Source organism: Roseibium sp., from assembly GCF_965233565.1.
In the GTDB taxonomy this organism is placed as follows: domain Bacteria; phylum Pseudomonadota; class Alphaproteobacteria; order Rhizobiales; family Stappiaceae; genus Roseibium.
Genome location: NZ_OZ247494.1, coordinates 3,512,844 through 3,570,047 on the forward strand (window position 1 = coordinate 3,512,844; position 57,204 = coordinate 3,570,047).

The window sequence follows — 57,204 nt, forward strand, 5'->3', positions numbered from 1 at the left end:
TCCATTCAGTTCGATCCGCCGCGCCGGCAGGCTCTGCCAGCCGCTCTGGCGCCAGCCGGACGCCGTCAGCACTTCGGTGTTCGAGCGCGGTTCGTAGGTCAGAAGCGCCTTGTCGAATGTGCTTGAGATATGCCAGCCACCGAACACGGCAAGGGTTGCCACAACGATGCCGGCCACGGTTGCGCGTCCAATTTTTTCATTGTGGATCGGCCCGAAGACGAAGGCGAAGGCGGACACCATGGCCGTGCCGAAGAGAAGCCCGGCCAGAACGTCCGACATCCAGTGCGCGCCGAGATAGACCCGCGAGAAGCCGATGGTGATGACGAAACTGGCGGCAATGGTGAAGATGCTGGCCTTGGCCCAGCGATTGAGATCATGGGCGATCAGAACGGCGCAGATCCCGAACAGGACCGCCGTCAGCGTGGCATGGCCGCTGGGGAAGCTGTAGGCGTCGGCACCGGCATAGAGCTCGATCGGCCGCGAGCGGTGCAGCATCAGTTTGAACAGCGGTACGAACAGGGCTGTGCCGGCCATCGCGATGATGAACCCGGTGCCGCGCCGCCAGGCCTTGCGGCCAAACAGGTAAGCTGCGACGGCCACCGTGACGGCCGTGACGACGACGCCATCGCCGAGCGACGTCATGAACACCATGATCTTGTCGCCGACAGGTGTGCGCAGACTGTCAAAGAGGTTCAGGATGGCCAGATCTGCCCGCACCATCGGCTCGCCCGGGGCCACCTCGCCAACGATCCAGAAGAACAGCGGCATGGTGATCAGGAGCAGCAGCGCGGAGGCCAGCATGCCCGTGGACCGGGGATGGGCCGGATCGAAATTGCGCGCGATCCATTGTGACACCCGGTCCTCGCGCCTGGCAAAGCCGCGCACGATGGCCGCATGGGTGTTCGGGAAGAGGGGCAGAACGATGAGGATCAGCCAGCGGCCGAGCATGACAATCAGGAACACCACGAAGAGCAGCGCCCCCAGCACAAGCGCCAGCCGGCCGCTGATCTGGCCAATGGCCCCGAGTGCGGATCCCGCAATGATGCCGGGAGCGATATGGACGATGGTCCAGGCGAAGGCGGAGGTGACGTTGACCACCGAAAAGCGGGTGAAATTCATGCCGGCCATGCCGGCAATACCCGGAACGACCGATTTCACACCGGGCACGAACCGGCCGATGAAAACGCTTTTGCCGCCGTGTTTCTGGAAGAACTGCTCGCCGGCCTCCACCAGGTGGGCATATTTGTTGAGCGGCCACATGGTCTTGATCTTGTCCTTGAAGCGCCAGCCGATCCAGTAGGAGATGGCGTCGCCGGCCGTTGCCCCGAGCGTCGTCCAGATGAACAGCGGGACCGGATCCAGTTTGCCGAGCCCGACCAGCGTGCCCGCGCCCACCAGAACCACCGTGGTCGGCACGAACAGGCCGATGATGAACAGAGCCTCGCCCATGGCGGCGAGAAAACAGATCAGCCCGGCAAGGGACGGGTTTTCGGCAATGAAGGTCAGGACGGGGTCAAGAAAGTCTGTCACGAACGTCGTCTGGTCGTTTCTGAAAAGGCGCTAATCAAGACCTCGTCTCCGGTTGGCATTGCCAATTGGATGAGTCGGATACCGCTTCATATAAGCGTGTCGTCTTTCATCCAACAGCCAAATTGTACTTTCTCCTGCCAGCCGCGAACAAACCGTAACGATGGCTTTTTCGATTGAGCTGTTTCAAGATGCACCCAGCGCGCCTTTTCCGAGGAGATCTTCCGTGTTCGAATCCGCCCGCCTGCCGCAGAAAATGACCAAGAAAGACTTCAAGAAACTGGAGCCCAAGTTGCGGGAATCGCTGCTGGAGGCGCAGTTGCCCGTGGTCGAGAAGCAGCCCTTTTCAACCCTCATTCTGGTCGATGGCCTGGATGGCGCCGGCAAGGGCGAGGCGGTGGCCCGGCTTTACGGCTGGATGGACGCGCGCCATCTGGTCTGCAACGCCTATGGCGATCCGATGGATGAAGCCCGTTTGCGGCCCCCGCTCTGGCGCTACTGGCGGGATTTGCCGGCCAAGGGCGAAACGGCGATCGTTTTCGGCAGCTGGTACCAGTTCGTGCTCCGGGACTGGATCTACAAGAAGATCGACGACGACGCCTTTGAAAAGGCACTGACGCGCATCCGCCGGTTTGAGGAGATGCTGGCCAACGAGGATGTCCTGATCCTGAAATTCTGGTTCTACCTGCCCAAGAAGGAACAGGAAAAGCGCCTGGCCCACATCCAGAAGAAAAACGCCGCCCGGCACGTCCTGGCCGACTGGGCGGCGCTGAAACACCACAAGAAGGCCAGCGAGGCCGGTGAGAAGATCATCCTGGAAACCAGCAAGGGCCACGCGCCCTGGTTCGTGATCCCGTCTCAGGATCCGGAATACCGGGATTCAGCCCTTGCGCAGACGGTTGCCAGCGCCATGAAACTCAAGCTGGAGGATGGCGAACCGCAATCGATCGCCGCCCCGCCAGTGGTTGGCGGCCTCAAACGGGAAACCGCGGTCGATGCGATCGATCTCACCGAGACGCTGGAAAAGGAAGACTATCACGCGCTCCGGGATCAGTATCAGCACCAGCTGTCCGAGCTGTCCGACCGCAAGGCGATGACAAAAACCGGTGTGGTGCTGGTGTTCCAGGGCAATGATGCGGCCGGCAAGGGCGGCGCGATCCGCCGGGTCATCCGGCCGCTTGACCCGCGCATTTACAAGGTGCATCCGATCTCCGCGCCGACGGACGAAGAAAAGGCCCGCCCCTATCTCTGGCGCTTCTGGCGGCGGCTGCCACGCAAGGGCCATTTCGCCATCTTCGACCGCTCCTGGTACGAGCGGGTGCTGGTCGAACGGGTCGAAGGCTTTGCCGGCCACGAGGACTGGCTGCGCGCCTATAACGAGATCAACGAATTCGAACAGGAACTGACGGATTTCGGCTTCATCGTCTGCAAGTTCTGGCTGGCGATTTCCGAAGAGGAACAGCTGCGCCGGTTCAAGGCCCGCGAGGACACGGCCTACAAGCAGCACAAGATCACCGACGAGGACTGGCGCAACCGCCTCAAATGGGACCAATACGCCATCGCCGCCGGCGACATGGTCGACCGCACCTCGACGCACTATGCGCCCTGGACACTGGTGTCGTCAGAGGACAAGCGCCATGCCCGGGTGAAAGTGCTGAAGACGATCTGTGAGCGGTTGGAGGAGGTGCTTTAGGGGGGGGCCTGACAATCGCCTTCGGCACAAGTATTGAACTAATGCTTTCGGCGTCGTTCTAAAATTGCAAGCGGCAAGTGTCGGGTTAGTGACGTGATGCTGTCGTGTCTTCCAGCGTTGGTATTCGGTACCACAATTCCATCTTGAAGCACTTAGGAGCGGAAAAATGGAGCCAAAGACAGAACTTAATGATGATGAATTTATCGGGTTTTGGGTTCGTTGTTGTCGGGACACATTGAAGTGGTCGCAAGAAGCATTGGCGGAAACTAGCAGCATTGATGTTCGCACTATTCAGAGAATTGAGGCGGGTAAACGAGCAAGCGTTACGACGAAAGCTGCTTTGGCAAAGGCGCTCGGCTATGAGGAAAATGTTTTTGATAATCCGATGTGGTTGGTCAACTCAAGGAAGCTGATTAATGAGCTGCAAAAAGAGATTGTCTCACAGAATGAAGAGGAGTTTAGGCAGAAGTTCCCCAACCATGTTTTAGTAAAAGTGGAGAAAGTAACCTTAGGCATCCAGATAGGAAATCTATGTGAGTGCGAGGCGTACTTTAATGAACCTGATGCGGATCTAAGCAAGGAAGCCATTAGAAAAGCTGCAGAGCTTTTTGATTGTCTCCGCGATTATGGCGATTGCATTGATGTGATGTCATTTTCAGACAAAACGGAGATGTATGAGCTATTTGATGAAAAGATTGCAGAGCTTCATGACTTGGGTGCAGCCCTGTATGTTGGCCAAAGGGAAACTCGCGTAGTCGGTGAACTTTGGAAGGATAAAACGCCAATATCCCTAAACATAGGCTACCTGTTTGTAATGGACGCCGACAAAGAGATATTGTCAGAGGTGCTGGTTCCTCGACGCCTGTCATAACGGCGTCAAGCCTAAAAAAGGGCCCAAAATCTAAAATTGAGGGAGACAAATCTGACGCCGGGGGCGGAGACGAAAATGTCTATGGCAGGGAAGTCAGGAGTGTCTTACGAACTAGACATTCAGTTCATTTAGCACGAACAGGTCTATTAGCACACAGCACTACGTAGACGTCCTGGACATATTTGTCTCCCCATGGGCGCCGTTTGGCGTCTTGTGAATTCGAAACAGACTGCGCATATTCGAACCATGACAAAGCAAACAGACAAATCATCAACGAGCGCCAAGGTAGTGCAACTTCCGGTGACGCGGAAGGAAAAGCGGCGAGCTGAAGATAAGTTCGGCACTCAAGTGATGAAGCATGGTTATACGATGCTCCCTAATTTGCTGTTGCAGGCGCAGGGACGATTGGAGATTAGCCATGCTGAATTCAATGTTCTGGTGCAGCTCGTGTTCCATTGGTGGGATGCTGATAAAGACCCCTACCCTGCCAAGGATACGATTGCGCGTCGTATGGGCTTAAGTCCCCGTCAGGTGCAACGGTATCTGACAAAGCTGGAAGACGCCGGTTTCATCAAGCGGATTGAGCGCTTTTCCGGGAAGAATGCGCAAATAGCGAACGCATATTCGCTTGATGGTCTAGTTGAGAAGCTCAAAGCGATTGAGCCAGAATTCAGGAAAGTCGCTGAGCAGAAGAAAATTAGGCAGAGAAAGGTCGAAACCAACTCTGCATAGTTCCACGATGTAGCTCAATGGATAGAGCCCTCGCTGTCTGATGAAATCCTTGGTCGCGCTTGGAGAGTAGTAGTGAGGAGATACGGGTTCAAGTCCCGTCGTCGTGCCCACAACTCGAAAAAAACCGGCAGGTCCCGAAATAAGGACCACAGCTCCTCATTTAAGTACTCCTCGAAAAGGAATTTGCATTTGGAGGGTTTTTGAAGAAATGGAGATCGTTACGCAATTTTTTCAAGCCCTAAAGTCGCCTCGCACGGCTTTGGTCTTGGCTGTATTCAGTGGGTTTCTGTTATTTGCTCCTTTTGATTGGGTTGGAATTTCTCAGCCTCAATTTACCAAAGACTATCAGACGCAAATTTTCGTTGGATTTGTTTTCGCTTGTCAGGGCGCCATTTCGCGCTTTAGCAAGGCGAAAGCGGAATGAGGACGCCTTTTATTCACTAAACTTGGAAGAGCTCTGTGTTCTTTGGGCCATGACACAAGAGGGAACGAAAACACTGAAAGCCGACTACAACAATCCCGTTATGATTTCTCTTCGACAAAAAGGGTGCCTCGGGCTCTTGACCGGTCCGCAAAACTTAATTGAAGCACACCACTTCATGCCGAATGCTCTGTTTAATCTGGTGAAAGAAAAAGGCTACGAGAGGTTCCCAGTTGAATTTAGGAATTCGGGAAGTTTCCAGAGCGAAGTACGGGAAATTTTTGACCGCTCCACAAATTGGCGACGTTGGTAATTTTTCTAAGCTTTCTTGTCGACCTTGCTCCGCCCCCTCACACCACCCCCGCCAGAAAATCCATCGCCGCCTGAACTCCGCCCTTGCCATGGGGAATGTCAAGCTTCGTGAGACCCAGCTCGATCGACGACAAGGTGCCAAGCAGCATCACCGCGTTGACATGACCCATATGGGCGATGCGGATGCCTTTGCCTTGCAGCCCGCCAATGGTGCCGCCGATGGTGACGCCGCAGGTTTCCTTGGTGAAGGCGCGCAAGGCTTCTGCCTCGTTGCCGTCAAACAGCGCCACGGTGACACTGTTGGAGCGGGCATGCGGGTCGGTGATGTTGAAGCGGAGCGCGCCGCCCTCGGCCCAGACGGCGACCGCGCGCCGTGTGGCTTCGGCCAGCAGGGCGTGCCGGTGCCAGGCTTTTTCGAGGCCTTCGTCGAACAGCAGTTCCATCGCCTTTTTAAAGGCGAACAGCATATGTTCGGGCGGCGTGCCGCAATATTTCTGGTAATGCACTTCGCCCTGGCGGAAGGTCCAGTCGGTATAATGGGTCTTCAGGTTGGCGGTTTCATGGGCCTTGTCGGCCTTCGGGCCGGCCGCGATGAAGGAAAGACCCGGCGGGCACATCAGGCCCTTTTGGGACCCGGTCAGGGCGAGGTCGACGCCCCAGGCATCCATTTCGAACGGCACACAGCCGAGTGAAGCGATCGTGTCGACCATGAAGAGGGCGGGATGGCCGGCCGCGTCGATCGCCTTGCGCAGGGCGGCAATGTCGTTCCAGACGCCCGAGGCCGTGTCGATCTGCACAACCAGGATGGCGGTGATTTCGTGCGCCGTGTCCGCCCTCAGCCGGGCTTCGAGAGCGGCCGGGTCGACCGCCTTGTCATAGCCGCCCGGCAGAACTTCGGCTTCAAGACCCATGACACCGGCCGCTTCCCCCCAACCGGTGGCGAAAAGCCCGGATTCCAGCACAAGGATCTTGTCGCCCCGCTTCAGAGTGTTGGAGAGCGCGGCATCCCAGGCGCCATGGCCGTTGGCAGCGTAGATGTAGGTTTTGCCCTCTGTGCGGAAGAGGTGTTTCAGCCGCGTCAGGCAATAGTCCGTCGTCTCCAGCAGCGGCCCGTCATAGATGTCGATGGCCGGCTTGTGCATGGCCCGCAGAACTTCTTCCGGAACGTTGGTCGGGCCGGGGATCATCAGAAATTCTTTGCCATTGCGCAGCGTCATGGCGGGTCCTCGTTTGAAGGGCGGTGCGTGAAGGGCCGGTGGCCGGAAGAGGATGACCCAGGGCAGGGTCAGATCGAAAATTGCCCGCAATTCCACGTTCGTCAAGCCGCCGCAACGGTAGTTGACTTTCTGTGAACGCCAGGGGCGGGGGGCAATCTCGAATAACTGGTGATTTCTCGAACTTGGCGAGCCACGGCAATTGCCAGGCATTTGCGCGCGACGGTAAGGTTGGCCAAGTCGTTGGAAACTCTGAAATTTGCGATTGCATATGGGTTGCGGCGGTCTGCCCTGTCTCACAGCTGCAAAGAAAATGTCTTGTTTCCGTTAAGTAAATTCTCCAAGTTAGAAATCAGATCTCGTCGTTTAGGCGTTGCTGCATGATCCTGGTTGAAGAAGGTCAAAGCCCGATTGTTCTGTGCCTGCCTCACAGTGGCACGGACCTGCCGAACGCTGTCGAAAAGCGCCTGAATGCGACCGGCCGCCTGCAGGCCGATCTCGCCTGGCGTCTCGAGCGTGTCTTTGATTTTCACAAAGAGCTCGATGTGACCGTGCTGCGGTCGTCTGTTTCGCGTTATGTGATCGATCTGGACCGCGATCCGGAGACGCCGGTCGACAGGGCGATGAACCCGGCGGAGGCGCTGTGTCCAGCGACAACGCTCGACGGCAAGCGCATCTACCAGGACGGCGAAGAGCCCGGACCGACGGAGATCGAGCAGCGCACGCTGCTGTTTCATGCACCGTTTCACAAGGCGTTGCGGCGCCAGGTTGACCGTCTGCAGCGGCAGCATCGCAATGTCATCATTCTCGACTGCCAGTCCATGCGCTCCCACATCAAGGGCGTGACGGAAAATGGCCTGCCGCTTGTCAGCATCGGCACCCTGGGTGGAAGTTCGTGTGATCCGGACCTGCGCAACACCCTGGTCGGGTCGTTCAAGGGGCAGCAGGGCTACACGGTCAGCGTCGATGAACAGATGCGGGGCGGTTTCATCAGCCAGAGCTTCGGCCGGCCGGATCGCGGTCTGCATGCGGTCTCGGTGTTGCTGGCGCAGCGATCCTACCTGCGCCATGAATCGCCACCTTTCGAGCCGGACAAGACCCGCCTCACGCGGCTGCGCGCCGTGCTGGTGGAGGCCATGACCCGTCTGGTGGACTGGACGGGCATGGGCGGCGCTGGTCCCATTGAGCCGGATTCGTCGGGAAAAGAAGCGCCATTGGAAGAACCCACAGAGAAGGCTTCTCAGGGTGAGGAGGCCTCACCTCCTGAACAGCTGGATACCACTTCCGCGACCGCCGACGACGTCGAAAAGGCGGAGATTATTCCGGTTGATCCGATGACGCTGACCAGGGTCAGCCAGTCCCAGACGGGCAAGGTCGAGGATGGCCCTGTGACGCCGCTGCTCGTTGCCGAATAATTCCAAGGCTTAGCAAAGCCGCGGGCCGCGGCTTCATCAAACGACATTCTTTTCGATGATTGGCCTGCCTGCCGACAGCCGTTCGATGGACAAGGGCGACAGGTCCAGGGTCTGGTAACGGCCGGTCGCGATCATTTCGGCAAGGCCTCTTCCGACCGCAGGGGACTGCTGCAATCCATGACCGGAAAAACCGAGTGCAAGATGGAACCCGGGAAGGTCCGGCACCGGCCCGATGAAAGCGTTGTGATCAAAAAGGTTCATGTCGTAACTGCCCGCCCAGGCCGCGCCCGGCTTGATCGCCTCGAAGGCCGGAACCCGCGCCGCCAGGGTCGGCCAGATGTGGTCTTCGAAGAGACTGTAATCGACGTCGAAATCAGAGCAGTCCGGGTCCCTGTCCGCTGGGGGCGCCGAACCGCAGATATAGCCCGTCCCTTCCGGGCGCACATAAGTCCCGGTCGGGTCGATCAGCAGTGGGAAGCGCTCGAGTTGGTCCCGGCATTCGAAGGTAAAGACGCAGCGTTTTCTGGAGACGACCGGCACGTCGAGGCCTGCCTGGCGGCAAAGTTCGGCTCCGCCGGACGCCCCGGCGCAATTGACGACAACAGGCGCGCTGAACGTGTCTCCGGTTGAAAGCTGCACCTGCCAGTCCTCACCGGTCCGGCGCACCGAGGCCCGGTCGGCCAGATAGTCGACCCCAAGGGAACGGGCCTTCTTGCGGAAGGCCTGCATCAGGCCGTAGCCGTCGAACCAGCCCTCACCGGTCAGGCCGTGGCAGCCGGCGGCAAGGTCCGTTACGTCCAGCCAGGGAAACTTGGCTTTCAGCTCGCTTGCATCCAGGTAACCGATATCCGCCCCGAGGTCCTGCTGGAGCTGATGGTTCTCCTGAAGGATCTCGAGCTTGTCCGGCGTGGCCAGAAACAGGTACCCGCCTTCGTGAAGGTCGATCACCGGACGGTCGGTATCGACGGCTAGCGTCGCGCCGATGTCTCTTAAGAAACCGATGCCATAGAGCGAAATCTCGATATTGATCGCGCTGGAGAACTGCTGGCGGATCGAGGCGGCAGACCGGGCGGAGGCGCAGGTCTCATAGGCGGGGTCGGCCTCGATGACAACGATACGGCCGTCAAAGTCGTCGCGCATGGCCAGGTGGCAGGCAACGGCGGAGCCCATGACGGCGCCTCCGATAATGACAACATCCGCAGTCCGGTCCGACATGCCACCTCCCAGGTGTTGAAATCGCGCTCTGAATCAAGTACGGGCGGTCAAACCGCCCGCAACGAGTCTCATGTGCCGTCGTTTCAGAAAAACGCCTGCAGGCCGGTCTGGGCGCGGCCGAGGATCAGCGCGTGAACGTCATGCGTGCCCTCGTAAGTATTGACCGTTTCCAGGTTCTGGGCGTGCCGCATCACGTGATATTCCTCCTGGATGCCGTTACCGCCATGCATGTCGCGGGCCTGGCGGGCAATGTCCAGGGCCTTGCCGCAATTGTTGCGCTTGATCAGCGAAATCATTTCCGGCGCCACCTTGCCGGCATCGAACAGCTGACCGACCCGGAGCGCGGCCTGAAGGCCGAGTGTGATTTCGGTCTGCATGTCGGCCAGCTTCTTCTGGAACAGCTGGGTCTGGGCCAGCGGCCGGCCGAACTGTTCCCGGTCGAGACCATATTGGCGCGCGCGGGTCCAGCAGTCCTCGGCAGCACCCATCGAGCCCCAGGCAATGCCGTAGCGGGCGCGGTTGAGGCAGCCGAACGGGCCCTTCAGGCCGGAGACGTTTGGCAGCAGAGCCTCTTCGCCGACTTCCACGCCGTCCATGACGATTTCACCGGTGATGGAGGCGCGCAGTGACAGCTTGCCGCCGACCTTGGGGGCGGTAAGGCCTTTGGTGCCCTTGTCGAGCACGAAACCGCGAATGGCGCCGTCATGCGCTTCGGACTTCGCCCAGACCACGAAAACATCCGCGATCGGCGAGTTGGAGATCCACATTTTCGAGCCGGTCAACCGGTAACCGCCGTCGATCTTTTCTGCGCGGGTGCGCATGCCGGCCGGGTCGGAGCCTGCATCGGGTTCGGTCAGGCCGAAGCAGCCGACAAATTCGCCGGTCGCCAGCTTCGGCAGGTATTTCTGGCGCTGTTCTTCCGAGCCATAGGCATAGATCGGATACATGACCAGCGAGGACTGGACGCTCATCATGGAGCGATAGCCACTGTCGACACGCTCGATTTCGCGCGCGACCACACCGTAGGACACATAAGAAGCCCCGGCGCAGCCATACTCTTCCGGCAACGTGACGCCGAGCAGACCGAGTTCGCCCATCTCGTTGAAGATCGAGCGTTCGGTCTTTTCTTCCCGGTAGGCTTCGATAATGCGCGGCAGCAGCTTGTCCTGGGCATAGGCGCGGGCCGTGTCCTGGATCAGTTGCTCGTCTTCGCCCAGCTGGTCGCGCAGGTGAAACGGATCCTGCCAGTCGAACGTGCCGCCGCCGGCAGGCGCGGACTTGATATTGGCGGGTGCATTCATGATCTTGTCTCCCGAAGCCTTATCCGATCCAGGCTCTTGGATTGCAGCCCAAATGGCCGCAGGTCATTCTGTTTCTTCCAATGTCGCCGCAATTTTGTTTGCAGAAAAGCGAAACCTCTTCCATCATTCATGACGAAATGGAATGAACTGAAAGAAGTCTATGAGACGCGCCTTTGTCCCGCCGGCCGATACGCTGATCGCCTTTGAATGTGCTGCCCGGCACCTGTCCTTCACACGGGCCGCCGAAGAACTGCATCTGACACAAGGGGCCGTTTCCAAACAGGTGCGCCACCTGGAGGACAGGCTGGGCGTGGAGCTGTTTCGCCGTGTCCGGCAGCGCATTGTGCTCACCGACGCGGGCCGTCTCTATCTGCATGACATTCGGGGCGCTCTGGAACAGATGACGGCGGCGACACGCCAGGTCATGTCCTATGCCGGCAGCGCCGATGTTCTGAACCTCGCAGTGCTGCCCACCTTCGGCACGCGCTGGCTGGCGCCGCGGCTGGCGGAGTTCGGCCGCCGGTATCCGGATGCCGGCCTGAACCTGAGTGTGCGGCTGCAACCCTTTGACTTCGACGAGGAACCCTTTGACGGCGCCATCCACCATGGCGACCCTGTGTGGGCGGGCGCGATTGCCGAGCAGCTTTTCGACGAGGAAGTCATCCCGGTGGCCTCGCGGGTCTTTCGCGACCGACACCAGATCCGAAAGCCCGCCGATCTCGCCCGGGTGCCGCGCCTGCAGCTCGCCACCCGGCCTCTGGCGTGGCGGCAATGGTTTGATGCTGCCGGCGTGGAAACGGATTCGGCTTTTCAGGGGGCGCGGTTCGAGCAGTTCGTAATGATATCCGAAGCAGCCATCCATCATGCGGGTGCGGCCCTGATCCCTCGGCTCTTCATCGAGGCGGAACTTGCCTCTGGACGGCTGGTGCGCCTGTTCGACCTGTCTCTGGCACAGCAGACCGCCTATTACTTCGTTTATCCGGAAGGCCGGACCATGCGGCCGGTCGTGGCAGCCTTTCGTCAGTGGTTGATGGAAGAGGCCCGCACGGCCCGTGCCGGCCGCGAGACCATGTTGCCGGGCTAAAAGATCTTGAGGACACGACTTTGGAAAAGCAGCATCTGCGCCTGATCCTGAATGGCAAATCCGCCTCCAGAAGAGATGTCCGTGCTGCGGTCGATGCGGTTCGCGGCATGGGACATGACGTCTCTGTCCGGGTAACCTACGAAGCCGGAGATGTTGGCCGAATTGTCGCCGAAGCCCTGGCCGACCAGGCGGAGTTCCGGATCGACACGCTGGTCAGTGCCGGCGGCGACGGGACCTTGCATGAAGTGGTTGACGCGGTACTTCAGCACGTGCCCGCAGGAGACCGGCCTCCCTTTTCTTTCGCCGTCCTGCCGCTCGGTACCGCCAACGATTTTGCCCGGCACATTCGTCTGGATCCGAATGACATTCCGGGCTGCCTTCGCTTCGCCGCAAGGGCGACGGCCAAGCCGATGGATGTCGGTGAGGTCAATGGCTGCATTTTCGTCAATATGGCGACCGGTGGCTTCGGCACCCAGGTCACCGCCCAGACCGATCCCAACCTGAAGAAGGTTCTGGGGGGCGCCGCCTATCTGTTCACAGGCCTGCACCGGTTTTCGGAACTCGCGGCCTGTGAAGCACGCGTGGAGGCAGAAGGGTTTTCCTGGCAGGGGCAGTTCCTGGCCCTCGCCGTCGGCAATGGCCGACGGGCCGGCGGCGGCATCAGGCTTTGCCCGCGGGCCAAGCTCGACGACGGTTTCCTCGATCTGACCATCGTTCCCTCTCCCGAAAAGGGCAAGGCGATCGATCTGCTGTCGACGTTGCTGGAGAGCGGGGTTGATGGTCTCAACGACCACATCATCCAGCGCAAGGTCCGCAATCTGACCATCGAGACGGCGGACCAGGTGCAGTTCAATCTGGACGGCGAGCCGATAACCGGAACCTCCTGGCAGATCGGCATCCGCCAGCATCAGATCGACATGAAGCGGTGAGGCTTGAAAACCGTCAGCAGATGCGTTTCAACCAGCCGTCGGGGGCAACGGAAATCTGAAGTTTATGGTCGATTGTCTTGTCTATCTCAAACTGCGGATTTGATTTCAGGAACTCGTGGACTGCCGTTTTGGCATTGTCTCCTGGACCCCAAGGCCGATCGGGGAACATTTCTGCTGGCAGATCTTCGATAACTGTGTCGAAGACAACGCAGTAGCTGCCTTTGCTCGCAAGGGACGCATAAGCATTCAGTTCTGCCAGGACGTGATCATGCGTGTGGTTGCTGTCAAGACAGACGAGAATCTTCTCATGTTTTTGGGCTGCTTCGTGCACCTGCGATATGATGGCGGAATCAATTGAGGAACCCTGAATCATGTCGATGCGGGACGACATCGGATGCGCTTCGATTGCTGCCCGGTTATGTTCTCGAATATCGATGTCGACACCCAGCACGCGCCGCTTTGGGTTTTTTGGGTCGACCACACCGCCGGTTTCCACCGCATCGCAATAGTCAAGCATGGCAAGTAAAGAAGCGCTCAGGATCAGCGATCCACCATGTGCAATCCCTGTTTCGATGATGAGATCAGGTTTGACATCCCAGACAACCTCTTGAAAGGCGACCATGTCCTGCGGATATTGTATGATTGGCCGACCTAGCCATTCGAAATGGTAGGAGTATTTAGCAAAATTTGCTTTTTTTAGCCAATCCAACGAGCAAAGGATGAGTTCGGAATTCTCGCCCATGCCCTTGATCTCTTGTTGGCATTCCGATTTGAACTTGAGGTAATTCTCATCCACGTGACTTTTCCCTTATCTTGTATGTAATCGCATGACAAGCGTTGGATGGGGCTTCAAGTGCCCGGATCTTTTGGAGACGCTGGTATACCAACAACTGTCGTGCCTTCTGACACGTTCTTTGTCACGACGGCGCCCGCGGCGACCGTGGCGCCAGTACCAATCAGTATACGAGGCAAAACCGTAGCGCCTGTCGCAATGAAGCAGTAATCTTCTACAACGATTTCGCCACACAGGGTGGCTGAGGGAGCGAGATGAACTCCGTCTCCAATTCTCGTTTCGTGATCGACGATTGCTCCGTGATTGAGAATACAGCCATATCCGATACAGGCTTCACTGGCGACTACAGCCTGCGCGAATACCTGGCTCCCAGCACCGATCTGGGCAGTTGTGGAGACCGTCGCGTCTGGGTGAACTACGGCTGGTGTTCGGATCCCATGTTGATTGAATAATTTGAGAATCTCCGTTCGGATGCGCCCATGACCGCCTCCGATTGCGACAAATCCGTAAAGACTACCGCCAGGACGTTTGTGTAGGAAGGTTTCAAAACCATTTCTTCCATAGTGCAGCGGCAGGTTTGAAAGCGCAGGCTGCGCCGCCGTATCATTGTCGAACAACGCGATCGGTTCATAGCCGGTCAACTGAAGCAGTTCGCAAAGTACTTTTGCGTGTCCCTTCGAGCCCCAAATGACCGCGTTTTTTTGAAGTTGGTCTAGCGCTGGCATGAGATTAGGACTTTTACGACACGTTCCATTTCTGCCGCGGTAAGGTCATGAAAACTAGGTAAGTTTATGGCCCTATTTGGGATGTCCCATGCATTTTCATTAGAAGGGATTGGCGAAAACATTGGCAGCGAGGATAGCGGATGAAAAAAGACTCTTGCATCAATGTTCTCGCTTGCGAAGGCGTCCAGTAAGGTTTCCCGCGTAACCTTGACCTCTCGATCGAACACGACGTTTGGCATCCAAGCGCCATTGACTACATGTTCAGGTTCCGGGTTCAAAGCGAGTTGATGTTGCCCTTTGAGAAGCGATCGGTAGATGGCAAGAATTTCTCTTTTACGTTCGACTAAAACGTCAATGCGCTCAAGCTGACCCAATCCGATTGCCGCTTGAATGTTAGACATCTTATATTTAAAGCCAAGCTCATCAGGCCAAAACTGCTTGTTTTGGACTCGCGCACGACCGTGATTGGAGAGCGTCAGGACCTTTTCATATAGGTTGGGGTCGGAAGTTACAAACATGCCGCCTTCGCCCGTTGTAAGCGTCTTCGTTCCGTGAAATGAAAATGACCCGAAAATCCCAATAGAGCCTGCGTGCAGGCCCTTATACTGACTGCCGATGGCTTCGGCCGCATCTTCAATTAACATTAAATCGTTTGAAGCGGCAATCTGCCCAAGGCGATCCATTTCACAGAGATTTCCGTAAAGATGCACGGCAAGAATCGCTTTTGTGTTTGGCGTTATTGCTTCTTCTACTCGTTCCGGATCTAGGCACCAGCTTATGGGATCAATGTCAACGAATACTGGTGTCGCTCCAAGATGGACTATTGGCGCGACAGATGCGATCCAGTTCGTATCGGCAAGAATAATTTCGTCGCCGGGACCTACACCCAAGGCTGCTAATCCCATGTGGATTGCACCAGTACAACTTGAGGTCGATATCGCGTGAGAAACGCCGAGATGTTGCGCAAAGGCAGTCTCGAATTTGTGAATATAGTCATAGCACTGTTCCCCCCAACCATTTTGAGCGGCATCAGTTGCATATCCAACTTCCAAGTCAGTTATGGATGGCTTGGTGTAAGCAATTCTGGAATTCATGAGATCGACATCTCCGGAACAAACGTCACGAACTGTGTACCGTCAGCAGCGAGCGATGCATTCTGCTTGCGGACTTCCTCGGCGATGTTCCAGGGCAGAATGATCAGGTAATCCGGCCTGTTGTCGCCAAGAACTACCGGTGGCAATACGGGAATATGGCTCCCGGGAAGCAACTTGTCCTGCTTGGCCTTGGCCGCATCGCAGACGAAGGGCAGAAGATCAGGCCCCACACCGGCGAAATTCAACAGCGTGTTGCCCTTTGCAGCGGCCCCATAGCCGGCAACTGTTTTTCCATCCCGCCTGGCGTCCAGAAGAAATCTCAGAAACTGGTTCTTGATGTCTTCGGCGCGTCGCTGGAAATCGGCATAAAATTCCGGCGTTTCCATGCCGCGGCTTTTTTCCTCGGCAAGCAGAGTAGCGACGGATGCCTGCTCCGTGTGACTGCTGTCCACCCGAGACCCATAGATCCGAAGGCTGCCGCCATGGGTCGGCAGTTCTTCGACATCGAAGACCCTGAGGCCGGCAATTTCAAAAATGCGTTTTACGGTTCCGAGAGACAGATAGGAAAAATGTTCGTGATAGACCGTGTCGAACTGGCAGAATTCGACCAGGCGCATCAGATGCGGAAATTCCAGCGTGACCACGCCTTCCGGCTTTAGCAGCTTCGCAAGCCCGCGCGTGAAATCATTGATGTCGGGCACATGCGCATAGACATTGTTGCCGATGATCAGATCGGCAGACTGTCCGCTCCCGGCAAGTTTTTTGGCCAGGGTTTCGCTGTAGAATTCCTGCAGGACCGGCACGCCAAGCGCTTCAGCCGCTGCCGCGGTGGAAGCCGTCGGTTCAACACCCAGACAGGGAATGCCGGCCTCGACAAAGTTCCTCAGGAGGTAGCCGTCATTCGACGCCACTTCGACGACAAAACTTTCTTGCGTCAGGCCAAGCCGCTGCCGGATCATCTCCGTATAGGTGGACGCGTGCGCAAGCCATCCTTTTGATGTGGATGAAAAATAGGCGTAATCCTTGTCGAACAGGCTGTCGGCCGCCGTGTAATCCTGTGTCTGAACCAGGAAACAGCCGTCGCAGACCATGAGGCGCAGCGGGTAGGTGATCTCGGGTGCGGTCAGATCCTCGGCCACAAGATAGGCGTTGGATGGCGGGGCATAGCCGAGATCTAGGAATTGCCGGGACAGTTCGGCTCCGCAATGGCGGCAGGTCTGAATCATGAAATCGGCTCTAGCTTGGCAAGGGGCGGCATGTTGTTGTCGCGGTCGGACAGGCTCGCGATTTCCAGCGGCCAGGCTATGCCGACTGCGGGATCGGCGTGATGGAAACCGCCCTCATGTTCCGGGCTGTAGCTGTCGGAGTGAAAATAAAGCAGCTGCGCATTCTCCGACAGGGTCTGGAAACCGTGAGCGAATCCTTGCGGGACATAGATCATCCCACCGCCATCTGCTGTCAGCGTGACCGAAACCCATTGTCCGTAGGTTTCGGAGTTCTCACGCAGATCGACGATCACGTCGAAGACGGACCCGGCCATGCACTTGACCAGCTTGGCATCGGCCTTGGGTGGTCGTTGAAAGTGCATGCCGCGAAGCGTTCCTTTTTGCACGCTGTGGGAGACGTTGCACTGCGACCAGATGTCCGTGAGCCCGTGCTGGCGGAACTCTTCCTGGCAGAACAGACGCGCGAAAGATCCGCGATGATCGCCGCGGCGTTCCAGGTCGATAAGATAGGCGCCGTTGAGCGAAAGTGGCGTGAAGATCATTTGGCGGCCTCGAAGGCTGCGATCTGAGTTTGCGTCATTTCAATCGGGTCGGCGCCAATTTCAACCTGGTGATACCAGTGGACTGTCTTTTCGATCGTGTCCTCGAACCGCCAGACCGGGGCCCAGTCAAGCTCGCTACGGGCCCTGTCGATGGACAAACTGAGGCGTCCTGCCTCGTGCACCGCGTCAGGGTCGGATGCATCGATCCAGTTTCCGGGCCAATGGCGGACAATAGCATCGGCCAGGCTTCCAACAGCATGAATATCGGCCGGGTCCGGCCCGAAATTATACCCTGACTGGAAAGCGCCATCTGTAGCCCGATCAACTTTCTTGGCAAGAGTCAGATAGCCTTCAAGGGGATCCAGAACGTGTTGCCAGGGGCGGATAGAGGCCGGGTTGCGAATCTCGATGGTCTTGCCGTCTCTGAGTGCACGGATGATGTCCGGTACCAGGCGATCCTCCGCCCAGTCGCCACCACCGATGACGTTACCGGCGCGCGCTGTTGCGATCTTCAGGTGATTACCACCAAAAGACCTGCGCCAGCTGGCGGAGACCAGCTCGCAGGCTGCCTTTGACGCGGAATAGGGATCGTGACCCCCCAGAGGATCAGTCTCGCGATAGGCATAGTCCCATTCGTTGTTCTCATAGACCTTGTCGGTGGTTACGACCACGGCCGTGACGGGCCTGTCCAGCTGCCGCAGGGCGTCGAGCAGATGCACGGTGCCCATGACATTGGTTGACCAGTTACCGACCGGATCGCGATAAGACCGGCGCACAAGCGGCTGGGCAGCAAGATGAAGAACGATTTCCGGGGCAAAGGATCTGATTTCAGCGGCGAGTGCCGCGGCATCCCGGATGTCGACAAAGGCACCTTGCATGCGCTGATCGAGCTTTAATTGCTGGAAGAGGTTTCGATCGCCCTCTGGCGGCAGAGCAATGCCGAAAATCTCTGCGCCACGGGCCATCAGCAACTCGCTGAGCCATGAGCCCTTGAAACCTGTGTGGCCCGTGATCAGGACCCTTTTGCCATGCCAGAACCCCATTGCGCCCTACCAGATCTTCCAGGGTGCGGTGCCAGACTGCCAGAGTTTCTCCAGCTGGTTCTTGTCCCTGAGTGTATCCATGGCTGCCCAGAAGCCGTCATGCTGGTAAACGCCAAGCTGGCCGTCCCTGGCCAGGCTTTCCAGCGGGTCGGATTCCCAGGGCATGTCGTCTCCATCAATGCGTGAAAGGACGGATGGTTCACATACAAAATAGCCGCCGTTGATCCACTGGCCGTCGCCCTGGGGCTTTTCAAGGAAGCGGGTTACCTGACCATCCTCGATTGCCAGCGCACCGTACCGTCCTGGTGGCTGAATGGCCGTGACAGTGGCTTCCAGCCCGCTGGCCCTGTGCTGTTTCACCAGTTCTTCGATCCGCACATTGGCAACCCCGTCGCCATAGGTCAGACAGAAGGTGTCGTCGATATAGTCAGCCACGCGCTTGATGCGACCGCCCGTCATGGTGGCCTCGCCTGTATCCACAAGGGTCACTTTCCAGGGCTCGGCCTGCTGGCGGTGCACTTCCATCCTGTTTTCGTCCATGTGGAAGGTGACGTCGGACATGTGCAGGAAATAGTTGGCGAAATATTCCTTGATCACATAGCCCTTGTAGCCGCAGCAAATGACAAATTCGGTGATCCCGTTGGCGGCATAAATCTTCATGATGTGCCAGAGAATGGGCCGGCCGCCGATCTCGATCATCGGCTTGGGTTTCAGGTGGGACTCTTCGCTGATCCGGGTCCCGAGCCCGCCTGCCAGAATGACTGCTTTCATACTACACACCTGAATGGCTCGACGGGATCGGATCTGAGTGGCGGCTGCCGGCTTCCTTGAACAGAAACGATTGCATCAAGCTGTTATAGCGATTGAGGCGCCGTTTCCCGGAACACGTTTGTCGCCATGTCTTGTTGTTTCGGCGTCTATCTAGCAAAGGCCGACCAGTCTGCAAACAGAATTCAATTTGGATCTGCTGCCCGAGCCGGAGAAACATCCCCGGAAGCCGTCTTAAAAAGGTCCAGTGAACGGGGTCGGTCAGGGGCGTGCGAAAGTGGGCTGCAATGAGGTAATTCGACCGGTTGGCGCGGCGTTTGGGCAGAACAAATTGTTGCCTGGGTCAAAAGCGGAAGATATGTGGGTGACCCAGAAATTGGTCTTGATACCTTGCGCCGGCATTGGAACGGCGTCGTTGAGCGTATCAGGCAAAACAGGGTTCAAGTTGGCGTTCGAATAAGCATGGATGAATACGACCTACGCAATTGCTTGAAGTATTTCCCTCAACTCGTCGGGATACGCCCGAAGAAATACCTCTTTGTCCACATTCCCAAGAACGGCGGCATGTCCATTCGCCACGCGGCGCAGTTGGAAGGCAGGATTACAATTGCGAACCGTCATCGCCTGAAATCGAAAAAATATGCCGACATGCTGCGAAAGACCATGTCGGAAGCCAGAGCCCACCCTGGATTTGAACATGCACGACTGAAGGATATCAACACCTGGGTTCTTCGGTCGCACATTCCGTTCGCGATCGTCAGAAACCCGTGGTCTCGTGTTTTTTCGCGCTTCATGTTTGCCATTCAGACACGGAATTGGGACTTCGAGGAGACTTGCAACAAGGCCGGCTTCGAGGCGTTTCTGGAGGAACGTCATACCTGGGGCGACATGGATTTCGCCTGGCACAGGGCAGTCAGAGGCTGGCACCAGCAAGTGGATTATTTGCGGACTGACGATGGTGACATCATTCCGAACATATTGCGCCAGGAAGTTCTGTCAGAGGACGTGAAGAGGTTTTTCGATCTCAGGGACGAGCTCGAAAAAGTAAATGTCACCAAGGGTCCGAGAATGAATTACAAGGACTTTTACACCGACAGAACAATCCAGGTTGTCGCAGACTGGTACGAAGCGGATGTTGCCACCTTCGGATTTGATTTTGACAGGATGGCGACAAGAAACACGCTATTTGGCGCGGAAGCAGTCTGAGGAACCTGCGGTCATTTGCGAATTCTGAGCCGCCGCAAGATATGATCTTCCAGGTCGTAACGCGTCTTGACGCGGGAATCCCGCCAGAGCCTGCGAAACAGCTTGATTCTGGTTGAGCGCGAAACGCCGGGGATCTTTTTGACGACCTTGTAGCAGCCATAGGTATAGCTGAATCTCTGGCGGAACTTGTTGTACAAGCTCTTGGCGCCGTATTTTTCGAATGAACCGGACCCTTCAATGAAGATATATTCGGCGTCTTCGGCCCAGACCGCCTTGTCCCGCATGACCAGTTCGGCAACGGCGTAGGAAGCAACGCACCAGGCAAACGGATACTCGTTCCACCTCTGAATCATGATGTCCGCGCCACCTTCAGAGCGAAACAGTCCGTAACACCACTCTGCAGGAAATGCCAAGCTTCTCGGGACCACGCCGTCAGACAGGCTCTTTGAATACTCGAAGATGATCGGATCAGGGTGCAGCAACCTGCTGCTTTCGCCGTTCACACGGCGAACGGTCGGTCCCGCGAGCAGTTTTTCGGGATGGGCGTCCAGAGCGGCGGTCAGCGCGGAAAGGAAATTCTCGCTGGAGAAATCGTCACAGGCGCGAAGGCAAAAATACTCCGCTCTGGTCTTTCCGATATCCATGCAATGCAGAAAATTCTCGACGGCGGACAGATGCTTTTCGTTGCTGAGCAATTCAAAACGGCTGTCTTTCGCGCAATAGTCCTGTGCGATCTGGTTGGTCTCATCCGTGGACTTGTTGTCGACGATGATGGCCTTGAAATCGGCAAGGTCCTGTCTGGCGATGCAGTCCAGGCTTTCCCTCATGGTCTTCGCACCGTTGTAGATCGGAAAAACCACGGCAACTTTTGCTTTTTGCACAGGGACACCTTGAGATATTTGGAGGAAACGAACTGCTCTGCCGCGCATTGTCCTGACGTCTTGCGGCCCGCCCACGTTTCTGCCGGTTCAGAATTCAGCGTCCTTTTAGACGCTATTGTCCCGAAAAGTCGAGTGATATAAGAGCGCCGAACCGGGGCGTTCCGCCAAAACGAACCTCATCAACGAAAGTGCACTCAAGGTCTAGTAATGACGACAGGTGAAGCCGATTTTTTGTCCACGTTTGGCTTGTCCGCCCCTCCCGCCGTCCAGGTCGAGCCAGGTCAGGTCGTCGTCGTGGTCCTGGTCTACAACGAGATGCTGCGGCTTCCGGCGTTTTTGAAACACTATCGAAACATTGGGATTGAAAAATTCATTTTTGTCGACAACGCCTCGGTGGATGGCACCGCGGACTATCTGAAAGCCCAGGCGGATGTGGTCCTGATATCCACGCAGAAGCCTTTCAAAAGCTACAAGTCGACGGGACGAGAGCTCATCGCCGACACGTATCTTGCAGGACATTGGGTTCTGTTTCCGGATGCGGACGAGCTGCTGGTCTATCCCGGGTGGCCGGACCTGAGTGTGCCGGAACTGGTCGAGTATCTCCAGGGACACGGGTTCGAGGCTCTGTTCACGACCATGGTGGACATGTATGCCGAAGGGGGCCTTTCGGAAATGAACTATGCTTCAGGGGATGACCTGATCGAGGCTTGTCCCAATTTTGATCCGAACGGATATCGCTTCAATCCGCTGAAGGGCAGTCATGGCAAGAGGTTCGAGACGCCGGTGCGCCATGTCTTCGGCGGGACGCGTGAACGCATCTTTCACACCGAAGCCAAGCGCAGCAGGACCGCGCTGGACAACCTGATCATTCGCCTCTTCTTCTCCATTCGCTCAAAGGCGCCGGCAACCGGCTTTCGGCGCAAGCTGGACCGGCTGGTTCTCAAGCTGATCAAGAATTCACTGCCGGATCCTGCCGCGGTTCAGAGCAAGGTCCAGTTCCTCAAATGGAAAAAGGGGCTGAAGTTTTCCGGCAGCGTTCACAATGTGCGCCAGAATCTTGAACTGGCACCCGACTGGGCGGCCCTGTTGCATTTCAAATACCTGAACGACTACGCATTGAAGGTTGCCGAGGCGCTGGAGCGAAAACAGCACACGGACAATTCGGGCCACTACCTGGACTACCACAAGCAACTCGAAACGCTTCAGGCGCAGGGATTGTCCTTTGAGGAAAGCCAGCGATTTGAAGGGGACCGGTCCTTGCTGGCCTGTGGCCTGATGCGCGAAAGCCAGCTGCTGAAAACCTGGCGCAGGAACGCCAAATCTTAAGTCTCTGCCAGGGCCCTAACGCGCTGTCGGGCTTGAGAGAAGGCCATCATAGGCTTTCACGACGCCGGCCTCAGAATATTGGTCCGCCAGTTTTGCCGTACCACCTTGCACCAGAGCCTGCTTCAGGTCCGGACTTGCAAGGATCCGGGAGATCGAAGCAGTCAACGCATCCACATCCCCACATGGCGACAGCAATCCGTTGACACCGTCATCGATGAGCCAGCTCGGGCCCGGTGAGGCTGCTGCCACCACGGGCAGGTCTGCGTTCCAGCCTTCCAGCACGATGTTGCCGAGCGGTTCTTCGTCTGTGGGACAGAGCAGGATGTCGGCCGCTTTCAGGAACGGCGAAGGATCGCGCTGCCAGCCGAGAAAGTGGACCCGGTCTGAAACACCGAGCGACCGGGCGAGGGCCTTGGTCTCTTCCAAGAGCTCTCCGTCGCCGATGAGCCAGGCGTGAACGTTGTCCGGCAGCCCTGCCACCGCCTGAACGGCCAGGTCGAAGCGCTTGCGCCTGACAAAGCGTCCCAGATGGATCAGCACGGTGGCGTCTTCCGGGGTGTCGAAATCGGCCCGGTTGACCGGGGTCAGATCTGTGGGAAGCGGATCGACGAAATTGCTGATGACATGGGCCCGGGCTTCGGGCCAGCCCATTTCGACGGCCTGGTGGATGATGTCCGGGGTGTTGCCGATCAGGTCCTGAACATTGCCATATGTGTGAAACCCGTCCGGCCAGTCGCCGAGACGCAGGAACGTGCGCATCTCCGGTCCCGGTGCCGGCAGCCACTTGCTGGCCGGGCTCATCCAGCCCATGGTCGCGGTGGCGCCGAATTTGCGGATCTCCCGGGAAATACCCCAGCGCACGAAATGGCGTTTCAGGTGGGACCGGCTGAAGCGCAACTCCCGCACGTCGCAGTGTTTGGCCAATTCGTCCCGCCAGGGCCGGTCCGGACGGATGAAGGCGATCTGGTCCACGCCCTTGCGGGCGAGCGCGCCGGCAAGGCGCACGAAGAACTTCTCCGCGCCGCCATCCACGCCCAGGTGAATATGCGCCAGCTTTTTCAGCTGCATCGGCTGATCAGTTGCCATCGATCACGTCGTAGTAATTATGGGCGCGTCCCATCAGGCCGCGCAGGTTGCCGGAACCTTTCATCAGGCGGATCAGGCCGTAATAGTAGAGTTTCTCGCCGCGTTTGCGGGCGAATGGCTTCAGCACAAAGCCGATGATCGTTGCCAGCGCGCCGAAAAACATGCGCCGGAAGCTCTTGGGAATGAAATGCAGCGCTGCCTTGAGCCGGCCCTCACGCAACACGATGTTGAAGGCGCCGGAGGTTGCCGCCATGTGCATGCGGCTGAGCAAGCGGCCTGTGGTCACGCGCGTCGCCGGGATGTCTTCCTCGACAATGGCATCATCGACCCAGATCATTTTGGCGCCTGCTGCATGGGTGCGGCGGAAGAAGTCGATGTCTTCGCTGCCGAAGGTCAGCCGTTCGTCGAAGCGCATGCCAAGGCCGTCCCTTGCGACGATCCGGCCGCTCAGGATCACATTGTTGGTCGGCGCTTCGGTGATCACCGTTCCCGTCGGGCGGGGTTTGAGCAGCTGCGACTTCCACCAATGCGGTGCCGGTTTTTCGTAGATCCGGCGCACGGGACCATTGCCGACCTCGGCCTTGTGGTCGCGGCAGGCCGAAATAAGTTTTTCGATCCAGTCGGGTTCAGCACGTTCATCGTCGTCGATCAGCGCGATCCAGTCCGGCCTGTGTTCAAGGGCGGCTTCCAGGGCGGTGTTGCGGGCAAAGGGAATGCCGCGGCGCTTTTCGTGATGGAAGAAGACGGGCAGGGACAGGCGATCCTTGACGGCTGCAGCCGCTTCGCCGGTGAAATGCGGCTCCGGATCATTTTCCACAACCACGATCGACATTTCCATATTGTCGGGTTCGATCAGGTTGTCGAGGCTTTCCAGGCAAGCCTGCAGCATCTTCGGCCGCTGCGCGGTGCAGACGGCGATGACCAGTTTCTGGGTCATGCGGGGATCTCAATCCTTCCATTCGGCTGGGCAGGGTTTGGCGCAAGAGCCCGCCGCTGTCAAAGGGTTTCCTGCCTCTCCAGGGACAACCCGCACGAACAGATTGAGCAGATTGACCTTTCCAGCGTGTGACGCGCGCGTTAGGTTTTTGGTTCGACCCTCAAAAAGGACCGTAACAACGGCCGTGTTCTGGGAGGAACCACATGAAGGGATTGATGATGCACCGTCCGCTGAAAATCGCGGACCTCATCACGTTTGCGCGCGACACCTATCCCACAAGCGAACTCGTTTCTGTCCGCACCGAAGGCGATGTCCACCGGGCGACCTACCGGGAAACAGCCGGACGGATCGCCCAGCTCGCTCACGGACTGCGGCGGCTCGGCGTTCAGGAAGGAGATCGCATCGCGACCCTTGCCTGGAACGGCTACCGCCATTTTGAGCTTTATTACGCCATCTCCGGGATCGGGGCCGTCTGCCATACGATCAATCCGCGCCTGTCAGCGGAGCAGATGATCTACATCGTCAATCACGCCCAGGACCGGCTCCTCTTCACCGACGTCACCTTCGTTCCAATCCTGGAAAAATTGAGACCGCATTTTCCAGCGGGTCTTCGGGTCGTCATCATGACCGACCGGGCGCACATGCCCGAAACGACACTTGAAGGCGCTCTTTGTTATGAGGAGATCCTCGAAGGCCAATCCGAAGAGATGGACTGGCCAGACTTTCCCGAGGAGACCGCCGCCGGGCTGTGTTACACGTCCGGCACGACGGGCAATCCCAAGGGCACGCTCTATTCGCACCGCTCCACGGTGCTCCATGCCTACAGCCTGTGTGTCACCATTCCGAAGGTTCTTCAGGAAGGCTCCCGCATCCTGCCGGTGGTGCCGCTGTTTCATGTCAATGCCTGGGGTTTGCCCTATGCCGCACCGCTGTCCGGATCGAGCCTGATCTTCCCGGGTGGCGCGCTGGACGGCGCCAGCCTGTTCGACCTGATGGACCGGGAGAAGGTTTTTTCCGCCTGGGGCGTGCCGACGGTCTGGATGGGGTTGATGAATGAAATTCGGCAGCGTGGCCGCTTGCCGGAGGGGTTTGGCGACATTGTCGTCGGCGGTTCAGCGGCCTCCCGTTCCCTTATCGAAGGTTTCGAAAAGGAAGGGGTCAATGTCTGCCACGCCTGGGGCATGACGGAAATGAGCCCGCTCGGAACCCAGTGCAATCTGCCCCCCGATATGGCGGATTTGCCGTTTGAGGACCGTGTCGACCGCAAGCAGTCCCAGGGGCGCCGTGTCTTCGGTGTCGACATGAAAGTGGTGAATGACGCAGGTCAGCGTCTGCCTCACGATGGCAAGACCCCGGGGCATCTTTATGTGCGCGGCAATGCGATCACCGCAGGCTATTTCGAGGACGAAGACGCTTCAAAACCGGTGTTTGATGCCGAGGGCTGGTTCTGTACCGGCGACATCGCCACCATCAGCGCCGACGGGTTCTTGACGATCACCGACAGGTCGAAGGATCTGATCAAGTCGGGCGGCGAATGGATCAGCTCACTCGATCTGGAAAACATCGTCATGTCGCATCCGGGCGTCGCAGCGTGCGCCGTGATCGCGGTGCCCGACGAAAAATGGGACGAGCGTCCGCTGCTGATCGTACAGGCACGGGACGATGCCCAGCCGCAGAAGGAAGAGCTCCTTGGGCTTCTGGCCGAGCGCGTTGCCAAGTGGCAGGTACCGGATGACGTTGTCTTCGTGGATGCCCTGCCGCTGACGGCAACCGGCAAGGTCTCGAAACTCACGCTCAGAAAAAGTTATTCGGAGGGCGCCGAATGACGCCGGAAAAACTGTTCGGTCTTGCCGGTAAAACCGCTCTTGTGACAGGCGGCGCCACCGGTGTCGGCCGCATGGCTGCTGAGGGGCTCATCGCGGCGGGTGCCCATGTCCTGATCGCCAGCCGGAAGGCGGACGCTTGCAAGGCGGCAGCAGAGGAGCTCAATGGCTTAGGGTTCCCCGGCAAGGCTGACGGCTTTGCCGGCGACGTTTCCACTGAAGAGGGTGTGGCTGCGCTTGCCGAGGAGGTAGGCCGACGCACGGAAAAGCTCGCCATCCTGATGAACAACGCCGGCACCAGCTGGGGCATGCCGCTGGGGTCCTTTCCCTATCATGCCTGGGAGCGGGTCATGCGCGTCAACGTCACCGGCCTGTTCCAGCTGACCCAATCCCTTCTGCCGCGTCTGGAAGCGGCTGCCAGTGATGACGACCCGGCACGGGTGGTCAATGTCGGCTCGGTGATGGGCGAAACCGCCCATGGCGACCGCGCCTACAGTTATGCCGCTTCCAAGGCGGCAGTCCATCACCTGACCCGGATCCTCGCCAAGGAGCTGGCCGAAAAGCGGATCACGGTGAACGCGCTGGCGCCTGGACCCTTCGTCAGCAACATGACCGCCTTTGCAACGGCGGATGAGGATATCCGCTCTCGTGTCGGCGCCCAGGTGCCGCTCGGACGGGTCGGCAGGCCGGAGGACATTGCCGCTGCAATGCAGTTCCTGTGCGGCTATGGCGGTGCCTATGTCACGGGCGCGATCCTGCCGATCAGCGGCGGCATCAATGTCGAGACCGGGCCGGATCTTTTCCAGGAGGCTTACTGAGTGTCTGTTGAGGCTTCGCCCGGACCGGTCACCTTCGACACGTTGAAAGCGATGATTGGCACCGAGGTCGGTGTGTCGTCCTGGGTTCTGGTGGACCAGGCCCGGATCGACGCCTTTGCCGACGTCACCGGTGATCACCAGTTTATCCATGTTGACCCGGTCCGGGCCGCACAAACGCCTTTTGGCGGCACCATTGCGCACGGGTTTCTGACCCTGTCGCTGCTGTCGGCACTGGCACTGGAGGCGCAGCCGAAAATTGCCGGGGCTGAAATGGGCATCAATTACGGTTTCGACAAGGTGCGCTTCCTGGCGCCGGTCAAGGCCGGGGACAGGGTACGTGGCCGGTTCACGCTGGCGGCCCTGTCGCAACCCGGACCGAAGGAGGTCGACATCACCTGGGCCTCGACCATCGAGATCGACGGTGGCAAGCGGCCCGCGCTCGCTGCCGACTGGCTGAACCGTTTTTATCTGAACGAAGGGGAGCAAACCTGATGCTCAAGGCACGCCCATTGCCGAAGGCGCTGCAGGGTCTGAGACTGCCGGCGGTCGCCGCCCCGCTTTTCATCGTCTCCTGTCCGGATCTCGTGATTGCCCAGTGCAAAGCCGGTATCATCGGCAGCTTTCCGGCGCTCAACGCCCGGGACGAGCCAGGTGGTCCGGTCTTGCTGGAAGCCTGGCTGCAGCAGATCACCGAAGCGCTCGACCGGCACAACCAGGCGAATCCCGACAGCCCGGCCGCGCCCTTTGCGGTCAACCAGATCGTGCATCGTTCCAACGAGCGCCTGGAACGCGACATCGAGATCTGTGCGCGCTGGAGGGTGCCGATCTGGATCACCTCCATGGGCGCCCGGGTGGAGGTGAACGAGGCCGCTCATGCCTGCGGCGGCATCGCGCTGCATGATGTCATCAACAACACCTATGCCAGGAAAGCGGTCGAAAAAGGCGCCGACGGGCTGATTGCGGTCGCGGCAGGTGCCGGCGGTCATGGTGGCCCGCAATCACCCTTTGCCCTGGTGCGCGAGATCCGCGAATGGTTCGACGGGCCCCTGCTTCTCGGCGGGGCAGTCTCCACCGGCGAAGCGCTGCTGGCCGCGCGGGTGCTCGGTGCCGATTTCGGTTATGTCGGTTCGCCCTTCGTGGCCACCGAAGAGGCGAATGCGGATCGCGCCTACAAGGACATGATGGTGGCCGGTGGCGCGGAAGATGTACTGACCTCGTCGCTCTTTACGGGGCACCCGGCCAACTACCTGAAAGGCTCGATTGCCAAGGTTGGGCTGGATCCCAATGATCTGCCAGCGGACTGGGATGTCAGCGTCATGCCCGACGACAGCCCGAAGCCCAAGGCCTGGCGCGAGATCTGGGGAGCCGGCCAGGGCATTGGTGCGATCAAATCCGTTGGCCCGGCGGCCCATGTGGTCGATCGCCTGGAAACGGAATACCGCACCGCCATAAAGCGCCTGCGCGACGACATCTGCTAGGGGGAACTGATGGATCTTGGAATTTCCGAAAAGGTTGCACCGTTGATCGCCGAGGTGCGCCAGATGGTGGAAACGGAGATCGCGCCGCTCGACAGGGAGTATCACGAAGAGGTCGGGCGGCATCCTTCCGGTGACCGGTTTCAGATGACGGCCCGCCAGCTTGAGATCCTGGACAGTCTGAAGGCCAGGGCAAAGGAACGTGGTCTCTGGAATTTCTGGCTGACGGACAGCGAGAAAGGGTTCGGCCTGACAACGGTCGAATACGCCTATCTGGCGGAGGAAATGGGCAAGGTCGGCATTGCCGCCGAGGTTTTCAACTGCAATGCGCCCGATACCGGCAACATGGAAGTTCTGGAGCGCTATGGCACCGAGGCCCACAAACAACGCTGGTTGAAACCGCTTCTGAACGGAGACATCCGGTCCGCGTATCTGATGACCGAACCTGATGTCGCCTCTTCGGATGCGACCAACATCGCGCTCACGGCCGGAAAGGACGGTGCCGACTGGGTCCTCAACGGCGACAAATGGTGGGCGACAGGCGCCGGTGACCCGCGCTGCGCGCTTTACATCGTCATGGCCGCAACGGACCCGGAGGCGCACAAACACAGCCGCCATTCCATGTTCCTGGTGCCAGCCGACGCACCGGGCATCGAGGTGCTCCGGCCGATGCATGTGTTTGGCGCCGACGATGCCCCCCACGGCCACATGCATATCCGCTTCACGGATGTCCGAGTGCCGGCCGAAGATCTGGTGTTGGGCGAAGGTCGCGGCTTTGAAGTTGCCCAGGGACGGCTTGGTCCGGGCCGCATCCATCATTGCATGCGCGCCATCGGCCAGGCCGAAAAGGCGCTGGAAATGCTGTGTCAGCGGGCCATGTCGCGCGAGGCCTTCGGCAGGAAACTCATGGATCTCGGGGCCAATTACGACATCATTGCCAATGCGCGCATGGAAATCGAGATGGCCCGGCTGCTCTGCCTGAAGGCCGCCTGGGTCATGGATACGCAAGGCACGCGCGCCGCCCAGTCCTGGATCAGCCAGATCAAGGTGATCGCGCCTTTGATGGCATTGAAAGTCGTCGACGAGGCCATGCAGGTCCACGGCGCGGCCGGCATCAGCCAGGATTTTCCATTGGCTGCCATGTGGACGCATTTGAGGACACTGCGGTTCGCCGACGGTCCGGATGCCGTGCATCGGCGCCAGGTGGCGCGCACGGAGCTGCGGAAATATGCCAACGGGAAACTTTGAAGGTGGCCGCACGAGCACACCAAGCCGGCCATACCTTGCATCAGGGCGGCCTCGCCTCACCCACAGCCCTCATCCTGAGGAGCCGCGTTAGCGGCGTCTCGAAGGATCGACAGTGTGTGCGGGAGTTTGCTGTCGTTCCTTCTAGACAGCGCTCCGTGCTTCCTCAGAACGAGGTCTGTGGGTGGGGAGGCCTCCAGATGGAGTTTGATCGTGGGGCCGGCAACGAAGGTCTGCGCCCATGAACACCCCTCTACAGGATCTTGACCTCACATCGCTTGCCACCTGGCTGGCAACACACCTGCCCGGCTTTGAAGGCCCGCTTGATGCAGAAAAATTCAACCGCGGCCAGTCCAACCCGACCTTCCGGTTGAGGGCTTCCTCCGGCGACTATGTGCTCAGGCGCAAGCCGCCGGGCGTGCTTCTGAAATCCGCCCATGCCGTCGACCGGGAATTCCGGGTACAACAGGCGCTCGCAGGGTCAGAGGTGCCGGTCGCGCAGATGCATGTGCTGTGCGAGGATGACAGCGTCATCGGCTCGGCCTTCTACATCATGCAGCTTGTCAGGGGGCGCAACTTTGATGACCCGCGCGTGCCGGGTGTCGATACCGACGCGAGACGCGGTCTTTATGACGAGATGAACCGGGTGCTTGCAGCAATCCATGCCATTGACTTGGGCGCGCGCGACCTCGCGGACTTCGGACCGTCAGGGAACTATTACCGCCGCCAGATTGACCGCTGGACCAGGCAATACCGGGCCAGCGAAACCGGGACCATTCCGGCCATGGACGAGCTGATTACGTGGCTCGACGGCAATGTGCCGGAGGACGATGGCCGGCGCACGCTGGTCCATGGCGACTACCGCATCGACAACCTGCTCTTTGCCGAGGACGGGCCGGCCTGCGTTGCCGTGCTCGACTGGGAGCTTTCCACCATCGGTCATCCTTTTGCCGATCTCGCCGCACTCATCATGCAGTGGCAGCGCCCGACCGGTGCCGAGGGTCGGGGGCTTGCCGGTGTCGACCGGAATTCGCTTGGCATTCCGGAGGATCAGGCCTTCATCGACGCCTATTGCAGCCGAATGGGCCTTCCCGGCATTCCGGGCTTCGGCTTCTTTCTCGCCTTTGCCTTCTTCCGGATGGGCGCGATCCTGCAGGGCGTCAAGAAACGCGCCCTTAACGGCAATGCCTCCAATCCGGAGCTCGGACTGAAGCTGGGCGCGAGCGTGCCGGACTATGCGGCCGGCGGGCTGGAGGCGGCGAAAAAGGGTAACAGTTGGTCTTAGAGCAGATCGCGTTTAACCGGACTTGGTTTTCGCTGCCTGAAATCAAAGATTTCAATGCAAAAACCGAGGATCGTTGGATCTTGTTCAACGCGACACGCTCTAGGTGTCACCCCGGATCGTCGCTTTGCTCCGTCCGGGGTGACACCATCCAAGATGCTTTGCCCCAAAACGCCGCAATCCGGAAAGCCCACTCGATTGTCATCCCGGGCGAAGCGCAGATCCGGGACCCAGTGGTCACCGGCGTTCGAAAAATACGCCCTGACACTGTGGCGTACTGGATCCCGGTCTTGGCGCGATGCGCCAAACCGGGATGACAATCGGGCGGAGCTGACGATTAACACTGACGAAAACTGGCTTTCGCCGCACTTCACCCTCGCGCATTCATCTCCGCAAAGGCCTCGCCGCTTGCAGCCATCTTCCGCAGGAGCTCGGGAACCTGCCAGTAATAGCTGTCTTCCTGCGCGTACGCCTCGATCCGCCGGACCAGCTCGCCTGCTCCAATCACATCCGCTGTGTGCATCGGGCCGCCGCGGAAGCGCGGGAAGCCGTAGCCGTTCAGGAAGACGGCGTCGATGTCGATGGGCCTGAGGGCGATGCCTTCCTCCAGCACACGGACGCCTTCCGAGATCATTGCCGTCATGAAGCGCTCGACAATCTCTTCAGATGTAAAACTGCGCGGTGTCACTCCGGCGTTTTCCCGTTCCGCGTCAATGATGGAAAGGGCGTCCGGATTGGGCCGGGAGCCGTTGTCGTCATAGATGTAGAAACCCTGACCGGTCTTGCGGCCGAACCAGCCATTCTCGCAGATCCGGTCGGCAATCGGGATGTAGCGCTCTTCTTTGGGCCTTGTTGCCGCCCGGCGCTTGTTGGCGGCCCAGCTGATGTCGAGACCGGCCAGATCGGCAACCTGGTAGGGGCCCATGGCAAAGCCGAAGCCGCGCATCGCCGTGTCGATCTCCTCTGGCGACGCGCCGTCCATCATCATGTAATCGGCGGCCTTCTTGTAGAAGGTCATGATCCGGTTGCCGATAAAACCGTCGCAGACGCCGGAGCGCACGGCGATCTTTTTCAGCTTCTTGGCCAGTGCAAAGCCTGTGGCAACCACCTCCGGGGAGGTCTTTTCGGCGACCACCACTTCCAGAAGCCGCATCACATGGGCAGGGGAAAAGAAGTGCAGACCGATCACGTCTTCCGGCCGCTCGGTGGTCGCGGCGATGTCGTTGATGTCGAGATAGGATGTGTTGGAGGCCAGCACGGCACCCGGCTTGCAGACCGTGTCGAGGGTGCCGAAGATGTCGCGTTTGACGCTCATCTCCTCGAAAACCGCCTCGATCACCAGGTCGACATCGGCCAGGGCTTTCAGATCTGTTGAGGTGCTCAGTGTGTCACTCAGGATCTTTTCGCGCCCCTCGGCGCTCAATTTGCCGCGTTTGACTGCGCCATCCAGGTTCCTGGCTATCGTTTCGGTGCCACGCTCCAGACCCGCCTGGTCGCGCTCGGTCAGGGTCACCGGCAGCCCCGCAAGCAGCAGCGCGGTCGCGATACCGGAGCCCATGGTGCCGCCGCCGATGACGCCGACAGACCGGATCTCGCGTGGCTCCGCCGCAGCTTCGGGAACCTTTGTGACTGCCCGTTCGGAGAAGAAGGCGTGGATCAGGCCGGCGCGTTGCGGGCTTTCCATGCAGGCGGTGTAAAGCCGGCGTTCCTCCGCCATGCCGTCCCTGATCGGCAGGTGACAGGCTTCGACAGCGTCGACGCATTTATGGGGCGAGAACAACTGTGCCTGGGTCTTTGCAAGTTTCGTCCGCATCTCATCGATTGCGGCCTGATCGGGCGAGGCGACAAGTTCGCCGGTCTTGCGGCGGGGCAACGCTCCGGACACAAGATCCTGCGCTGCCTGCAAGGCAACCTCGCGCGGTTCGCCTTCTCCTATCCGGTCAATCAGGCCGTTTTCGAGCGCAACTTCTGTGGAAACCGGCTTGCCGGAGGTGATCATGTCGAGGGCAAAGGCGACGCCGGCAAGGCGCGGCGCACGTTGGGTGCCGCCGGCGCCGGGCAGAATGCCGAGTGTGACTTCAGGCAGTCCCACCCTGGTGCCCGGGATTGCGACGCGGGCGTGGCAGGACATGGCAACTTCCAGCCCGCCGCCTAATGTCGTGCCGTGCAGGACGCAGACAATGGGCTTTTCTGTGCCCTCGATGAAGTTGCACAGGTCCGGCAGCCAAGGATCCTGCGGCGGCTTGCCGAATTCGCGAATGTCCGCACCGGCAATGAAGGTCCGGCCCTTGCCGTAAAGCGCGATCACCTGAACGCTGTCATCCTGCTGCAGGGTTTCGAGCGCTTGCCACAATCCCGTACGGACCGCGTGCGAGGCAGCGTTGACCGGCGGATTGTCAAGGGCGATCAGGCCGGTGTTGCCGATGATCTCGATGGAAACGACATCGTTGATGGCGGACGTGCCCGTCGGCATTCCAGAGTGCATTGAGTTCCTCCCAGGCCGCTTCGGATGAGCGGATTCGTGCCCGGATTGTCAATTGTAAGGAGGGCTTGTCAAGCTGTCCCAAAAGCGCAAGTTGCGTTCGTCAATCCTTTGGTGGTGCCTTCGGCGTGAAGGAACAGCGATCCGGTTTCACATCGACAAGCGGCGTGCCATCCAGGCAGTCGAGTCCGCGCACCGTCAGAACCGGTCCGTCGACAGAGACAAGTTTGACAAGGGATGTTCCGATCGGATTGGGACGCACAGGCGAGCGCAGCGCAAACGTGCCGAACGTGCCGTCATTATGCCCCGGATTCTGGATCACCAGGTCGCGCCGGGCCTGGTTCAGCCAGTAAAGCAGTTCGATCCGGGCGTAGTCCTCGATGCCCTGTAGCGCCGGGACCCAGGGCTCGAAGATCTCGACCTGGCAGTCCGGTCCGTCCTCTTTTCCCTGACGTGGACAGGCTTTGCGATCTGTCCAAGGGGTCCGGATGCGGCCTATGAAATAAAGCCGGGCGTCCTTCGGTTCGGGAACGGAAATCTGAACTTCGTGCGGGCGAATATCGCTCATCTTGGTCCTGCGGTTTGATCCTGCGGTGGTGTTTTTCAGGTAGACAGCCAGCGAACGGTGCCGTGATCGCTGAGATCGTAGCCGCCGAGTGCAGCGGCCTTGTCCTTGAAAGCGGTAGAGCGCGCAAATTCAAAAAGCGTCTGCAACGGTTCGGTGAAATAGGCGCGCCGGTTGACCAGCAAATCGAAACGCTCGTCGGCAAGCGGCAGAAATGTCAGCTTGAACGGCTTTGCCATGGCTTCGATCCCAAGCGCGGCATCCGCTTCGCCGGCCGCGACCGCAACAGCTGCATCATTCTCGCTATGGGCCGGGCTTTGGGCGCAGACAAGGTCATTCTCCGTCAGGCCGGCGTCTTCAAGCAATCTGGAAAACAGGAGTGCGGCGCCGGCGCCGGGCTGGCGCAGGGCAACACGTTTGCCCTTCAGATCGGCAACTGACCGGATCTCACCGGCAGCGTCATCGGAGATCAGAAGGCCGCGCTTGCGCGTCGCAAAGGCGAGCAGAACGGCATTTTGCACGCCGGTCTTTTGAACAGTGTCTACGTTCCAGCCACCGTCTTCGGGAAGGTGCAGGCCGGCAAGTGCCGCTGTCGCCTCCTGAAATCGCGTCAGCCCGTCGCCGCTGCCATTGCACAGGACGGCGAGCCCGCAGCCCGATGCGTGGATCGCCCAGTCCAGCAGCGGATCGTGGGAGCCGACGAGAACGTCCGGCAGGGTGTCCTGCGTGGGCAGTGGCGTGCCTTCCAGCCAGGCTTCGATCTCGTCGGAAGGAAACAGCAGTTTGCCGGTGATGCGTCTGTGGGGAATTTCGTCGGCCGCCGCCAGGTCATAGACCTTGCGCTCCTTGACCCGGAGCAGGTCGGCCACCTCCTTGGTGGTCAGGAACTTGGGCTGGTTGGGATCTGAGTGCTTCAACATGTGTCCTGCCGTTTGGCGTGAACTTAGCGGAGGTGCGCGCTTCAGGACAAGATCAATGCTGCACGGTCCGGGGACAAGGCGATCCGTAGGTGACGTAACGACTCAAGTATGTGACGCAACGGCGCAACAACGCGCTGTTAAACTGCGACACTCTTTTTGGTCTAGGCAAATGTGAATGAAACTGTGCACGAAAGTTACTGCGCCTTGGGGAAGATAATCTTTTCCCCGAGGCGTTTGTGTTGAGTAAAAATTTCCCTCCCATGCCGCATTGCAAAATATTAAGCCGGTAGCTGACTAAAAAATATACATTTTTTTGCATTGCCCCCTTTCCATGAGCAGGCAATTTTGTTTTTCTATCGACAACTGCGCTGACCGACTGCTCGACGAGGCGAAGGCTTCCTGGGCGGTAACTGGTTGGACGCTGAATAATAATGAACCAGATTTGGGGACAAAATGGCGAACACACGGGGCGCTGCTGTTAAGTATGACAGCGTTCAAAAGAGCTATGACGGCGAAAGCCTGGTCGTAAAGAACCTCAATCTCGATATCCCGCCGGGCGAATTCCTGACCATGCTGGGGCCGTCCGGATCCGGCAAGACAACCTGCCTGATGATGCTGGCGGGGTTTGAGCCCGCCACCCACGGTGAGATCTATCTCAACGATCGCCCGATCAACAACGTGCCGCCGCACAAGCGTGGCATCGGCATGGTGTTCCAGAACTACGCCCTGTTTCCGCACATGACGGTCGCGGAAAACCTCGCGTTTCCGCTTCAGGTCCGCAATGTGAACAAGGCGGACCAGCAGGCAAAGGTGCAGCGTGCACTGGAGATGGTCGAGCTCGGCAGCTTCGGCAATCGCCGCCCGGCACAGCTCTCCGGTGGCCAGCAGCAGCGCGTCGCCGTTGCCCGCGCCCTCGTGTTCGACCCGGAACTCGTTCTGATGGATGAGCCGCTTGGTGCGCTCGACAAGCAGCTGCGTGAGCAGATGCAGTATGAAATCAAGCACATCCACGAGAATCTGGGCGTCACGGTGGTCTACGTGACCCACGATCAGACCGAGGCCCTGACCATGTCGGACCGGGTGGCCGTGTTCAACGACGGCGTCATCCAGCAGCTGTCGACACCCGATGACCTCTATGAAGATCCGCAGAATTCCTTCGTGGCCCAGTTTATCGGCGAGAACAACAAGCTGAGCGGCAAGGTCGTCGACATCCAGGGCGAGGAGTGCCTGGTTGAACTCGACGATGGCACCAAGCTGAAGGCCGACAAGGTCAATGTCGCTGCCGTCTGAGACAGGACCACTCTGTCGCTTCGGCCGGAACGTGTCGAATTCGACACCCATGATGCGATGGACAATCTGGTCGATGGCCGGATTGAGGAACTCATCTATCTTGGCGACCACATTCGTGTGCGCATGAATGTGGCCGGCAATGACGAGTTCATCGTCAAGGTTCGCAACCGCGGAGAGAAGCGCAAGCTCCATGTCGGTGAAACGGTCCCTGTGGGCTGGGCACTGAATGACTGCAAAGCGCTCGACGCTGTTGTCTGAAATCGCACGGCGGCCGGGTCGCGGCCGCCAGCGACAACAACGGAAGCAATCCGTTACATCCTAAAAGAGGGAGCTAACTCACATGAAGCTCAAGACTGTTATTCTTGCAGGCACCGCTCTGGCATTTGCCGGCAGCACGGCTCTTGCAACAGACCTGACGCTCGTCTCCTGGGGCGGCGCCTACCAGGCGTCCCAGAAGAATGCCTATACCGATCCGTATATGGCCGAGAACCCGGGCATCAACGTGATCTGGGATGAGTCCTCCGCTGAGGCTGTGGCCAAGCTGCGCGCCATGAACGAAGCCGGCAACATCACCTGGGACCTGGTCGATGTGGTTGCTTCCGACGCCATCCGTCTGTGTGACGAAGGCCTGGCCATGGAAATCGATGCGGACGCCGACCTGGCGGCTGCTCCGGACGGAACGCCGGCGTCTGAAGACTTCGGTGATCTGCTCGTTTCCGAGTGCTTCATTCCGCAGATCGTCTATTCCACCACCTTCGGCTACCGCACCGACGTTGCCGACTGGGGTGGCAAGGAGCCGGACGACATCTGTGATGTGTTCGATCTGGAAACGTTCCCGGGCAAGCGCTCGCTGGAAAAGCGTCCGATCAACAACATGGAATGGGCTCTTCTGTGCGACGGCGTTGCCAAGGAAGACGTCTATGACGTTCTGGAAACCGAAGAAGGTCAGAACCAGGCATTCGCCAAGCTCGACACCATCAAGGACAACGTGATCTGGTGGTCGGCCGGTGCGGAAACCCCGCAGCTTCTGGCGGACAGCGAAGTCGTGATCGGCTCCACCTATAACGGTCGCCTGTTCGCTTTGATCGAAGAGCAGAAGCAGCCGGTGAAAATGCTCTGGGACGCCCAGGTGTTCGATCTGGACGGCTGGATCATCCCGGCAGGTCTGCCGGAAGATCGTCTGGCTGAAGTGAAGAAACTGGTCAAATACGCCACCGACACCCAGCGTCTGGCGGATCAGGCCAAGTTCATCTCCTACGGTCCGGCCCGTAAGTCGTCTGCTCCGCTGGTCGGTCAGCACGCGACCCTCGGCATCGACATGGCTCCGCACATGCCGACCGATCCGAACAACGCCAAGAACACCTTCCTCTATAACTACGAGTGGTGGGCGGATTACCGCGACGACATCGACGCCAAGTTCCAGGCCTGGCTCGCGCAGTAAGCCTTAACGGCACGCTTTGGACCGGGTGGGGCATCGCCTCACCCGGACCTTCTCTCTGATTTTCGGAAGACATTTATGAGCGACACCACCCAAGACGGTCAGGTCCTGACGACGCAGGACGGCAAGCCGCTGAAGGCTGCGCTGGCAAAGGCCCTGCGCCGGGAAAAGCTGCGCGCCCTGATGCTGATTGCGCCGCTGCTGATCTTTGTGCTGATCACCTTCGTCGCCCCGATCGTGGACATGCTGTTCCGGTCCGTGGAAAACGGCATCGTTTCCGAAACGCTGCCCAAGACCGTCGTCGCTCTGGAAGCCTGGGATCCCGACTCCGGCGAGGTGCCGGATGAAGTTGTCTTCGCTGCGCTTTATGACGACATGGTCGTCGCGGTGGATGCAAAGACGCACACCCGTCTTGGATCGCGCCTCAACTACGAACAGAGCGGTATTTCCAGCCTGTTCCGCAAGACCGGCCGGCGCATCAAGCGCATGGATGAGGGCGGTCCCTTCAAGGATCAGTTCCTCGACGCGGACAAGAAATGGGGCCAGATCGAAACCTGGCAGGTGCTGAAGCGCTTTTCGCCGACCATCACAGACGGATACTTCCTGAATTCCTTCGATGCCCATCGCACCTCAGATGGCATTGAAATGAAACCGGCAGACGAACGAATCTACATGTTCCTGTTCGGCCGAACCCTGTTCCTGTCGATCGTGATCACCGTGTCCTGTCTGCTGCTCGGTTATCCGATTGCCTTCCTGCTGGCCGCGCTGCCGCTGCGCACATCGAACCTCTTGATGATCCTCGTGCTGCTGCCCTTCTGGACGTCGCTTCTGGTGCGCACCTCTGCCTGGAAGGTGCTGCTCCAGCAACAGGGGGTGATCAACGATTTCCTTGTCTGGACGGGCATTGTCAGCGAGGCCGGGCGTCTCGTGATGATCAACAACCAGACCGGCACGATCATCGCCATGACGCACATTCTGCTGCCCTTCATGATCCTGCCGCTCTATTCGGTGATGAAGACCATCTCGCCTTCTTACGTGCGTGCGGCCAAGAGCCTCGGAGCCAATGACTGGATTGCGTTCTGGCGGGTCTATTTCCCGCAATCGGTGCCGGGCATCGGCGCGGGCGCGGTGCTCGTCTTCATCCTGTCGATCGGTTACTACATCACGCCGGAACTGGTTGGCGGTACGTCGGGCATCTTCATTTCAAACCGGATCGCCTATCACATCTCGTCGTCGCTCAACTGGGGCCTTGCGGCTGCCCTCGGGACCCTGCTCCTGGTCGCCGTCCTGATGCTCTTCGTGGTCTATGACAAGATTGTCGGCATCGACAACGTGAAGCTCGGATAGGAGGACGATATGAGCGCACTTCCCCCATATGCGTCCCCCTTGCAGCGGACCTGGTTCTACTCCTTCCGGATCATTTGCGGACTGATCTTCTTCTTCCTGATCTTTCCGATCCTGGTGATCCTGCCGCTGAGCTTCAACGCACAGGACTTCTTCACCTTCACCAAGGAAATGCTGGCGCTGGATCCGGCCGGCTATTCCTTCAAACACTACAACGACTTCTTCACCAACCCGGACTGGCAGCAGGCTCTGACCAACTCGGTGCTGATTGCCCCCGTGGCCACCATCCTGGCAACAGGCTTTGGCACGCTTGCCGCTATCGGCCTGTCCCAGTCTCACGTGCCCTACAAGTCCGCTATCATGGCGGTCCTTATCTCGCCGATGATCGTGCCACTGATCATCTCGGCCGCCGGCATGTATTTCTTCTATTCGCGCATTGGCCTGCAGGGCACCTACTGGGGTGTGGTACTGGCCCATGCCGCGCTCGGCACGCCTTTCGTGATCATCACGGTCACGGCGACCCTGGTCGGCTTTGACCGTTCGCTGGTGCGCGCAGCGGCAAGCCTCGGCGCCAATCCGGTGACAACCTTCTTCAAGGTGCAGATGCCACTCATCATCCCGGGTGTCGTTTCCGGAGCATTGTTTGCCTTTATCACGTCTTTCGACGAGGTCGTGGTGGTGCTATTCTTGGGCTCTGCTGGTCAGAAGACCCTGCCGTGGCAGATGTTCACCGGCCTGCGCGAACAGATTTCACCGACCATCCTGGCGGTGGCTTCGCTGATGGTGGCAATCTCGATCTGCCTCCTGACGGTTCTGGAGCTGCTGCGCCGCCGGTCGGAACGCTTGAGAGGTATGACGCCGGGCTGATCCGGCCAGAGCTGCTTTCGATGTGAACCGGTGGCGGAACGCCAGTCGCCGGGTGGAGACCGGATCCGGATCTCCCGGTAGCAAGACAATCAGACATTGGGCCTGGCGGGCCGGCTTCTTTCAGGAAGCCGGCCCGTTTTGCGTTTCAGGCCCCGGACTTTGAAACATCTGGATCTGAAAGGAGACCATGACATGAGCAGCGACATGATCCGCATTTACGAAATGAACAATGGTGAAAAGGCGTTTTCACCCTTCTCGGCCGGGGAAATGGACAGCCGGCAGAACAGGTTGCGCAAGCTGATGGCGGATCGCGGCATCGACGCGGCGCTGTTCACCTCCTATCACAACATCTGCTACTACTCCGGCTTCCTTTATTGCTACTTCGGCCGCAAATACGGCTTCCTGGTCACCCAGGACAAGGCAACGACGATTGCGGCCGGCATCGATGGCGGCCAGCCGTGGCGCCGCACCCATGGCGACACGGTCATCTATACCGACTGGCGCCGGGACAACTATTTCCACGCCATCCAGTCCCTCTTGGATATGCCGAACCCCGCCATCAAGCGGATCGGCATCGAGTTCGACCATGTGTCGCTCGATCTGAAGAAACAGCTGGAGGATGCGCTGCCGGGTGTGGAACTGGTCGATATTGCCGCTGACGCGATGGCGCAGCGAACCATCAAGAGCGCGGAAGAGCATGTCCTGATCCGGGAAGGTGCCCGCATTTGTGATGCCGGAGGCGCGGCGCTCGTCGAGGCGGTTCAGGCAGGTGTCACGGAACACGAAGTTGCCATTGCCTCAACCAATGCGATGATCCGGGAGATCGCGAAATCCTTCCCGTTCGTGGAGCTGATGGACACCTGGACCTGGTTTCAGTCCGGCATCAACACCGATGGTGCGCATAATCCGGTCACCAACAAGGTCGTCGAGGCCGGCGATATCCTCAGCCTCAATTGTTTTCCGATGATCTTCGGCTATTACACCGCCCTCGAGCGCACGCTCTTTTGCGAACATGCCTCCGATGAACATCTGCGCCTGTGGGAGATCAACTGCCATGTCCACCGGGAGGGCCTGAAGCTGATCAAACCGGGCGCGCGCTGCTGCGATATCGCTACGGAACTCAACGACATCTATCGCAGCCACGACCTGCTCAAGTATCGCAGCTTCGGCTACGGCCACTCCTTCGGCGTGCTCAGCCATTATTACGGCCGCGAAGCCTCGGTCGAATTGCGCGAGGATGTCGAAACGGTTCTGGAGCCGGGCATGGTGGTGTCCATGGAACCGATGATCATGATCCCGGAAGGAGAAGCGGGAGCGGGCGGTTACCGCGAGCACGACATCCTGATCGTGACGGAAACCGGTGCCGACAACATCACCGGTTTCCCCTTCGGTCCGGAGCACAATATCATCCCGAAGCGCTGAGACGGCGAAACGAAACGGGAAGGGACGGGGCGGCCACTATGTGCCGGCCCGTCACACAACGGCGCGGCCATTCACCTGCTGGCCGCGGACGAGGCGCGAAGGTCCGAGAGGCCTGGCCCTATCGTGCTTGGCGGCTTCATCAGAACGTCAAGTTATTGAACCATTGACTGAATTTCGACTTTGGCCGCGAAGTCAGAAAAAGACTTTGATCCCTCCGAACCGGGACGAGTGGCTGAGACCGGACGTGGGGGCTGAGACAAACAGAGACATGTGCAGAAACAGAGCGCACGCACATTTGCGGTGCAGCGTTCGCAAGATGTCATCCTGCTGAAACATAGTCGACATCTATATTGGCGGAACTTCGGGGACCGTCATGCCTGACCTGTATAAACCGCACAAATTATCCTGCATTCAAAATATTCAGGCCATTGGCGGTCAGAATTACCTCTACGCAACCGTGTTCTATGGCTTCGACCTGACCGACCCGGAAGCGATCCTGAGTGAAGCGGTCTATACGGAGACGGCCATGTCGAACCTGCCCATGGGCGGGTTTCTCGACATGGGATTTCCAAAGGTGCAGGCGGAAGTGCTGATTGCCGGTGAAGCCCGCGCGCCGGAAGGCGGCAGCGTTCAGGCGCAGGAGGTAGGTGTTGCCGTCGGACCGGTGACGAAGCGGGCCGTGGTTTTCGGCGACCGCCACTGGGTCAAGGACAGCCACAACGACATCCGGCTTTCCCATGCCGTTCCCTACGAGACCATGCCGCTGACGCCCGACCAGGCTTTTGGCAACGAGACCCATCCGGTCAATCCGGAAGGCAGGGGCTGCAACCCGCACCATGTCCTGGAGCATTTCGGTTACGCGCAGCTTCCGAATGTCGAAAACCCGGACGCATTGATCAAGACCCTGACCGATCAGCCGGACCCGATCCTGTTCGGTCCCTTGAGCCACGATCACCCGTCGCGCAAGACAAAGGTTGGCCAGCCGAGCTGGGACTGGATCAGGACGACGTTTCCGGAGCCCCCTCCGGGTTTCGACAGCGCCTATTTTAATGTGGCCCCGACGGATCAGCGATTTGCCTCGGCTCCGGAAGGCAACGAGGCGATCTCCGTCTGGGGCATGTCGGCGCGCCACCCCGTGATCCGGTCGCACCTGCCGGGTTTGCGCGTCCGGCTGTTTGCCATCCATGACCAAAAGGCCGAGCGCCTGACCGAGATCACCACACGGATCGAGACCGTCTGGGTCTTTGGTTCCTCCGAGATCGGCGGCATCTATCATCGCGGTATTCTGAAACTGGCAGATGAAAAGGCTTCGGACGTGGTGGCCCTTATCTTCGGCGCCGAGCGCATGACCGATGCGCCGCGTCCGGCCTCCTATTACGCGGAAATCTACCGGCTGCGAACGCATCCGACCGAAGGCGCCATGCACACGCTGAACGACAGCCAGTTGATGCCGGACCTGCCGGATGCCGAGGTCGAGGCGATGGAGGCACGCTCACAGGCCTATAGCGAGGAAATCGCGCAGAAATTCGAGAAGAAGATCCAGTTCGAACATGCCGACCTGCTCAGGAAGGCGAACATGCCCGCCATGATGCGGCCGGATACAAGCCTTCCGCCGATCCCGCGCCTGCCCTTGCCGGCCCCGGAAGACATCATTGCCGGCAATGTCGACATCGCCGCCATGTTCAGGAAGCTGGCCTCGGCCGGCGACCAGCTGGAAGCCGACCTGATGAAGGGGCCCGCGGCGGCCATCGCCCGGCACAAGGCGGCGGGAATGCCATTGCCGGACGATCTGTTTGCGCTTCACGACACAATGAAAACGGCGATCAAGGCGGGAGATCCCGGCGCGGCCAATGTCTTGAAAGACGTGGCAAAGACCAAGTCGGTAACCGATGATTTTTCCAAGTTTGCCAAGGCCACCGTGGACCTCGGCAATAGGACGACGGATGGACTGACACCGCCGGTTGAAGACGTCATGCCGGGTGAACTTGACGCGGCACTTGCAAAAATCGACGCAATTGTCGGCAAACTGGACGGCGCCGGCGCCGGCGCCGGCGCCGGCGGCGAGGAAGAGCTTTGGACGCTGGTGCGGGCGCGTGCCCTTGCGCTCCCCGAAGCCGATCCGTTCTACGAGATGAAACAGAACCTGGAAGCCATGGCCAGGGATCTGAAGGAGACCAGCGGCCGTCCCAAATCCGGCGAGATGGTCACCATCGAAGACGCGCTAAGCGGCGCTCATCTGAAAGACCCGACGCCAACCGACTTCGACGCGGTGCTTGCCGAACTTGCCACCATGCCTGACAAGAACAGGGCCAATCTCGACAAGATGGAAGCCATGCTGGCGGAAAGGCTTCCGAAAACGGCGGACCAGGACCTGCCGCCGAGCCTGGCGCTGGCGCGGGAAGTGGAGAAGATCCCCGTTCCCGAACTGGATGTGAAATCCATCGATGACATCATCGCGAAGGCCGAAGAGGCAACGTCGATGGACGCCGACACGTTCTTCAGCAATCTGGACGAAGAGGCCCGGGAATTCATGCTGGACAAGGAGCATGCCCGTTCGGCGGCACTGGAAGCTGTCCACCCGATCGAAACCTATACGCCCGGCATCCGGCGCAAGCTCGGCGAACTGGTCGTTGACGAGGTGGCAAGGGGGGAGAGCTTTGCCCGCAGGGACATTGCCGATGCGTATCTCGCCGGCGCCGACCTGTCTCATCTCGACATGAATGGCGTGTTCCTGGAAAAGGCCAATCTGACCGGCGCGAGGCTCCGGAACGCAGACTTCTCGGCGGCGGGCATGGCGGAGGCCGTGCTGACGGGCGCCGATGCCACCGGAACCGACTTTTCCCGCACCACGCTCTCCGGCGTGATTGCTGAACGGGCCATCCTGAACCAGACCCGGTTTTCCGAACGCACCTGGTCGAAGTCGCATTTCAGCGGCTCGACCTTTCGTGGGGCGGTCTTCGATACGATGACCTTTCTGGAATGCGATTTTTCCGGAACGGACTTCGAAGCCGCGCAATTCACCAACTGCCTGTTCCTGAAGTGCGACTTCCGGGGAGCCGCACTCCGCAAGGCACGGTTTGAAAAAACCATGGTGGTCGAGGGCGACCTGTCCTATTCCGACTGGTCCGGCGCGCAATTCGATCGCCAATTAATGACCAAGGTCGTTGCGCAGGACAGTCGCTGGAGCAACGCCAGTTTCAGCAAGTCCACCTTCGTCGGGAAGTCCGACCTGAAGGGAAGCTATTTCGATGGCGTGCGCGGCCACTATTCCAGTTTCCTGGAGGCCAATCTCGACGAGACCTGCTTCATGCGGGCACAAGTCCGCGAATGCCTGTTTTTGAATTGCGAGATGACGGCTGTTGATTTTCGGGCCGCTCGCGCTCGCAAGGCCGTCTTCAACGAGTCGAGTCTCGTCCATTCCGACTTCTTTGCCGCCGATCTGATGGAAGCGCATCTCAGCCAGTGCGATGCCCGTTACACCAGTTTCAGGGACGCCAATCTTTACGCCGCCAATTTCATGGATGCCGACGTGAAGTGGACGGATTTCAGCCGGGCCAATCTCGGCCAGACAATCCTGGAGCTGCCGTCCAATGACGCTTGAGGAAATCTATCACGCAATAGAATACAGCCAGACAATCTCCGACCGGGATTTCTCCAGGCGCACCTTTTCGGACGCGACCTTCAGGTCGGCCAACTTCGTCATGTGCGATTTCGGCGGCGCACGTTTTGTCCGGTGCAATTTCGACAAGAGCATGCTGATCCGGTGCGATTTCCGCGGTGCGCGGTTCGAAGACTGCACTTTTGCCGGCAGCCAGTTGATGATGGGGCGCTTCGAAGGCGCGGCCTTCCCGGGGTGCGCCTTCGAGACGACGGGTTTCCTGCAAGGCAAACTGCAGGGAGCCGATTTCTCTCACGCCCGCCTCTACGACACCGGGCTGCTCTGCAACGATCTGACGGAGGCGCGGTTCTGCGAAACGTCTTTCGAGAAAGTCGGGCTGCTTGAAAACACGCTTGACCGTGTCGACTTCGCCAGGGCGCATATCTACCGCACGATGATCTCCAGGGCCGATCTGCGGACGGCCTTCCTGGACGGAGCGATCTTCCATCAGGTGTTGCTGGTTGATGGCAACCTCTCAAACCGGGATCTCTCCGGTCACACGTTCCGGGAATGCACCATGGTCGACGCGGACCTCCAGAAAGTGGCGTTTCGCGGTTCGGAACTGACCCAGACCTCCTTCGTCAATTGCAACATGCGTCTCAGCGATTTTTGTGAAGCGAACATGCCGCAGGCGATGCTGGCCGGTTCCATCCTGGCGGGATCGAAGTTCGAGCGCACGACCCTGACCAACGGCGTGTTTGCGAATGCGGATGTTTCAGCAGTGTCCTTTGCCGGATCGCAGATGCAGATGGCCGTGTTCGACAACGCCAATTGCGGGGCGGCCCGTTTCGAGGGCTGCGACCTTCAATATGGCGACTTCACCAACGCCAATTGCCAGGCCGGGAATTTCGCCAATGCCAGGTTCAACATCACCAGGTTCCACGGCGCCAATCTGAAGGGCGCACTGCTCGACGGCTCGGCGGGATCGACCGTTCCGACCGATGACAGGCGGCTGATCGCGCAGGCCTATAACCCACAAAATGTGATCCTCGACACAGAATTGTAGTTTCCCGTTCCGTTCGGGAAATTGAGCCGAAATATCGTTGATTGTGACAATCACAATATGCACCGTGTGCACCTGAAAAGTTCAGTTTTCAGGTGCCGACAAAGGAAGAAACGATGCCGACAGTGAATGCATCCGGACCGATACCCAGTTTCGACGTCTCTCCCGTCGATCCGTTCATCATGCCGTCAGTGCCGCCGGTTCCCGCGGTCATGCCAGCGGTCGGGTTCCGGATGATGACCATCCCCAGCCAGTTCTCCTTTTTCTCCATCTGTTTCTTTTTTCACACGATGCTCTCGATGATTGCTTCCTGTGTCGCCGGTCCGGGCCCGGGCGTGATCTCGGGACTGCCGATGAGCGCCAGCAAGTCCGGCAAGGGCTCCGCCAGACTGCTCATTCAGGGCCAGCCGGCCGGTCGGGCGCTGATGGATCCGCCGCTCGAAAACGGCCTCACCGTCAATTCCGTCGGCATTTCTTCACCGGGTCAATGCACCCTGATCAACCCGGTCGGCTAGGAAGGGTCCACAATCATGGCCACGACCAAACCATCAGCAGACGACCGGACTTCGGCGCATATCTATTTTGCCGTGCCGCTCACCGGCAACGCTGACGAGTTCAGCGGCCAGTATCTGCGTTTGGAAGAATATATCGGCACCAATGAGGACAGCCATCTGCCCTCTTCCGTGTCGGCGGGTGGCCTGACCGGCATTTCGATGTCCGCCAACGGCGTCTTCCTTCTCAATGCGGATCAGAAGAAGGTGGAAACCTTCGGCAAGGCGCTGACCGAAAAGGTGCTGGGCGGCGATCACACGGTGACAGTCGACAAGGGCGACTGGAAACTGAAGGCGAAAGACGGCTCGATCACCATTGAAGCCAGGAATACCACGGCAGACGCCAACATCACGCTGCAGTCGGAAGGCCACGATCTTCATCTTTATGCGGTCTGGGGCAAGTGCACCACGTCGGACAGCCGGGACATCAAGGAAAGCTCGTCCAAGAAGGTCACCTACGTGCAGCTGTTCGAATATTCGTCCGTGTTCGGCGCATCGATCACGGACAGATCGGCGTTCTCGTTCAGTCTCAACGTGGTGGGCGATGCCTATTTCAAACTGGCGGAAGCCAAGGCGTCGATCACGTCCCTGAAGATCATTTTCCAGAAATATTCCGGCTACTACGCCTGTTTCAACATCCTGCAGGTCCTGTCTTTCAAGATGGCGCAGAACTACAGAAAGACGATGGTTCTCTACAACAAGATGACCGTTTTGCAGATCTACGTCGAGATGCTGAAGAGCCAGAACGACATCGTCAAATCGAAGATCAAGGGCGGTGTGACGGAAACCTATGCCGCCGAGATGCGCTCGAAAATGGCCGGTTGCGGTGTTTTCCAGCGGATCAAGTTCTAGCCGGCGCGGGAGGATAGCCACATGACGACTCTTTACATGGGTGTCTCACCGGCAAGCGACGACACGCTCGGCATTGAAAACGGGGTCTATATTCGCCTCGGCTCCTATGTGAGCGATCCGTCGGAAGTCGACGAGGCCAGCCACTTGCCGACGTCGGTCTATTCCGGCGGCCTGGCGGCGAGCGACGGCATTTTCATCACCACGGCCGGTTCCTACATCGTTGAAGCGAGCAAGGAAGGCCATATCGAGATCGGCGGCAGCCTGACCCAGAAGAACAGGGACGGCCATCGCAACACGACCGTTGAAGCCGGCGACGTCACGATCACGACCGACACCAAGGGCTTTTCGCTGACGGCTCGGGGCAATTCAAAATTCAATGTCACTTCCCATCATGTCGACGGGATCTTCATTGAGGCGCCGGACGGCAAGGTCTCCAGCAAGGGTGATGCGATCTACAACCACACCTTCGGAGCCTATCTGAAGCAGGTCGTCGGATCGACGAAGAAGATCATCCAGAAAGAAAGCACGAATGTCAGCCTGGCGCTTGTGCTGCCCGTTTATCTGTCAGGCGCGGTCGGCTGGAAAATGTGCTCGATGAACCTGAAAGTGTTCGATGCGAGCGAGACCGATCTGAAGATCTCCTCCGGAGGCATCAAGCTTGGGTTCGTTTATCTGAGCAACAACGTCATCACCCACGATATGGGCTATTCGATCCTCTACTACAAAAAGCGCGGTATCCAGCTCGAATATGCCGTGAAGAAGAACGATCTGAAGGGCTGGTCGGATTTCTTCAGCACGGCCAAGATGAAGACAGCTCTCGCCCAATCGCAATATACCAGCAGTGTCGAGGCGCATATCGGCATTGAATCCAAGATGCCGGCATAGCGAGGGCGACATGGCTTATCTCTACTACTGGAGCCCCGCGGGCGGCACGAACACCTTCACCGATGGTCATTACCTGCGCCTCGGTACATATGAAAGCCGATGGGAACCGGGCAGTGCCAACATCCAGGACCCAAGCGGCCATGCGCAAGGGCTCTATTTCTACACCGACGGCAAATACACGCTGAAAACCGCAAATACGGGCAATGCCTATGAGGAGATCGGCACCCATGTGGAGCGGACGGTCAAGTCCGGCGGCTATGCCTATACCAACACGACAGGCAATTACACGATTGAGGAAAAGGACGGCGAAGTGGTGATCGAGGCCGAGGGCAAGATCCGCCTGAAATCCTCTCACGGCGATACGGACAGCGACTCCATCCTGATCCAGGCCAAGAACCACGATCTCTATTTCCAGCAAGCCGGCTACGCCAAGTTCGTCGACACCTACAAGGAGACGACGGTCAACGGGTTCACGCACAAGACCAATATCGGGATCGTTTTCAAACTCTATGCAGGCGCCAATATCGGCACTTATTCCCACATCGGACTGAGCCTCAAGACCTTCACCGTCGGCGTCAAGGAAATCACCTGCAGCGCCACGGGCGTTTCGTTGTCCTTGAACGGCAACACCTACAAGGACGTGCTCGGCATCAAGTTCGGCTTCACCATCTTCGCGCTGCAGATCGTCTGGCTGCACGAGGAATACGAGTATTACAAGAACGAACTCAAGGTCTATGAGCGCATCACCAAGCTTGCGGCATCCGATGCGCAGGTGGTCGATTCCGAGGGCGCCGTCATCGGCACGAGAACAAGGGCAGCCGCACTCGACGGCGGCCTGGAAGTGCAATGCTGACGCGGCTTTCGTGCCCGCACGACAACGGACGGATTTCATGACTAAGACAAGCAGCAATTCCGGCGCAGCAGAAGAGAGCAATGTGCCGGTCGAAAGGCAACCGGGCCTGGCGGCACCGTCCCGTGTCCTGACCGTTCACACCTGCGACGAGGGCAAGCTGTTCCTGTTCAGCGCGGACGGTGCACGGACCGCTGCCCGGCGTGCCGTCAGCTGCCTGATCGAGCCGGTGAGCGGCGACAGCGTTCTGACTGCGGAGGTCGAAGGACGCCTTTATGTCCTTGCCGTTCTGGAACGGCAGAACATCGAAGCACCGCTTTCGATCGAAACGCCGGGTGAGCTGGTTGTCTCGGCGAAGCGGGTCTCCATCAAAGCCGGCGTCTTTGATCTTGTAACGGAAGCCGCCAATCTGGTCGGCAACGCTTTCAACAGCCTGTTCCGGACTTCCAAGCGGGTGTCGGGAACTGATGAGATGATCGCGGAATCCTCTTCGGTCAGCGCGCATCAACGGGTGTCCATCATCGAAGGCGCGGATGTGCACAAGGCGGGTGTGTTCAGCCAGAACATTGAAAGCGCAATGACCCAGAGTGCACATGCGGCCGTGGTCACGGCAAAAACCGATATCCGTCTGAATGCCGAGCGGATCAATGTCGGCTGACCGGATCGGCCAACAGCGCATCGCCGCCATTGATCTCAAGGCGTTGTTTCACGCTCACCGGTAGGTAACTGGTCATCATGTCGAATTTGAACGCGCTGCTTGATGCGGCCAATCAGCATCTGGAAAACGGTTCGATCGAGGACGCGGAAGAGCTTTGCCGGCAGGCCCTCAGCCGCGCGCCCAGCTCCATTCGCGCGCTCAAGACCTATGGCAGATGCCAGATCGCGACCGGCGATCTGGAGGCCGCGATCAAGAGTTTCGAATTTGTGCTGCAGATGGATCCGCAAGATGCCTCGGCCAGTTACAACCTCGCTCTGGCGCATAATGCGCAGGGCAATCTCGACCTTGCCTGCGTCAATTTCGAACGGGCGCTGAGCCTTGATCCGGAAAACCCGACCTTTCACGAGGCCATGGCAACGGTGCATGCCTTCAAGGGCGAGATCGAGGATTCCCTGCGCCATCTTCTGATCGCCCAGGAGCTGAAACCGGATGATCCGAACGTGATGTCCAATCTGGGGTCCGTGCTGGCGCAGATCGGCGCCTACTACGATGCCCGCAGATATTTCGAACAGGTGCTGGCGCTTCAGCCCGAAAACGGCCCCGTGGCCATTCAGCTGGCGCATATTCTCCAGGACCAGGGCGATACGGGAAGAGCCCTGGAGCTGACGGAAGCGCTTTACCTGAAACGGCCCCGGGAACCGATGGTGCTGTCGGCCTTTGCGCGTTCTCTTGCGCTGGTCGGGGAGCTGGACCGGGCGGCGGATCTCCTGGACCTGGCACTCAAGATTGCCCCCGACATGGTCAACGCGCTCGAGGAATACGCCCTGGTTTCGGCCTATCGCGGCGACCCGGATCGCGGGCTCGCCAAACTGGCGGCGCTCCTGAAAACGCAGAAGGACAATCCGCATCTCTGCCTTTTGCTGGCCACCGCGATGTCGCGGGCCGGCAAACACGCCGAAAGCGTGACGCTGGCACAGCCCGCGCTCAAGGACATCACAACCGGCGCCAATGGTCTGGCCCTGGTCCGGCAGGGCCTGTTTCATCAGGGCAAGTTTGCCGAGGCACGCGAGCTGGCTGCTCAGGTCCGGCTTGGCACTGCCGGTCTGAACGGTGGCCTGGCCGGTGCGCTTGAAAAGGTGATCATCCCGCTGGAAACCAAGCCGCTGGAGGCCATCCTGTTTGCGCGGTTCCTGTCCGGGGCTGGTGAGACCGGGGACGCAGCCGAGCGGATTGTCTATGCGCATGAGCCCCTTGTTCCGCTGCTGCAACGCATGGATCTCAGCTTCCGTCTGGAGCCCCTTGAGGGCAAGAACCTCTTTGAAATCGCGGAAACCGGCAACGCCTGTTTCATGGCCAGTTTTTCCGCAAGGCCGGAAGTTGCGGATTATGATCCGGCCGGTTTCAGGCCCTATTTGAAAACGGATCCGCGTGCCGATGACTTCTGGCGCGGGTCACTCGCGCAATTGAAGGGACCGCTGGTTGGTGTCACCTGGGGGAAACACGCTCCGGCGCCCCTGCTGCACCATGTGCAAGCCGGCCTGGCGGACTGGCCAGGTGCGGTGCTCAGCCTGATGTGGGACGACCAGCGGGCAGAGCTGGAGGGCAACAGGAAAATCATTGATGCCGGTGCGCATCTGAAATCGCTGGAGATGCTGGTCGATCTTGTCGGTAAACTCGATCTTGTGGTTGGGCCGGACGGTCTCGTGACCCATATAGCCGGCGCGCTTGGTATCCCGACCATCGTTTTGGCCACACCTGACAAGCAATGGTACTGGTATGCACCGGAAGGCCGCTCACACTGGTATCCTTCCGTGCAGGTGCTTGAGCGGCCCTGGGCGGAACCGATGGAGCACTTCACCGGGAGGCTTTCGGACAAGCTTGCGGAAATGACCGGTGTTCAGGCGGCCTGAGATTTCCTGGCCGGCCTGAGCGTGACGCAGCGTCCCGGGCGACCGCTGCCAGATAAATTACCTAAACCGCACGCCGCTGTCTTATCGGACCATCAACAAACATGTGGTACCGTTAGGAAATCACGGCACGTCAGACGGGTGCCCGGAAAGGCAAACAGCCAGTGTTGTCGCCGGTTGCCGTTGAACAAAGGTGGCAGTGATTCGCAGGCAGGAGACGAAGTGACTTTCGAACCGGAACGCAAACGATGAAGAAATTCGTTCCCTATGTGGTGATCACCGCTGTGTTTCTGATTGCGCTGGTTTTTCTCCAGTTCCGCGACCGGTCCTATCTGGACGATCTTGCGCGCGCCGCCAATCCGCCACCGGCACCTTCCCGGGTCATTCTGCCACCTCCTCAGCAAGCGCAGGGCCCGCTGCTCTATGTCAGCGGGAACCGTGTCGCGTTCAGGACGGGCCCAGATCTGCAGCAAAGCGTGATCGACCGGTTTGACCGCGGCAGAACCGTTCGGCAGACCGAGGTGGAAGGGGGCTGGGTGCATGCCCGAGATGTCGACACGGGCCGCATGGGCTGGATCTCCAGCCGATATCTGACGCAGACCAATCCGCTGCAAACCACTGTCTCGAATTGAAGGATCTAAATTGACAGCTGATGCACTTCCCTGGGCTGACAGACACAAATTGCTTGGGGAACGGTAAGTGGTGTGTTTAATGGCATGGGGAGGCCGGAAATGAGTTCACCCGACACGATGAAGCCCGCCCTGGCCAGTCTGGCGCGGACCTGCGAAGCGATTGCCAACGGCCGTTTCGATGATGTCGAAGATCTTTTCCAGGTGATCACGGATACATCCGTGGAAGAGGACATCCGGGCCCTGGCGGAGACCTTTTCCGGGATGGTGGTGCAGGTGGAAGCCAGGGAGTTTCACTCCAGTCAGCTGATTGCCGAACTGACCGAAACCAAGCGCCAGCTCGAGGCCGCCGAAGCCAAATTGCGCAAGGAAAACGCGGAGCTGAAAACGCGGCTGGACAAATTCGAAGTCACGTATGACGAGGAACAGGCCCGTCAGGAGATTGAAGAGGTCAGCGATACAGACTATTTCCGATCCCTGCAATCGCGTGCCAAGGATCTCAGATCCCGCTACAAGTCCTGACCCGCTGACCTGACGAGCCGAGATAATACGTGACAAAAATCATCTCCACCCACTCCTATCGCGGCGGCACCGGCAAATCCAATGTCACCGCGAATCTGGCTTCGGCGCTGGCGCTGCGCGGCCACCGGGTCGGCATTGTCGACACCGACATCCAGTCGCCCGGCATCCACACGCTGTTCAAGGTTGACCTCAACACTGTCAGCCAGACCCTGAACAATTATCTCTGGGGCCATTGCAAGGTTGGCGAGACGGCACTCGACGTGACCGCGAATGTGGTCGATGCCTCGGGGCAGTCGATGGTGCCGGAAAACGGCAAGGTCTTCCTGGTGCCGTCTTCCATCAAGACCGGTGAAATTGCCCGGATCCTGAAGGAAAAATACGATGTCGAGGACCTCAATCGCGGCTTTATCGACCTGTGCCAGGAGTTGGAGCTGGATTATCTCCTGATTGACACCCATCCGGGCGTCAACGAGGAGACGCTGCTGTCGATTGCCATTTCAGACACGCTGCTTTTGATCCTGAGACCGGATATCCAGGACTACCAGGGCACGGCGGTGACCTTGGAGCTGGCGCGCAAGCTGGAGGTGCCGCAATTGTTCCTGGTGGTCAACAAGGCGCTGGAAACCTTCGACTTCACCGAGCTGGCCCAGCGGATCTTCTCCAACTACCGGACGCCGGTGGCAGCTGTCTTGCCGCTGTCGACAGATCTGATCCAGATTGGCAGCACCGGCCTGATCCGCACGCTGCAGCCGGAGCACAGTTTCACCCTGGCGATTGAATCGATTGTCGATTCGATCGAGTGAGTCTGGCGCCGCCGCGAGTACCATGTCTCCTCAATCAGACTCCCCTTCGACGTCATCCTGAGGATGGCGCATTGAAAAGATGCGATTGTTCGGAGTTTGCTTCAAAAGGCGCTTGAGGCAACGCGCCCTAACCCGCGTCTTCGAACAGGCCCGACAGGAATGTGTCGACGCTCTCAAGACGGTTTGAACGCTCTAAATCGAGTGCTTTCCTGACCGTCTCCCAGCCTTGCTGCTCGAGTCCTTCGATAGGCTCGGGCTTGAGGCCGTCGCGTGCGGCCTGGTCGATCGGCTGCGATTGAAACGGATGCCGGCCGGTCAGAACCTGATAGGCAATGCAGCCCAGAGCGAAGATGTCGTCGCGCGGGTCGCGTTCGGCGCGCTGAAACTGTTCCGGGCTGGCATAGGCAGCCGTCAGACTGTCCTGGATCGGGTGATCGGAGCTGGCGCTGGCGGCAGCCGCAAGACCAAAATCCAGAAGCTTGATCGTGCCGTCCGACAGAAGGTAGATGTTGCCCGGTTTCAGATCCGAATGCACCACGCCCCGGCTGTGCGCATAGCTGAGCCCGGCGCAGGTGCCTTTCAGGATGCGGGCGCATTCCCCGGGCGAAAGTGGCTGGCCCATTGTCTGGCCGAGGCGCCGGTCGAGGCCGACCCCCTTCAAGAGCTCCATGACGATGAAGACATCGGCCTTGTCCCGGTCGAAATCATAGACAGTGGTGATGTTGGGATGGGCGAGGGTCTGCGACTTGCGCGCTTCCGCCTCCAGAAGCCGAAGGGCTTCGGAGTCGTTCTGGAAACTCTCATTCAGCAGCTTCACGGCCACATAGGGCTGATCGTGCCCGGCTTCCAGGCGACGGCGGTCGACGGCGGAATAGACATAACCCATGCCGCCACGCCCGATTTCCGCATCGAGAATGAAGCGGTCCCGAAGGATGGAGCCGACACCTGCGCGCTTGGTATGCGGCGAGGACAGCTTGTTGAGATCAAGCCCGTCCCGCTGTCCTCCACCGGAGACCTTGCGGGCATCGGACCGGAACCGTGCACTTTTGAAATCGGTCAGGAACTTGTCCAGCTTGCCACTCTCGGCATCGTGGCCGGGGGCGTCCGAATTGTCCGTCCGCCGGCTGCGATAGTCGGTATAGCCGGAGACAAGCGAGGTCAGGATTGCATCGTCAACCTTGCCCTGGGTGTCGTCGACGGGTCCGGCCACCGGCTGCTCGAGAAAAGGCAGTGGCGGCAGGTTGGGAGATTGGGCGGAGATGGCATCCGGCGGCGTTTCAACAGCAACCGCTGCGTCTGGTGCCTGGCCGTCGGAACCTGCCCAGGCAGGCTGGAGGGCATGCGGCAGCGTCGGTTCTTCGAACTCTTCGGTATCTTCCCCGGCTTCGGTATTCAGGTGACCGGGCTCTGTCGGATCGGGATCCATCTCGCCCGCGTCGTCAGCTTGCGGGAGGTCCCTGGCGTCAGGCAGTTGAGCCAGCAGGATCTGGCCGAGATCCGGAGGCAGCCGGCCGGCCTCGACGAAGTCATGGATGGTCTGGCGTGCAGCCAGCGCTGAATTGCCGGACGTCTGGGCCTCTGCGCGCAGATCCTTGGACAACTTGTCATAGGACAGCCGTCCCGACACGAAGTCGGTGATCAGTGCATGCGCGGCAGCGGACATTTCGGTCGGCAAGTCTGCGGGGCCCTTGTTCCTCAGCCGGCGGCCTTGTCAGCCCTCGATCGGATCAGGGGCGGTCCATGCCGTCGGGCCGTGTGATATTGTACCGGTTGAGTTTATCTATAATGGTCCGGCGACTAACATTCAGTATGCGCGCTGCATTTGTTTTGTTCCAGTTGGCTTCGCGCATTTTTGCTTCGATCACCATCGCCTCATATAGACCAACAATGGTCTTCAGGTCGCCTTCCGGGATCAGCGAGGGCATCCGGTTGCTCGGGTCGTGCTGCGCGCCGGTAATTTCGGGCGGCAGGTGGTCGAGTTCGATCGGATAGCCGTCTTCCGCCATCAGACGCGCCCGATCCAGGATGTTCTTGAGTTCCCGGACATTGCCCGGATAGCCCCAGCACATCAGCGCGTCGAGCGCGTCGGATGCCAGCACCGGCACCTGTTGCCCCGACTTTTCGGCGGCCGCACGCAGGAAAAAGTCGATCAGAAGCGGAATGTCGGACGGACGTTCGCGCAGAGGGGGCAGGTTGATCGGAAAAACGTTCAGCCGGTAGAACAGATCCTGGCGGAACTCGCCGGCAGAGATCTTTTCCTCCAGGTTGATGTTGGTTGCTCCGACAATGCGTACGTCGACCTTCTCGGTCTTGGTCGAGCCGACGCGCCGGACTTCGCCTTCCTGCAGCAGGCGCAGAACCTTGGCCTGCAAGGCCAACGGCATGTCGCCGATCTCGTCCAGGAACAGTGTGCCGCCATTGGCCTCATGCGCGAGGCCGAGCTTGGTGGTGTTGGCACCGGTGAAGGCACCTTTCACATGGCCGAAAAGTTCGCTTTCCAGAAGCGCTTCCGGCAAGGCCGCGCAGTTCTGAACCACAAAGGGTTTGTTGGCGCGATCACTCGACATGTGAATGAACGCCGCCATCATTTCCTTGCCGGTTCCGGTCTCGCCGCGCACGAGAATCGGAACATTCGACCAGGCTGCCTTGCCAACCAGCTTGATGGCGTGTTCGATCGGCGGGCTTTCGCCGATCAGGCCCTTCGGTCGCTGCGGAACGGCTTCCTTTTTCGGTTGGCTCTTGCGGATCTGTTTTGGCAGCTCCGCAAGATGCCGGTCGAACTGGCGCTTCAGGCGGACATTGTCCTCATAGAGACGGGCGTTCCACATATACTGCGCGACCAGTCCGGCGAGGGTTTGCAGTTCGACCACCGTCTCTTCGGAAAGCGCGGCGATGGCTTTTTGCGACGCGCCCGGATTGATGATCTGCAGGATGCCGATGGTGCGATTGGACTGGATCGTCAGCGGCAGGATAACCAGCGCCCGTGTGGTCAGCCCGCCATACTTGTCTTCTTCCCGAACCCGCTCGAAATCGTAGCCGATCACCTTGTCGATATCGCCGAAATTGAGCGTGGTACCGGTCGAGACCACAAACGCCGCAGGCTCTTTCAGGTTGGGCAACATGTCGGCGCCGTAAAGCACGACCTGCTTGCCGGCCGGCATCGCCTTGATGTACCCCCGGTGGCGGGAACAGGCGCGGTGAAGCGTCTGGCCGAAAGTGTCCAGCATGAAGATGGAGGCTTCTTCGGCGCCGGTCAGATTGAGGGCAGCCTCAATGACCTGGTCCATCACCGCCTCAACCTTGGCACCCGCCGTCATGGCTTTTGCCAGTTCTATCAAATCGCCCAAAATCATAGCGTCCGCACCCGTCTTTGTTGGACGTCACCTGGAGGCCGGCCGGCTGGTTTGCCGGACGAACCGCGATTGTGCCCTGCGCTGATCAGGAGAGAGCGTAACTGAATGTACCGCCTTCTCCCATCCCAATATCGACCCGTGTGAAGTCGGTGTCTTCCGCACCCATCTGGGTGAGCAGTTCGGTGGACAGTTCCGGCAAAACCGTCCGGTTGATAATGTGA

At 59.1% G+C, this 57,204-nt stretch carries 50 protein-coding genes, 1 tRNA gene and 1 pseudogene (2 of these 52 running past the window's edge); 31 read left to right on the forward strand and 21 right to left on the reverse strand.

Annotated elements, in window-relative coordinates; genetic code table 11:
- Nucleotides 1–1,530, reverse strand: partial view of a VTT domain-containing protein gene (locus ACO6TG_RS16225; RefSeq protein WP_422374146.1) — the 5' portion only. 519 nt of this gene lie to the left of the window's left edge; only the first 1,530 of its 2,049 coding nucleotides appear in the window; it begins with the start codon at nt 1,528–1,530; the stop codon falls past the left edge of the window.
- A 223-nt stretch (nt 1,531–1,753) separates the two neighbouring features.
- On the opposite strand from ACO6TG_RS16225, the gene pap reads away from it, so the two are divergent.
- The 4 genes from pap (at nt 1,754) to ACO6TG_RS16245 (ending at nt 4,933) form a co-directional block, all read left to right on the forward strand.
- Complete coding sequence (pap, locus tag ACO6TG_RS16230) at nt 1,754–3,220, forward strand: polyphosphate:AMP phosphotransferase (RefSeq protein WP_422374147.1); 1,467 nt, start codon at nt 1,754–1,756, stop codon at nt 3,218–3,220.
- A gap of 166 nt (nt 3,221–3,386) precedes the next feature.
- Complete coding sequence (locus tag ACO6TG_RS16235; protein ID WP_422374148.1) at nt 3,387–4,091, forward strand: helix-turn-helix domain-containing protein; 705 nt, start codon at nt 3,387–3,389, stop codon at nt 4,089–4,091.
- Between the two features lie 246 nt (nt 4,092–4,337).
- A complete protein-coding gene (locus ACO6TG_RS16240; RefSeq protein ID WP_422374149.1) occupies nt 4,338–4,823 on the forward strand; it encodes a helix-turn-helix domain-containing protein in 486 nt (161 codons plus the stop codon).
- A 3-nt stretch (nt 4,824–4,826) separates the two neighbouring features.
- Nucleotides 4,827–4,933 (forward strand) — tRNA-OTHER (locus tag ACO6TG_RS16245).
- Nucleotides 4,934–5,594: 661 nt separating this feature from the next.
- Here the strand turns inward: ACO6TG_RS16245 and ACO6TG_RS16250 are convergent.
- On the reverse strand, nt 5,595–6,773 hold the full coding sequence (locus ACO6TG_RS16250; RefSeq protein WP_422374150.1) for a pyridoxal-phosphate-dependent aminotransferase family protein: 1,179 nt from the start codon (nt 6,771–6,773) through the stop codon (nt 5,595–5,597).
- Nucleotides 6,774–7,150: 377 nt separating this feature from the next.
- Here ACO6TG_RS16250 and ACO6TG_RS16255 point away from each other — a divergent pair, with 377 nt between their 5' ends.
- On the forward strand, nt 7,151–8,185 hold the full coding sequence (locus ACO6TG_RS16255) for an N-formylglutamate amidohydrolase (protein WP_422374151.1): 1,035 nt from the start codon (nt 7,151–7,153) through the stop codon (nt 8,183–8,185).
- Between the two features lie 36 nt (nt 8,186–8,221).
- On the opposite strand, the gene ACO6TG_RS16260 is transcribed toward ACO6TG_RS16255, so the two are convergent.
- Together ACO6TG_RS16260 and ACO6TG_RS16265 are read right to left on the reverse strand one after the other, a co-directional pair.
- Entirely contained in the window at nt 8,222–9,400 is a 1,179-nt protein-coding gene (locus tag ACO6TG_RS16260; protein WP_422374152.1) for an NAD(P)/FAD-dependent oxidoreductase, read from the reverse strand.
- An 83-nt stretch (nt 9,401–9,483) separates the two neighbouring features.
- On the reverse strand, nt 9,484–10,701 hold the full coding sequence (locus ACO6TG_RS16265; RefSeq protein ID WP_422374153.1) for an acyl-CoA dehydrogenase: 1,218 nt from the start codon (nt 10,699–10,701) through the stop codon (nt 9,484–9,486).
- Nucleotides 10,702–10,861: 160 nt separating this feature from the next.
- Here ACO6TG_RS16265 and gcvA point away from each other — a divergent pair, with 160 nt between their 5' ends.
- A complete protein-coding gene (gene gcvA, locus ACO6TG_RS16270; RefSeq protein ID WP_422374154.1) occupies nt 10,862–11,785 on the forward strand; it encodes a transcriptional regulator GcvA in 924 nt (307 codons plus the stop codon).
- Between the two features lie 20 nt (nt 11,786–11,805).
- Nucleotides 11,806–12,714 (forward strand): lipid kinase YegS, encoded by a 909-nt coding sequence (yegS, locus tag ACO6TG_RS16275; protein WP_422374155.1) that lies wholly within the window; start codon nt 11,806–11,808, stop codon nt 12,712–12,714.
- 13 nt (nt 12,715–12,727) lie between these two features.
- On the opposite strand, the gene ACO6TG_RS16280 is transcribed toward yegS, so the two are convergent.
- From ACO6TG_RS16280 to rfbF, 7 genes are all read right to left on the reverse strand, one after another.
- Nucleotides 12,728–13,456 carry a cephalosporin hydroxylase family protein gene (locus ACO6TG_RS16280; RefSeq protein WP_422378895.1) on the reverse strand — a complete coding sequence of 243 codons (729 nt, stop codon included), beginning with the start codon at nt 13,454–13,456 and terminating at the stop codon, nt 12,728–12,730.
- Nucleotides 13,457–13,563: 107 nt separating this feature from the next.
- Nucleotides 13,564–14,232, reverse strand: a complete 669-nt coding sequence (locus ACO6TG_RS16285) for an acetyltransferase (protein WP_422374156.1) — start codon at nt 14,230–14,232, stop codon at nt 13,564–13,566.
- On the reverse strand, nt 14,220–15,326 hold the full coding sequence (locus ACO6TG_RS16290) for a DegT/DnrJ/EryC1/StrS family aminotransferase (RefSeq protein WP_422374157.1): 1,107 nt from the start codon (nt 15,324–15,326) through the stop codon (nt 14,220–14,222). Before ACO6TG_RS16290 ends, ACO6TG_RS16285 begins: the two co-directional genes overlap by 13 nt.
- Nucleotides 15,323–16,552, reverse strand: coding sequence for a class I SAM-dependent methyltransferase (locus ACO6TG_RS16295; RefSeq protein ID WP_422374158.1), 1,230 nt, complete (start codon nt 16,550–16,552; stop codon nt 15,323–15,325). The genes ACO6TG_RS16290 and ACO6TG_RS16295 overlap by 4 nt, the downstream gene beginning before the upstream one ends.
- Nucleotides 16,549–17,094: a dTDP-4-dehydrorhamnose 3,5-epimerase gene (gene rfbC, locus ACO6TG_RS16300; RefSeq protein ID WP_422374159.1), complete on the reverse strand. Its 546-nt coding sequence runs from the start codon at nt 17,092–17,094 to the stop codon at nt 16,549–16,551. The genes ACO6TG_RS16295 and rfbC overlap by 4 nt, the downstream gene beginning before the upstream one ends.
- Nucleotides 17,091–18,137: a CDP-glucose 4,6-dehydratase gene (gene rfbG, locus ACO6TG_RS16305; protein ID WP_422374160.1), complete on the reverse strand. Its 1,047-nt coding sequence runs from the start codon at nt 18,135–18,137 to the stop codon at nt 17,091–17,093. Before rfbG ends, rfbC begins: the two co-directional genes overlap by 4 nt.
- A gap of 6 nt (nt 18,138–18,143) precedes the next feature.
- Nucleotides 18,144–18,908 (reverse strand): glucose-1-phosphate cytidylyltransferase, encoded by a 765-nt coding sequence (rfbF, locus tag ACO6TG_RS16310; protein ID WP_422374161.1) that lies wholly within the window; start codon nt 18,906–18,908, stop codon nt 18,144–18,146.
- A gap of 357 nt (nt 18,909–19,265) precedes the next feature.
- Between rfbF and ACO6TG_RS16315 the strand changes: the two genes are divergently transcribed.
- A complete protein-coding gene (locus ACO6TG_RS16315) occupies nt 19,266–20,111 on the forward strand; it encodes a sulfotransferase family 2 domain-containing protein (protein WP_422374162.1) in 846 nt (281 codons plus the stop codon).
- 11 nt (nt 20,112–20,122) lie between these two features.
- Here ACO6TG_RS16315 and ACO6TG_RS16320 read toward each other — a convergent pair whose 3' ends face one another.
- The gene (locus ACO6TG_RS16320) at nt 20,123–20,992 is read right to left on the reverse strand and encodes a glycosyltransferase family 2 protein (protein ID WP_422374163.1); all 870 of its coding nucleotides are present in this window, start codon (nt 20,990–20,992) and stop codon (nt 20,123–20,125) included.
- Between the two features lie 207 nt (nt 20,993–21,199).
- Here ACO6TG_RS16320 and ACO6TG_RS16325 point away from each other — a divergent pair, with 207 nt between their 5' ends.
- Nucleotides 21,200–22,318 carry a glycosyltransferase family 2 protein gene (locus tag ACO6TG_RS16325; RefSeq protein ID WP_422374164.1) on the forward strand — a complete coding sequence of 373 codons (1,119 nt, stop codon included), beginning with the start codon at nt 21,200–21,202 and terminating at the stop codon, nt 22,316–22,318.
- 15 nt (nt 22,319–22,333) lie between these two features.
- On the opposite strand, the gene ACO6TG_RS16330 is transcribed toward ACO6TG_RS16325, so the two are convergent.
- Both ACO6TG_RS16330 and ACO6TG_RS16335 read right to left on the reverse strand, forming a co-directional pair.
- Complete coding sequence (locus ACO6TG_RS16330; protein ID WP_422374165.1) at nt 22,334–23,404, reverse strand: glycosyltransferase; 1,071 nt, start codon at nt 23,402–23,404, stop codon at nt 22,334–22,336.
- The gene (locus ACO6TG_RS16335; RefSeq protein WP_422374166.1) at nt 23,394–24,341 is read right to left on the reverse strand and encodes a glycosyltransferase family 2 protein; all 948 of its coding nucleotides are present in this window, start codon (nt 24,339–24,341) and stop codon (nt 23,394–23,396) included. Before ACO6TG_RS16335 ends, ACO6TG_RS16330 begins: the two co-directional genes overlap by 11 nt.
- Before the next feature lie 203 nt (nt 24,342–24,544).
- Here ACO6TG_RS16335 and ACO6TG_RS16340 point away from each other — a divergent pair, with 203 nt between their 5' ends.
- From ACO6TG_RS16340 to ACO6TG_RS16365, 6 genes are all read left to right on the forward strand, one after another.
- Complete coding sequence (locus tag ACO6TG_RS16340) at nt 24,545–26,167, forward strand: long-chain fatty acid--CoA ligase (protein WP_422374167.1); 1,623 nt, start codon at nt 24,545–24,547, stop codon at nt 26,165–26,167.
- Nucleotides 26,164–26,982 carry an SDR family NAD(P)-dependent oxidoreductase gene (locus ACO6TG_RS16345; RefSeq protein ID WP_422374168.1) on the forward strand — a complete coding sequence of 273 codons (819 nt, stop codon included), beginning with the start codon at nt 26,164–26,166 and terminating at the stop codon, nt 26,980–26,982. Before ACO6TG_RS16340 ends, ACO6TG_RS16345 begins: the two co-directional genes overlap by 4 nt.
- 51 nt (nt 26,983–27,033) lie before the next feature.
- Nucleotides 27,034–27,474, forward strand: a complete 441-nt coding sequence (locus tag ACO6TG_RS16350) for a MaoC family dehydratase (protein ID WP_422378896.1) — start codon at nt 27,034–27,036, stop codon at nt 27,472–27,474.
- Entirely contained in the window at nt 27,474–28,460 is a 987-nt protein-coding gene (locus tag ACO6TG_RS16355; protein ID WP_422374169.1) for an NAD(P)H-dependent flavin oxidoreductase, read from the forward strand. Before ACO6TG_RS16350 ends, ACO6TG_RS16355 begins: the two co-directional genes overlap by 1 nt.
- A 9-nt stretch (nt 28,461–28,469) precedes the next feature.
- On the forward strand, nt 28,470–29,705 hold the full coding sequence (locus ACO6TG_RS16360) for an acyl-CoA dehydrogenase family protein (RefSeq protein ID WP_422374170.1): 1,236 nt from the start codon (nt 28,470–28,472) through the stop codon (nt 29,703–29,705).
- Nucleotides 29,706–29,943: 238 nt separating this feature from the next.
- Nucleotides 29,944–30,987, forward strand: coding sequence for a phosphotransferase family protein (locus ACO6TG_RS16365; protein WP_422374171.1), 1,044 nt, complete (start codon nt 29,944–29,946; stop codon nt 30,985–30,987).
- Nucleotides 30,988–31,354: 367 nt separating this feature from the next.
- Here ACO6TG_RS16365 and ACO6TG_RS16370 read toward each other — a convergent pair whose 3' ends face one another.
- From ACO6TG_RS16370 to ACO6TG_RS16380, 3 genes are all read right to left on the reverse strand, one after another.
- Nucleotides 31,355–33,469 carry a 3-hydroxyacyl-CoA dehydrogenase NAD-binding domain-containing protein gene (locus ACO6TG_RS16370; protein ID WP_422374172.1) on the reverse strand — a complete coding sequence of 705 codons (2,115 nt, stop codon included), beginning with the start codon at nt 33,467–33,469 and terminating at the stop codon, nt 31,355–31,357.
- A gap of 100 nt (nt 33,470–33,569) precedes the next feature.
- The gene (gene tsaA / locus ACO6TG_RS16375) at nt 33,570–34,034 is read right to left on the reverse strand and encodes a tRNA (N6-threonylcarbamoyladenosine(37)-N6)-methyltransferase TrmO (RefSeq protein WP_422374173.1); all 465 of its coding nucleotides are present in this window, start codon (nt 34,032–34,034) and stop codon (nt 33,570–33,572) included.
- 35 nt (nt 34,035–34,069) lie between these two features.
- Complete coding sequence (locus ACO6TG_RS16380; RefSeq protein ID WP_422374174.1) at nt 34,070–34,951, reverse strand: substrate-binding domain-containing protein; 882 nt, start codon at nt 34,949–34,951, stop codon at nt 34,070–34,072.
- Nucleotides 34,952–35,404: 453 nt separating this feature from the next.
- Here ACO6TG_RS16380 and ACO6TG_RS16385 point away from each other — a divergent pair.
- From ACO6TG_RS16385 to ACO6TG_RS16415, 7 genes and pseudogenes are all read left to right on the forward strand, one after another.
- Nucleotides 35,405–36,499 (forward strand): annotated as a pseudogene (locus ACO6TG_RS16385) (ABC transporter ATP-binding protein).
- 82 nt (nt 36,500–36,581) lie between these two features.
- Nucleotides 36,582–37,682, forward strand: a complete 1,101-nt coding sequence (locus ACO6TG_RS16390) for an extracellular solute-binding protein (protein ID WP_422374175.1) — start codon at nt 36,582–36,584, stop codon at nt 37,680–37,682.
- Nucleotides 37,683–37,757: 75 nt separating this feature from the next.
- Nucleotides 37,758–39,026 (forward strand): ABC transporter permease subunit, encoded by a 1,269-nt coding sequence (locus ACO6TG_RS16395; protein ID WP_422374176.1) that lies wholly within the window; start codon nt 37,758–37,760, stop codon nt 39,024–39,026.
- Between the two features lie 9 nt (nt 39,027–39,035).
- Nucleotides 39,036–39,890: an ABC transporter permease gene (locus tag ACO6TG_RS16400; RefSeq protein WP_094073329.1), complete on the forward strand. Its 855-nt coding sequence runs from the start codon at nt 39,036–39,038 to the stop codon at nt 39,888–39,890.
- Between the two features lie 192 nt (nt 39,891–40,082).
- Nucleotides 40,083–41,312 carry a M24 family metallopeptidase gene (locus tag ACO6TG_RS16405; protein ID WP_422374177.1) on the forward strand — a complete coding sequence of 410 codons (1,230 nt, stop codon included), beginning with the start codon at nt 40,083–40,085 and terminating at the stop codon, nt 41,310–41,312.
- Between the two features lie 373 nt (nt 41,313–41,685).
- On the forward strand, nt 41,686–44,913 hold the full coding sequence (locus ACO6TG_RS16410) for a DUF2169 family type VI secretion system accessory protein (protein WP_422374178.1): 3,228 nt from the start codon (nt 41,686–41,688) through the stop codon (nt 44,911–44,913).
- Nucleotides 44,903–45,976 carry a pentapeptide repeat-containing protein gene (locus tag ACO6TG_RS16415; RefSeq protein ID WP_422374179.1) on the forward strand — a complete coding sequence of 358 codons (1,074 nt, stop codon included), beginning with the start codon at nt 44,903–44,905 and terminating at the stop codon, nt 45,974–45,976. Before ACO6TG_RS16410 ends, ACO6TG_RS16415 begins: the two co-directional genes overlap by 11 nt.
- Before the next feature lie 88 nt (nt 45,977–46,064).
- On the opposite strand, the gene ACO6TG_RS16420 is transcribed toward ACO6TG_RS16415, so the two are convergent.
- A complete protein-coding gene (locus ACO6TG_RS16420) occupies nt 46,065–46,244 on the reverse strand; it encodes a hypothetical protein (protein ID WP_422374180.1) in 180 nt (59 codons plus the stop codon).
- 28 nt (nt 46,245–46,272) lie between these two features.
- Between ACO6TG_RS16420 and ACO6TG_RS16425 the strand changes: the two genes are divergently transcribed.
- The 9 genes from ACO6TG_RS16425 (at nt 46,273) to ACO6TG_RS16465 (ending at nt 53,630) form a co-directional block, all read left to right on the forward strand.
- Nucleotides 46,273–46,488 (forward strand): hypothetical protein, encoded by a 216-nt coding sequence (locus ACO6TG_RS16425; RefSeq protein WP_422374181.1) that lies wholly within the window; start codon nt 46,273–46,275, stop codon nt 46,486–46,488.
- A gap of 15 nt (nt 46,489–46,503) precedes the next feature.
- On the forward strand, nt 46,504–47,376 hold the full coding sequence (locus tag ACO6TG_RS16430; RefSeq protein ID WP_422374182.1) for a hypothetical protein: 873 nt from the start codon (nt 46,504–46,506) through the stop codon (nt 47,374–47,376).
- Between the two features lie 21 nt (nt 47,377–47,397).
- Nucleotides 47,398–48,261, forward strand: a complete 864-nt coding sequence (locus tag ACO6TG_RS16435) for a hypothetical protein (RefSeq protein ID WP_422374183.1) — start codon at nt 47,398–47,400, stop codon at nt 48,259–48,261.
- A 10-nt stretch (nt 48,262–48,271) separates the two neighbouring features.
- A complete protein-coding gene (locus ACO6TG_RS16440) occupies nt 48,272–49,114 on the forward strand; it encodes a hypothetical protein (RefSeq protein WP_422374184.1) in 843 nt (280 codons plus the stop codon).
- Nucleotides 49,115–49,151: 37 nt separating this feature from the next.
- Nucleotides 49,152–49,769 carry a DUF3540 domain-containing protein gene (locus ACO6TG_RS16445; protein WP_422374185.1) on the forward strand — a complete coding sequence of 206 codons (618 nt, stop codon included), beginning with the start codon at nt 49,152–49,154 and terminating at the stop codon, nt 49,767–49,769.
- 77 nt (nt 49,770–49,846) lie between these two features.
- Nucleotides 49,847–51,679, forward strand: a complete 1,833-nt coding sequence (locus ACO6TG_RS16450; protein ID WP_422374186.1) for a tetratricopeptide repeat protein — start codon at nt 49,847–49,849, stop codon at nt 51,677–51,679.
- A gap of 245 nt (nt 51,680–51,924) precedes the next feature.
- A complete protein-coding gene (locus tag ACO6TG_RS16455; RefSeq protein WP_094073337.1) occupies nt 51,925–52,308 on the forward strand; it encodes an SH3 domain-containing protein in 384 nt (127 codons plus the stop codon).
- 99 nt (nt 52,309–52,407) lie between these two features.
- Nucleotides 52,408–52,827 (forward strand): hypothetical protein, encoded by a 420-nt coding sequence (locus tag ACO6TG_RS16460; protein ID WP_094073338.1) that lies wholly within the window; start codon nt 52,408–52,410, stop codon nt 52,825–52,827.
- Nucleotides 52,828–52,856: 29 nt separating this feature from the next.
- The gene (locus tag ACO6TG_RS16465) at nt 52,857–53,630 is read left to right on the forward strand and encodes a MinD/ParA family ATP-binding protein (protein ID WP_422374187.1); all 774 of its coding nucleotides are present in this window, start codon (nt 52,857–52,859) and stop codon (nt 53,628–53,630) included.
- A gap of 127 nt (nt 53,631–53,757) precedes the next feature.
- On the opposite strand, the gene ACO6TG_RS16470 is transcribed toward ACO6TG_RS16465, so the two are convergent.
- The 3 genes from ACO6TG_RS16470 to tssH form a co-directional block, all read right to left on the reverse strand.
- Nucleotides 53,758–55,305, reverse strand: coding sequence for a serine/threonine-protein kinase (locus tag ACO6TG_RS16470; protein ID WP_422374188.1), 1,548 nt, complete (start codon nt 55,303–55,305; stop codon nt 53,758–53,760).
- 52 nt (nt 55,306–55,357) lie between these two features.
- Complete coding sequence (locus ACO6TG_RS16475) at nt 55,358–56,977, reverse strand: sigma-54-dependent Fis family transcriptional regulator (RefSeq protein ID WP_422374189.1); 1,620 nt, start codon at nt 56,975–56,977, stop codon at nt 55,358–55,360.
- A gap of 91 nt (nt 56,978–57,068) precedes the next feature.
- Nucleotides 57,069–57,204, reverse strand: the final stretch of a protein-coding gene (gene tssH / locus ACO6TG_RS16480) for a type VI secretion system ATPase TssH (RefSeq protein ID WP_422374190.1). 2,609 nt of this gene lie beyond the right edge of the window; only the last 136 of its 2,745 coding nucleotides appear in the window; the start codon falls outside the window, past its right edge — the gene reads right to left on this strand; it ends in the stop codon at nt 57,069–57,071.

Coding starts and splice junctions, on each gene's coding strand:
- ACO6TG_RS16235 (WP_422374148.1), top strand. CDS start 3,387: ATGGAGCCAAAGACAGAACTTAATGATGATGAATTTATCGGGTTTTGG.
- ACO6TG_RS16240 (WP_422374149.1), top strand. CDS start 4,338: ATGACAAAGCAAACAGACAAATCATCAACGAGCGCCAAGGTAGTGCAA.
- ACO6TG_RS16250 (WP_422374150.1), bottom strand. CDS start 6,773: ATGACGCTGCGCAATGGCAAAGAATTTCTGATGATCCCCGGCCCGACC.
- ACO6TG_RS16255 (WP_422374151.1), top strand. CDS start 7,151: ATGATCCTGGTTGAAGAAGGTCAAAGCCCGATTGTTCTGTGCCTGCCT.
- ACO6TG_RS16260 (WP_422374152.1), bottom strand. CDS start 9,400: ATGTCGGACCGGACTGCGGATGTTGTCATTATCGGAGGCGCCGTCATG.
- ACO6TG_RS16265 (WP_422374153.1), bottom strand. CDS start 10,701: ATGAATGCACCCGCCAATATCAAGTCCGCGCCTGCCGGCGGCGGCACG.
- gcvA (WP_422374154.1), top strand. CDS start 10,862: ATGAGACGCGCCTTTGTCCCGCCGGCCGATACGCTGATCGCCTTTGAA.
- ACO6TG_RS16280 (WP_422378895.1), bottom strand. CDS start 13,456: ATGGGCGAGAATTCCGAACTCATCCTTTGCTCGTTGGATTGGCTAAAA.
- ACO6TG_RS16285 (WP_422374156.1), bottom strand. CDS start 14,232: ATGCCAGCGCTAGACCAACTTCAAAAAAACGCGGTCATTTGGGGCTCG.
- ACO6TG_RS16290 (WP_422374157.1), bottom strand. CDS start 15,326: ATGAATTCCAGAATTGCTTACACCAAGCCATCCATAACTGACTTGGAA.
- ACO6TG_RS16295 (WP_422374158.1), bottom strand. CDS start 16,552: ATGATTCAGACCTGCCGCCATTGCGGAGCCGAACTGTCCCGGCAATTC.
- rfbC (WP_422374159.1), bottom strand. CDS start 17,094: ATGATCTTCACGCCACTTTCGCTCAACGGCGCCTATCTTATCGACCTG.
- rfbG (WP_422374160.1), bottom strand. CDS start 18,137: ATGGGGTTCTGGCATGGCAAAAGGGTCCTGATCACGGGCCACACAGGT.
- rfbF (WP_422374161.1), bottom strand. CDS start 18,908: ATGAAAGCAGTCATTCTGGCAGGCGGGCTCGGGACCCGGATCAGCGAA.
- ACO6TG_RS16325 (WP_422374164.1), top strand. CDS start 21,200: ATGACGACAGGTGAAGCCGATTTTTTGTCCACGTTTGGCTTGTCCGCC.
- ACO6TG_RS16330 (WP_422374165.1), bottom strand. CDS start 23,404: ATGGCAACTGATCAGCCGATGCAGCTGAAAAAGCTGGCGCATATTCAC.
- ACO6TG_RS16335 (WP_422374166.1), bottom strand. CDS start 24,341: ATGACCCAGAAACTGGTCATCGCCGTCTGCACCGCGCAGCGGCCGAAG.
- ACO6TG_RS16340 (WP_422374167.1), top strand. CDS start 24,545: ATGAAGGGATTGATGATGCACCGTCCGCTGAAAATCGCGGACCTCATC.
- ACO6TG_RS16345 (WP_422374168.1), top strand. CDS start 26,164: ATGACGCCGGAAAAACTGTTCGGTCTTGCCGGTAAAACCGCTCTTGTG.
- ACO6TG_RS16350 (WP_422378896.1), top strand. CDS start 27,034: ATGATTGGCACCGAGGTCGGTGTGTCGTCCTGGGTTCTGGTGGACCAG.
- ACO6TG_RS16355 (WP_422374169.1), top strand. CDS start 27,474: ATGCTCAAGGCACGCCCATTGCCGAAGGCGCTGCAGGGTCTGAGACTG.
- ACO6TG_RS16360 (WP_422374170.1), top strand. CDS start 28,470: ATGGATCTTGGAATTTCCGAAAAGGTTGCACCGTTGATCGCCGAGGTG.
- ACO6TG_RS16365 (WP_422374171.1), top strand. CDS start 29,944: ATGAACACCCCTCTACAGGATCTTGACCTCACATCGCTTGCCACCTGG.
- ACO6TG_RS16370 (WP_422374172.1), bottom strand. CDS start 33,469: ATGCACTCTGGAATGCCGACGGGCACGTCCGCCATCAACGATGTCGTT.
- tsaA (WP_422374173.1), bottom strand. CDS start 34,034: ATGAGCGATATTCGCCCGCACGAAGTTCAGATTTCCGTTCCCGAACCG.
- ACO6TG_RS16380 (WP_422374174.1), bottom strand. CDS start 34,951: ATGTTGAAGCACTCAGATCCCAACCAGCCCAAGTTCCTGACCACCAAG.
- ACO6TG_RS16390 (WP_422374175.1), top strand. CDS start 36,582: ATGAAGCTCAAGACTGTTATTCTTGCAGGCACCGCTCTGGCATTTGCC.
- ACO6TG_RS16395 (WP_422374176.1), top strand. CDS start 37,758: ATGAGCGACACCACCCAAGACGGTCAGGTCCTGACGACGCAGGACGGC.
- ACO6TG_RS16400 (WP_094073329.1), top strand. CDS start 39,036: ATGAGCGCACTTCCCCCATATGCGTCCCCCTTGCAGCGGACCTGGTTC.
- ACO6TG_RS16405 (WP_422374177.1), top strand. CDS start 40,083: ATGAGCAGCGACATGATCCGCATTTACGAAATGAACAATGGTGAAAAG.
- ACO6TG_RS16410 (WP_422374178.1), top strand. CDS start 41,686: ATGCCTGACCTGTATAAACCGCACAAATTATCCTGCATTCAAAATATT.
- ACO6TG_RS16415 (WP_422374179.1), top strand. CDS start 44,903: ATGACGCTTGAGGAAATCTATCACGCAATAGAATACAGCCAGACAATC.
- ACO6TG_RS16420 (WP_422374180.1), bottom strand. CDS start 46,244: ATGGAGAAAAAGGAGAACTGGCTGGGGATGGTCATCATCCGGAACCCG.
- ACO6TG_RS16425 (WP_422374181.1), top strand. CDS start 46,273: ATGATTGCTTCCTGTGTCGCCGGTCCGGGCCCGGGCGTGATCTCGGGA.
- ACO6TG_RS16430 (WP_422374182.1), top strand. CDS start 46,504: ATGGCCACGACCAAACCATCAGCAGACGACCGGACTTCGGCGCATATC.
- ACO6TG_RS16435 (WP_422374183.1), top strand. CDS start 47,398: ATGACGACTCTTTACATGGGTGTCTCACCGGCAAGCGACGACACGCTC.
- ACO6TG_RS16440 (WP_422374184.1), top strand. CDS start 48,272: ATGGCTTATCTCTACTACTGGAGCCCCGCGGGCGGCACGAACACCTTC.
- ACO6TG_RS16445 (WP_422374185.1), top strand. CDS start 49,152: ATGACTAAGACAAGCAGCAATTCCGGCGCAGCAGAAGAGAGCAATGTG.
- ACO6TG_RS16450 (WP_422374186.1), top strand. CDS start 49,847: ATGTCGAATTTGAACGCGCTGCTTGATGCGGCCAATCAGCATCTGGAA.
- ACO6TG_RS16455 (WP_094073337.1), top strand. CDS start 51,925: ATGAAGAAATTCGTTCCCTATGTGGTGATCACCGCTGTGTTTCTGATT.
- ACO6TG_RS16460 (WP_094073338.1), top strand. CDS start 52,408: ATGAGTTCACCCGACACGATGAAGCCCGCCCTGGCCAGTCTGGCGCGG.